Below are 56044 nucleotides of genomic sequence, written 5' to 3'. Positions count from 1 at the left end.
CACACGTCGGCGGCGAGCCGGTAGGGCTGGTTCTTCACGACGGAGATGGAGGCGTCCCCGTACTTCTTGTAGATCCGCACCGCGATGGAGGTGGACACCTCGACGGTCTGAAGGAAGAGCATGACCTCCTTGATCGCCTTCTGCTCCTCCCAGGCGTCGGCGATCTTCTTGGTCCGCTTGGGCCCGAGGCCGGGCACCTCGATGAGCCGCTTGGGCTCCTCCTCGATGATGGTGAGCGTGTCCAGCCCGAAGTGCTGCGTGATCCGGTCGGCGAAGATCGGCCCGATCCCCTTGACCAGCCCGGACCCCAGATAACGCCGGATGCCCTGCACGGTGGCGGGCAGCAGCGTCGTGTAGTTCTCCACGTGGAACTGCTTGCCGTACTGGGGGTGCGACCCCCAGCGCCCCTCCATCCGCAGCGACTCCCCCACCTGCGCACCGAGCAGCGCGCCGACGACGGTCAGCAGGTCGCCGGCGCCTCTGCCGGTGTCGACGCGGGCGACGGTGTAGCCGTTCTCCTCGTTGGCGTACGTGACGCGCTCCAGGACGCCTTCGAGGGTGGCGAGCCGCCGCTCGCCGGTGGCCGCGGGGGGCTGGTTGGGCATGATCCGACGGTACCGGTGGGGACTGACAGGGGGTGCGTCCCGGGCCGCGACCGGCACCGGGCGCTGCCGCGGTCGCCCCGGTGCCGGCGGGGATCGTGGTCAGTCGGCGTACATCACACCCCGGGCCGGGGAAAAGCGGTGGGCCACGAGGTCCTCCTCGGGGATCGCCCAGTACACGGTGATGCCCTCCAGGCCGTACATCCCGGGGTGCCACTGGGCCAGAAGCGTCCAGTCACCGCGCCGCGCCGCGTCCCCGCCGTCGTCGAACGCGCACTGCGCCACAGGGTCGCCCCACCCCTGGGCGTCCAGGGCGTAGCCGCCGAGCTGGAGTTGCGGGCCTTTGCGCCAGTAGCCCTCGGAGTGGATGTTCGACCACACCTCGCCCAGTTCCTCGGCGTGCGGATGGTCCTTCAGGAGCGGGTCGCCCTCGAAGTTCTCGTAGTCGGGCAGGGAGACGTCGTACTCCAGACGGATCTCCCCACGGAGTTCGCCGTCGAAGTCGACGTCGCCCAACTCGTGGTCCGGCTCGTAGTCGTGATGCCACACACGCTCCCCGACCTCGGCGCCGGCCGGTACGTACACCGCGTAGGCGCACGAGGAGCCGTGGTACTCGCTCATCTCCCGTGCGGGCCAGGCGAACAGGAGCAGATGGCCGTCGGAGGGCAGCGAGAGGTTCGTCGCGCCCTCGGGCAGGGCCGCGAGGTCCAGGGTGGCGACGAGGTGCTCGTGGTGGCCCACGTCCGGATCGTCGCCGTACACCGGGAAGGTCACGTCGGGCGGCAGTGTCACCGGGGTGCCGAAGTGCCCCACGACCGGGCCCTCCCCGTCCGACGACAGCACCAGGCTGGGCCGTGCCAGACCCAGCCAACGCTCCACGTCGCCCTCGGGAATACCCTGCGCGAGCGCCGCGTCGCGGAAGCGGGCCAGCTTCTCGCTCGCCCCGGGGTCCCGGACGCCCGTCGCGGGCTGTCTCTCCGCCGGAAGGCCCGTGGGGAGGCCTCCGCCGGAGCGGGTCGGTCGGGAACCGGACGGAACGGACATGTGACACCTCAGTGAGTCGCCGACGGTTGGCCTGCTCCGTACCGTCCGGCCAGGCGACCGGCGGACGGCTGCTACCAGGCACTCTCACACAGGGGACCGACAATCACGGATCCCTCGGCTCCGACCGTACGCCCGGAGGGGGCCTTCAGGGCGTCGAGGAAGGCGGCGAACGCCTCCGCCGGGAAGCCGAGGGCGGCCCGGGCGGGGGCCTTGCTGTCGCGGACGGCGACGTGGCTGGTCGAGGTGGCTATCTCCACGCAGCTGTTGCCATCGCCTTCGCCGGAGTAGGACGACTTGCGCCACTTGCCCATGGTGCTCACAGCTTCCCCTCCACCCCCTTGATCCCGTCAACGAATGCCGCGAAGGCCCCAGTCGGGACAGTAAGCGTTCCATACGAAGGGGCCTTGGAGTCGCGGACGGCAACATGGGTCGGCGAGTTCGCGACTTCCACACACTCGTTGCCGTCGCCCTCGCCCGAGTAGGAGGACTTCCGCCAGTTGGCATGAGTGCTCATCGGTACCTCACAGCTCCTTCGCCAACTGATGGATGAGATCACGCGACTTGCCGGGTTCGAGAGACGCTGCCTCCACCATACGGAAACGCGTTCGGTAAGCGTTGAGCTGAGCCTCGGAGTCAATGAAGACCGAACCGTGAGGTGCGTCCCGCACGACGGTGTCCAGCTTGGACAAGGGACCACTCACGTACGTCATGGTGCTGGAGGCTCTGGCGAAATTGTCCAGGTCGAAGGGAATGACACGCACGGTGATGTGGTCCGCCTCGGAGAGTTCTGCGAGCCGCGCCAGTTGCGCCCTTGACTTGTCACGGTCACCGACCCTGATCCGGAGTGCGGCTTCATGGATCACTGCCTCGTAGGGGATGGCCACCGCTTGGCGCGCCTTACGGTGCTGGATGCGCACCTCCAACTCCTCGGCGGTCAGCGCTGGCAGCCTGGACGAAAAGACAGCGCGCGAATAGTCCTCGGTCTGGAGCAGCCCCGGCACGTACAGGATGGCCACGTGGCGGAGCAACCGGGCGTGGTGTTCCAGCTCGGACAGGTCCAGGAACGGCGTGGGGAGCAAGCCTCGGTACTCCTCCCACCAGCCGGTCGACCGCTCGGTGGCCATAGTGACGAGCGCATCGATGAACTCCTCATCCGTACAGGCGTAGTGAGAGGCCAAGCGGCGAACTCGCTGCTCACTGACACCCGCGAGGGCGGACTCGATGTGAGTGATCTGAGCGGGCGCCACACCGAGCAGCTCCGCCGCCTGGCGTGAGTTGAGCCCCGCCGCTTCACGGAGTCTGCGCAGTTCGGTTGCCAGTCGCACCTGACGTGCCGTTGGTTCGCGCCTCTTCACCATCGACTGGCCCTCTTCACACGACTGTTGGTGCAACTCGTTCGGCGTCAGATTACGGGATCGACTTGCCGCGTCCCTAAATTTAGATCTACCGTCGGTGACGCGACGCACACCGTGCGACACCGGGTCACCGGAAGCGCACCGCCCCGTCCTGCCATGACGGCTGCGGCATAGACACCGGGCCCGCCTCTCACCCCACCGCCCTCTGCGAGGAGTTCCGCATGCCCGAAAACGAACCGTGGGAGTACTCCCTCTACATCCCCAACGACCTGCGCGCCGTCACCATCAGCCGCCGCACCCTCCGCCTGGTCCTCACCATGCACGGCCTGATCCGCCTCGTCGACGTCGCCGAACTGCTCGCCACGGAGCTGGTCTCCAACGCCGTACGGCACACCAAGGGCCCCGCCGCCCTCCGCATCCGCTGGTCGCCGCCGGGGACCCTGCGGATCGGGGCGTGGGACGCGGACCCAGAACCGCCGGAACCGCCCGCGCGGTTCGAGAGGGTGGCGGAGCTGGAGGAAGGACGCGGACTGGCGCTGGTGCGGGCCTGCGCGGACGTGTGGGGGTGGCATCCGCTGGCCAGGCACGGCAACCGGGGCAAGTACGTGTGGTGCGAGCTGGCGGCGGCCTGAAATAGGCATACAAGAGGCATACAAGAAGCCCCGCATAGCACAAGCCGCCCGGGGCATTCTCACCAACGCGAGTCGGCTACAGCACCAGCCGCTCGGGGCTGTCGAGCCACAGGCGCTCGCTCTCTTCGTCCGCTGTGAGGCCAACCGCTGAAGCCCAGAGCGAGTCTGTCAAACGAGCACGGGACAGAGCCGATCGGTTTACAGTCCCTCAAGGCTCAGTGGCGCCGGACATGCGACGTCGGTCTTTCGTCGTGTGCCACCAAACTCTGAGCGGCTGCGCCCGTAGCCAAGGTTGAGCCTCTAACGGACAGCCGAAGCAGGGGAAGAGGTGGCGCACGAACGCAACGGCGTCAGTTGGTGCTGCGGAGGAAGGTGCTGAGGCTGATGTTCCAGCTGGTCGTGGTAGCGCTGGCCCAGCCGGGAACCGCTGCACCCTGACGCTCCATCCAGGCAGCCCGATGCGGCATCGGACGCTCGCAAAGCCGCCGCGAACGCGGCTACGGACGCCGGCAAGGCGGATGCTGCGAAGAAGGCCGCTGTCACAGCCCGCAATGCGGCGCAGGGAGCAACCAAGGCGGCCGATGCGGCAGATCAGGCCGTGAAGGCTGCCGCAGCCGCTGGCACGGCCGCCCTCTCCGCCGCCAGTGCGGGAAGCAATGCCGCTGCCGCCGCGGATGCCGCGGTCGTCGCTGGTCAGTACGCCGGGCAGAGCAGCGCTGAGGCCGAGCTCGCCAGGTCGGCTGCCGCATCGGCGCACAGGCAGGCCGCAGAGGCCAACCGAGCGGCCAAGGCCGCCGGGTCACTGGCCTCCAAGGCGGCCACGGCAGCGACACAAGCCCGCGACTCCGCCCGATCCGCTGCATCGCATGCCTTGAAGGCCGCAGACGCTGCAGACGACGCCGCTGCTCACGCCGGCGAGGCCAATGCGGCGGCCGAACGGTCCACCGCCCACGCCAATGCGGCCACGGAGGCAGCCGACACCGCTTCGAAGGCCGCCGAGCAGGCCAGCAGCGTCTACTCGCTGGCACGTCAGATCGAGGCGGAGGACCTCCTCACTCGCACCAACGCAGGCATCGCCGCTGCTCAGGACCTTAAAGCCGAGGAGCAGGCCCAGGAGACCGAGCGCACCACTCAGGCCGACGCGTTGACGCAAGCCCGTCAAACTGCTGAGGACCTGGCACTTAAGGCCCAGCAGGGGGTGAGTGACGAGGAGATCGCCAAGCTCGGTCGGCAACTCGCCCTGACCGATGCCAAGTACGGCGAATCCTGGCTTCGCGCCGGAGCTCAGACGGCGCTCGGTGGCGAGACTGCTGACGTCGTCAGGTACGTGCGAACGGGCCGCGCCGAGGCACAAGCTCAGGATGATCGCGCGGCTGTGGAGAGGCTCGCGGAAGAGAGCTCCGTGAAGGCGGTCCGTGACGCCGCCGAGCAAGCCCTCGACGGCGACGCCGCTACGGTCAGCGCTTTCCTCCTCAAGGGACAGTACGAGGCGGGGCGACAGTCCTTCCGGGTAGCGGTGGCGCAGGCCGCCGACGCGGGTGGTCCAATCGTCAAGGACAAGGCGCGTCAGGCGCTGAACGCAGCGTCCACCGACGCCTACCGCACGTTCCTCACCTCCACCCTCGCCGAGGCCCAGCAGCAGGATGAACGGGTCCGAGCCGCGCAGCTGATCGACAGCGGAACTCCCGAGGTCAAGGCAGCCGCGCGCATCGCCTTGGAAGGGCCCGCCGACCTGCTTCACCGCTTCATCCAGTCAGGTCAGTACACAGCCCAGCGCAAGGACCTGCTGGCTTTGACCCACCAGCAGCAAGTCCAACAGCTGGTCTCGGCGGCTGCCGGGGTGGCGGCCGAAGCGCAGGAAGACGCGGCGTACGCGCAGTCCACAGCCGCAACCGCTCGCAAGGCTGCAGCCGAGGCCTCCCGCTGGGCCGCCGCAGCAAAGGCCTCCTCGGCCAACGCCGACAAGTACGCCAAGGAAGCCGACCAGCACGCCAAGGACGCCGAAGCCTCCGCGAAGCAGGCAGCCCAGTCCGCCAGCACGGCACGCGCTGCTGCGCAGCGAGCCAACAACTCGGCGCACCAGGCCGCCGTCTCAGCCAGCGACGCGACCCTGTCGGCCGAACTGGCCCAAGGCTCGGCCAGCATGGCCTGGGCATCCGCCAACAGCGCCAAGGTCTCGGCGGAGCGGGCCGGCAAGAGCGCGTCCGAAGCCCTCGGCGCGGCCACGGACGCCTTTGTGGCCGCGGTGAAGAAGCAACGTGAGGAGGAGGAACAGAGGCGCCGCGAGGCGGTGGCCAAGAAGGAAGCCGCCGAACAGCAGGGAACGTCTCCTGCCGACCTATACCGCTGCGGCATCCTCGGTTGCGAGGCCCAGGAGAACCCAGGCCGCTGGTGCCAGCACAACGAAGTGTTCTGCGATGTGCTGTCCATGGGCCCCGGTCTGGAAGCAGCCGGCAAGGAACTGTGGGAATTCGAGAAGACCATCTCCGGCCTCGGCGAACTGGAGAACTGCGCACGTAAGGGTGACCTCTGGGCGTGCTGGCAGCTGCAGAAGGACGTCACGCTGGCGTCCAAGTTCCGTGCGCTCAGTGTGGCCTACCAGGCATTGCGTCAACTCAGCAGGGGCTGCACCCAGTGCTTCTTGCCCGGTACCCAGGTCCTCATGGCCGACGGCAGCCACAAGCCGATCGAAAAGACCAAGACCGGCGACATGGTCCGCGCCACGGACCCGGTCACCGGCGAGAGCGGACCGCGAAGGGTCACGCGCCAGATCATCAGCCACGGCGACAAGCACCTCACCGCGGTGACGATCCGTGGGCCGACCGGTGACAAGGCCGAGATCACTGCCACCGAAGACCACCCGTTCTGGAGCACCAACCTCCGCAACTGGGTCAGCGCCGCCAGCCTGCTGCCCGGCGATACGCTGCGCACCGACCACGGCACCGTCGCCACGGTCCTCAGCAACCGGCTCGTCGACCGCACGGTCACCACCTACAGCCTGACGGTCGAAGACCTACACTCCTTCTACGTACTCGCTGGGCGCACGCCCCTCCTGGTCCACAACAGCGAGTGCAGGGTTCTCGTCCTAGGAGTCACTGAGCACATCGAGCAGGCGACGAAGGACGTGCCCAATGGCTACAACCACATGGATCCTTCACTCAATACTGTCGAGGGGTATCTTCCCGGCAACGTACCTTTCACCAAGTGGATGTCACTGGTGAATGCCGCCATGAGGAAAAATCAGAAGATTGCCGTCAGCCTGAAGGGGTTCGCCCCCAGAGGCGGCACATGGCAGCAGAAGTTCGACCGCGCAGTGACGAACGGGCAGGGCACAAACTGGAAATCTACAGAGTGGGAGATGGGTCGCCTCGAATACTACTATCGGACGGAAGATCTCGACTGGGACAACGTGACCTTCTACGACGACGCTGGGGAGGCGCTTCCGAAGGGCACCATTGCCCCTCCGCTGCCGCCGGGAAAGGAACGTAATTGACAAGCCAGTATTCATCGAGCCGGCATTTCACTGTGTGGCAGTACACCATTGCCCACCACAGTCGGATCTTGTTGCGCAGCCCCCGCCGCACGCTGTCTGACGTACGGATCGACCTGCACATAGGCAGTGTCAGTGCCATGCTCGTCCGGCCGTCATATGACGGGCTCGTGATCCGTGGCTGTGTAGAGAGCGAGATGGAACTGATCGCTTCGATCGTCGGGCCGCAAGTCTTTGCGAGAGGAGAGCGGGTCCATGTCATCGGCGAGGACCGGATGACCGGCTTCATCCTTGGTGGCCCGCTCGAGCACCAGGAAGCCTGCATGGCTGACGATGAACCATCCGGGTTCCTTCGCATGCCTGCCACCAAGTAGTGCCGCCGCGCGTCCCGGTCCTGAGAGGTGGGGCCGGGACGCGCGGTCCAGAAAAGATGGGCGACCATGAGCTACACGTACACGTCTGAACGGATCTTCACTCTGTGGCACTACACCGCCGCACATGGCAGCGTGCTACTACTTCGCGCTAAGCCGGACGCCACCGATCCAAGGGTCGACCTGTATTTCCAGGATGTCCGCGTCTTTTTGCTGGAGCCGATCAACCGCGGGATCTCCATTCGACCGGCGACACCCAGCGAAGAGCAGCAGATCGCCGACCTCAGTGGTTTGGACATTGACCCCGCCAATCATGTGCATGCGGTGGGCGACCGCCTTATGCGTGGCTTCATCGTGGGTGGTCCGCTACAGCGTCACGAGGACTTTCGAGAGTACGACGAACCGTCTCACTTCGGGCCCATCCCGGGCACCCCATGATCGAAACCGAAACTGCCGGGCGGCCCACCGCCACGGCAGCCGGGGAGGCCTGACAGGCGGGCCCCGGGTAGTAAAGGCATCCCCCCGGGGGGGCCCGGTATGGAGTCGTGCCGTTCAAGTGGGCCTGGACATGGCTCGGCAGTCGGTCAGCAAGCATCTGGCGGTGTTGGAGGGCGCCAACCTGGTCACCACCGTGCGGCGGGGCCGGGAGAAGTTGCACTACCTCAGCGCCGAGCCGATCAACGCCATCGCCGAACGCTGGATCAGCCGCTACGACCAGGAGCGGGTACACGCACTCGCCGACCTCAAGCACGTGCTGGAGAGCAACGCCATGGGCAGCAACGCGTTCGTGTACACGACCTACATCAGGACCACGCCCGAGCGGCCGTGGCAGGGCCTGACCGATCCGGAGTTCACCCGCCGCTACTGGGGGGAGTTCGGTACCGACTGGGCGGCCGGGTCGCCCGTGGTGTGGCGGAGCGGGGGGCCGAGACCGCCCACCCCGAGCAGGTCGTCCTCGAGTCCGATCCGCCCCGTCGGATGTCGTACACCTGACACACCTTCACGCCGGAATGGGCGGCGGCCAACGGGATCGACGACGAGACCCTCGCCAGGCTCTCCGCCGATCGACGCTCGAAGGTCGCCTTCGACATCGAGGACCTCGGCGGCGGCGGCTCGGTGAAGCTGACCGTCGTCCACGACGGGTTCGAGCCCGGCAGTACCGTCCGCGAGACGATCCAGCACGGCTGGCCGGCCCTGCTGTCCAGCCTCAAGACGCTGCTGGAGACCGGTCAGACGCTTCCGGAACCGCGGTGAGCCGGGCGCTCACCGGCTCAGGGTCGCCTCCTCGCGCATGTACGACAGCTTCTCCGGGTTGCGCACCGCGTAGAGCCCGGTGATGCGGCCCTCGTCGAAGCGCACCGCGACCACGGTGTCGAGTTCGCCGTCGAGCCGGATGACCAGGGCGGGGTGCCCGTTGACCTGGGCCGGGTCCATCGTCATCACGACGGGCAGCTTGCGCAGGCCGCCCAGCATGAGGCGGGCCACCTTGTCGGCGCCGACGACGGGCCGCAGGACCGCCTGCTTGATGCCGCCGCCGTCGCCGAGCAGGACGACGTCCGGGGAGAGGATGTCGAGCAGCCCTTGCAGGTCGCCCGTCTCCACGGCCCGCTGGAATGCGGCGAGCGCCTCGCGGGACTCGGTCGCCGACACCGCTCCGCGCGGCCGGCGGGCCGCGACGTGTGCCCGGGCACGGTGCGCGATCTGCCGGACGGCGGCGGGGCTCTTCTCCACCGCCTCGGCGATCTCGTCGTAGCCGAGGTCGAACACCTCGCGCAGCACGAACACCGCCCGCTCGGTCGGCGCGAGTGTCTCCATGACCAGCATCATCGCCATCGACACGCTGTCGGCCAGCTCGACGTCCTCAGCCACGTCGGGCGTGGTGAGCAGCGGCTCGGGCAGCCAGGAGCCGACGTAGGACTCCTTGCGGCGGCCGAGCGTACGCAGCCGGTTCAGGGCCTGGCGGGTGGTGATGCGGACCAGGTACGCGCGCCGGTCGCGCACCGTGTCGAGGTCGACTCCCGCCCACTTCAGCCAGGTCTCCTGGAGGACGTCCTCCGCGTCGGCGGCGGAGCCGAGCATCTCGTAGGCGACGGTGAAGAGCAGGTTGCGGTGGGCGACGAAGGCCTCCGTGGCGCCGTCCTGTTCACGGCCGCTGTTCTCGCTGGTCACCAGCTTCTCCCGTTCGTTCGGTTCCGGCGGTGTCTCGTGCACGGGACACCGGCCGCCGGGATTCCGTGACACCCGTCGGCGGTGTCCTGGGTCACGTCCGCGTCCTGTCACAGGGTGCGGGGCGGCGGCGTCTTGTGTTCGTCACCGAGGCATCGACACAGCGAGGACGAGATCATGGACACTCGATTCAATCTGTTCGAGAACGAGTTCGCCGGTCGGTTCACGAAGCGGTTCGCCGGCATCGGCATGCTGCTGCACGAGTCGCCGCTGCCGAAGGCCACGCAGGAGCTGGTGTCCCTGCGGGCCAGCCAGATCAACGGCTGCGGCCACTGCATCGACATGCACGTCAAGGAGGCCGCGGCCGCCGGGGAGAGCGCGGTCCGGCTGCACCTGGTCGCCGCCTGGCGCGAGTCCACCGTGTTCACCGAGGCCGAGCAGGCGGCGCTGGCCCTCGCCGAGGAGGGCACCCGGCTCGCCGACGCGCACGAGGGCGTGTCCGACGAGACGTGGGAGCTGGTGCGCAAGCACTACGACGACGACCAGGTCGCCGCGCTGATCTGCCTGGTCGCCATGATCAACGCGGCCAACCGGCTGGCCGTGATCACACATCAGAAGGGCGGCTCGTACGAGGCGGGGATGTTCGCGGCGGCCGTGGGCTGACTGCCGCAAGCGGTCGGGGCGGCACCCGGGGCGACCTCGCCCCGGGTGCCGCCCCTTTCTGCGGTCACGTTTCTCCGGTCACGTTTCTCCGGTCACGATTCCGTCTCGGCCCCGGCCGACCCCTTGATTCCCCTCGTGTAATCGTTTCCAATCCTCCGTGTAATCGATTCCACGAGGAGGTGGAACGACGATGGCGAGCATCAAGGACGTCGCCGCCGAGGCGGGCGTGTCCGTCGCGACGGTCTCGCGGGCGCTCAACGGCCACCCGTCGGTCAGCGCCGCCGCACGCGCCCGTGTGCTGGCCGCCGTCGAGACGCTGGGCTACCGCCCGAACGCCCTCGCCAGGTCGCTGCGCACCGACCAGACCCGCACCCTCGGCCTGGTCATCAGCGACGTGATGAACCCGTACTTCACCGAGCTGGCCCGCTCCGTCGAGGAGGAGGCCCGCGCGCTCGGCTACAGCGTCATCATCGGCAACGCCGACGAGCGGCCCGACCTCCAGGACCACCACGTCACCACGCTCCTGGACCGGCGGATCGACGGGCTCCTCGTCTCCCCCACCGACGGGGGCTCCCCGCGCATGCTGGACGCCGCGCGGGCCGGGACGCCGATGGTCTTCGTCGACCGGTGGATCCCCGGCGTGGACGTGCCGGTCGTGAGGTCGGACGGGCGGGCGGCCGTACGGGATCTCGTCGCGCATCTGCACGGGCTCGGGCACCGGCGGCTCGCAATCATCGCCGGGCCCGCCGCCACGACCACCGGACGCGAGCGCGTCGACGCCTTCCGCGAGGCGCTGGCCGCGTACGGGCTTGACCTCCCCGACGCCTACATCGGCCAGGGCGACTTCCAGGCCGGCAGCGGGCGCCGGGTCACCGAGGGCTTCCTCGACCTGCCCGAGCCGCCCGAGGTCGTCTTCGCCGCCGACAACCTGATGGCGCTCGGCGCGCTGGACGCCGTACGGGCACGCGGGCTGCGGGTCCCCGAGGACGTCGGGCTCGCCGCGTTCGACGACATCCCGTGGTTCGTGCACACCGATCCGCCGGTCACCGCGATCGCCCAGCCCACCCGCGAGCTGGGGCGGGCGGCCGTACGCGCGCTCGTCGAGCGGATCGCGGGGCGGGCCGGTGAGTCCGTGACCCTTCCGGCCCGGCTCGTCGTGCGCCGCTCGTGCGGCGAGCCGCCGCCCGTCGACTCCGAGCAACCCAGCGAACAACCCAGCGAACACCCCCCGTCCCCCTCCCCCGTACGAAGGAGTACGCCGTGAGCAGCCGCAGTCCGGACGAGTTGCTGCGTATCGAGGGCATCCGCAAGACCTTCCCCGGCGTGGTCGCGCTCGACAGCGTCGACTTCGACCTGCGCCGGGGCGAGGTGCACGTGCTCCTCGGTGAGAACGGCGCGGGCAAGAGCACGCTCATCAAGATGCTCTCCGGCGCCTACACGCCCGACGCCGGGCGGATCCTGGCCGGTGGCGAGGAGGTGCGCATCCACGGTGCGCAGGACTCCGAGCGCCTCGGGATCGCCACCATCTACCAGGAGTTCAACCTGGTCCCCGACCTGACGGTGGCCGAGAACATCTTCCTGGGGCGCCAGCCCCGCCGGCTCGGCATGATCGACCGGAAGCGGATGGACGCCGACGCCGAGGTGCTGCTGGAGCGGGTGGGGGTCAACGTGTCTCCCCGCGCGCGGGTGCGTGAACTCGGCATCGCGCGGCTCCAGATGGTCGAGATCGCCAAGGCGCTCAGCCTGAACGCGCGCGTGCTCGTCATGGACGAACCGACCGCCGTACTGACCTCCGAGGAGGTCGAGAAGCTGTTCGCCATCGTGCGGCGGCTGCGCGAGGACGGCGTCGGGATCGTCTTCATCACCCACCACCTGGAGGAGATCGCCGCCCTCGGCGACCGGGTCACCGTCATCCGGGACGGCAGGAGCGTCGGGCAGGTGCCCGCCTCCACGCCGGAGGACGAGCTGGTCCGGCTCATGGTCGGGCGGTCGATCGAGCAGCAGTACCCGCGCGAGCGCACCGACGCCGGTGAGGCGCTGCTCAAGGTGGAGGGGCTGACGCGGGACGGGGTCTTCCACGACGTCGGCTTCGAGGTGCGGGCCGGTGAGGTCGTCGGCATCGCCGGGCTGGTCGGGGCGGGGCGTACGGAGGTGGTGCGGGCGGTGTTCGGCGCCGATCCCTACGACGCCGGGACCGTGCGGGTCGCGGGTACGCCGCTGCGGCGGCACGACGTGAACGCCGCCATGGCCGCCGGGATCGGGCTCGTGCCCGAGGACCGCAAGGGGCAGGGGCTGGTCCTCGACGCCTCCGTCGAGGAGAACCTCGGGCTCGTCACGCTCCGCTCCACCGCCCGCGCCGGTCTCGTCGACCTCAGGGGGCAGCACGTGGCGGCCGAGCGGATCGCCGGGCAGCTCGGCGTGCGGATGGCCGGGCTCGGGCAGCACGTGCGCACGCTGTCCGGCGGCAACCAGCAGAAGGTCGTCATCGGCAAGTGGCTGCTGGCGAACACCAAGGTGCTGATCCTCGACGAGCCGACGCGCGGCATCGACGTCGGCGCCAAGGTCGAAATCTACCAGCTCATCAACGAACTGACGGCCGCCGGTGCCGCCGTGCTCATGATCTCCAGCGATCTGCCGGAGGTGCTCGGCATGAGCGACCGCGTGGTCGTCATGGCGCAGGGGCGCGTCGCGGGTGAACTCACCGCCGACCAGGCCACCCAGGACGCCGTGATGGCGCTCGCCGTCAGCACGCACACCGGCGACTCCACGCACACCAACGACTCCTCACACATTGACGGAACGGAGGCCTCCCGTGGCCACTGACACGCTCAAGAGCAAGCCGGGCGCGCAGGGCGCCACGGGCGGTCTGCGCCGCCTGCTGCTCGACAACGGCGCGCTGACCGCGCTGATCGTCCTCGTCATCGTCATGTCGGCGCTGTCCGGGGACTTCCTGACCGCCGACAACCTCCTCAACGTCGGCGTCCAGGCCGCCGTCACCGCGATCCTCGCCTTCGGCGTCACCTTCGTCATCGTCTCGGCGGGCATCGACCTGTCGGTCGGTTCGGTCGCCGCGCTGTCGGCCACCGTGCTGGCCTGGAGCGCCACCGAGGCCGGGATGCCGGTCGCGCTCGCGGTGCTGCTGTCCGTCCTGACGGGCATCGCCTGCGGTCTGGTGAACGGTTTCCTCATCTCGTACGGGAAGCTGCCGCCGTTCATCGCGACGCTCGCCATGCTGTCGGTGGGGCGCGGTCTGTCGCTGGTCATCTCGCAGGGTTCGCCGATCGCCTTCCCGGACTCGGTCTCGCACCTCGGTGACACGCTCGGCGGGTGGCTGCCGGTGCCGGTGCTCGTGATGATCGTGATGGGGCTGATCACCGCGTTCGTCCTCGGCCGGACCTACATCGGCCGCTCCATGTACGCCATCGGCGGCAACGAGGAGGCCGCGCGGCTGTCCGGGCTGCGGGTGAAGCGGCAGAAGCTCGCCATCTACGCCTTCTCCGGCCTGTTCGCCGCCGCCGCGGGCATCGTGCTCGCCTCCCGGCTCTCCTCCGCGCAGCCGCAGGCCGCGCAGGGCTACGAGCTGGACGCCATCGCCGCCGTCGTCATCGGCGGAGCCTCGCTGGCGGGCGGCACCGGCAAGGCGTCCGGCACGCTGATCGGCGCGCTGATCCTCGCGGTGCTGCGCAACGGCCTCAACCTGCTGTCCGTCTCCGCGTTCTGGCAGCAGGTCGTCATCGGTGTCGTCATCGCGCTCGCGGTGCTCTTCGACACGCTGCGCCGCAAGGCGGGCGCGGTCACTCCGGCGGCCGGGGCGTCGGGCGGCGGCAACCGGGGCAGGCAGGCACTCACGTACGTGATCGCGGCCGTCGTCGCGGTGGCCGTGGTCGGCGCGACCTCGCTGCTGCACAACGGCTCCTCCGGCGGCAAGGACCAGAAGATAGGGCTGTCGCTGTCCACGCTGAACAACCCGTTCTTCGTGCAGATCAGGAACGGCGCGGAGGAGGAGGCGAAGAAGCTGGGCGTGGACCTGACGGTCACGGACGCCCAGAACGACGCCTCCCAGCAGGCCAACCAGCTGCAGAACTTCGTCAGCGGCAGCCTGTCCGCGGTCATCGTCAACCCGGTGGACTCCGACGCGGCCGGTCCCTCGGTGCGCTCCGCCAACAAGGACGACATCCCGGTCATCGCCGTGGACCGCGGCGTCAACAAGGCGGACACGTCCGCGCTGGTCGCCTCCGACAACGTCGAGGGCGGGCAGTTGGGCGCCAAGGCGCTTGCCGAGAAGCTCGGCGGCAAGGGCACCATCGTCATCCTCCAGGGGCAGGCCGGCACCTCCGCCAGCCGGGAGCGCGGGGCGGGCTTCGCGGCCGGGCTCAAGGCGTACCCGGGCATCAAGGTGGTCGCCAAGCAGCCCGCGGACTTCGACCGCACCAAGGGCCTGGACGTGATGACCAACCTGCTCCAGGCGCACCCGGACGTCGACGGCGTCTTCGCGGAGAACGACGAGATGGCGCTGGGCGCGATCAAGGCGCTGGGTTCGAAGGCCGGGAAGTCGGTCCAGGTCGTCGGCTTCGACGGCACGCCGGACGGGCTGAAGGCGGTCCAGGACGGCACGCTGTACGCGTCGGTGGCGCAGCAGCCGAAGGAACTGGGCAGGATCGCCGTACAGAACGCGGTGCGGGCTGCCGAGGACAAGAAGGTGGAGCAGACGGTGAAGGTGCCCGTGAAGGTCGTCACCAAGGAGAACGTGGCCGGCTTCGAGGGCTGAGCCCATCCCGCTCGCAATCACTCGTTCGATTCATTCGATCGGAGAACGACTGATGTACGACTACGACCTGCTGGTCGTGGGGTCGGCCAACGCCGACCTGGTGATCGGTGTCGAGCGGCGGCCCGGTGCCGGTGAGACGGTGCTCGGCTCCGACCTGGCCGTCCACCCGGGCGGCAAGGGCGGCAACCAGGCCGTCGCCGCCGCCCGGCTCGGTGCCCGTACGGCCCTGCTGGCCCGGGTCGGCGACGACGACTACGGCCGGCTGCTGCTGGACTCGCAGCGGGCGGCCGGTGTCGACACGGTCGGCGTGCTGGTGGGCGGCGCCCCGACCGGCGTCGCGCTGATCACCGTCGACCCGTCCGGGGACAACAGCATCGTGGTCTCGCCGGGTGCGAACGGCCGCCTGGCGCCAGGGGACGTACGGGCGGCGGCCAGCCTCTTCCACGCCTCCCGGGTGGTCTCCACGCAGTTGGAGATCCCGCTGGAGACGGTCGTGGAGGTGGTCCGCTCGCTCGCGCCGGACAGCCGTTTCGTGCTGAACCCGTCGCCGCCGCGGCCGCTTCCGCAGGAGGTGCTGGCCGCCTGCGACCCGCTGATCGTCAACGAGCACGAGGCGAAGGTGATCCTCGGCGACTCCCTGGTCGGCGAGCGCCCCGAGGACTGGGCCCGCGTCCTGCTGGCCAAGGGTCCGCGCTCGGTGGTCGTGACGCTGGGCGCCGAGGGCGCGCTGGTCGCGTCGGCGGCCGGCGGCGTGGTCCGGGTGCCGTCCGTGAAGGTGGACGCCGTGGACACGACGGGCGCGGGCGACGCGTTCACCGCGGCTCTGGCCTGGCGGCTCGGCACCGGCGAGTCGCTCGCCGACGCGGCGGCGTACGCGGCCCGGGTGGGCGCGGCGGCGGTCACGAAGGCGGGGGCGCAGGAGTCGTACCCGACGGCGGCGGAGGCCGAGGCACTGTGAAGAGGGCGGGGATACTCAACCGGCACCTCGCGGGTGCCCTCGCCGAACTCGGCCACGGGGACGGCGTCCTGGTGTGCGACGCGGGCATGCCCGTTCCCGGCGGGCCGCGCGTCGTCGACCTCGCCTTCCGGGCCGGGGTGCCGTCCTTCGCGGAGGTGCTGGACGGCCTGCTCGCCGAGCTGGTCGTCGAGGGCGCGACGGCGGCGCGGGAGGTCCGGGAGGCCAACGCGGAGTGCGCCGCGCTGCTCGACGGACACTTCCCCGCCCTCGAACTCGTCCCGCACGAGCGGCTGAAGGAGCTGTCGGCGGGCGCGCGGCTGATCGTGCGCACCGGGGAGGCACGGCCGTACGCCAATGTGCTGCTGCGGTGCGGGGTCTTCTTCTGAGGTTCTGGGGACCGTCCGCGAACGCGGAGGGAAGTTTGAGGGGGCCCGGTCGTCGACCGAGCCCCCTCGGGTTTCCCCTCCCGTTCGGAACCCCGCGGTTTCCCCCCCGGGTACCCCCACAGGAGTTCCGATGCCAAGTACGACCCACGGGACCGCACAAGGGTTGCACGGTCGGCTGGACTGTTTCTCGCCGATTCCGAGGGGCCGGCGTCCGCCCGACAGGCCACCCAATAGGATCATCTGTCCGATGGATGCCAGCAGTTGCCTGACGCTGCCGAACAGGACGGGAGATGCGTCATGACGCTGCCCGACACACCGACGGGTCACGGGAAGAAGCCGGACCTGCGTGTTTCCGACGACGACCTGACCAGGCTCGCGGACGACCTCGACGACATGCAGGACCACCTGGACAAGCAGGTCAAGCGGATGGACGGGGTGGTGGACCGCATAGAGGCCGGCTGGCGTGGCCCGGCCGGGACCGCCTACCGGGGCTTCCACCGGGCAGCGGCCGAGGACGCCGTGCGGATCCGTGAGGTCATACGGCACCTCGAACAGGCCGTGCGCCTGAGCAGAGACGGCTTCACTCAACGCGAACTGGACGTACTGGCTCAGGTCCAGCGCGTTCAGGTCGACGTCGGAAGTGAGGTCGACAGGTTGTCGACACCGCATGCGGAGGCCGGTTCGGACGCTGCTCCGACCGCTCCTCCGCGCAGCGCCCTGGACTCGTTCTGAGAACTCTGCCCAAGACGCCATTCGTTCGAGGAGTCATTGACACACGGGGGAGACATGCCAGAACAAGGACCTACTAGTAGTGCTTGGTCATGTTGGTGTGGGGTCTGGTATGTCGCGGTGACAGGTGGGGCAGGCGCCGGTCCAGATCGCGAGGAGTCGTTGTAGCTCGCGGACGACTCGGTAGAGGCTCAGGCCGACGCCGTCTCTTTTGGGGATCGGCTCAGTCGCTGCAGAGTGCAGAAGGCGTGGGCGACTGAGACGAGGGTGACGTGGTGGTGCCAGCCTGGCCAGGTTCGGCCTTCGAAGTGGGCCAGGCCGAGGGCCTGTTTCATCTCGCGGTAGTCGTTCTCGATGCGCCAGCGGAGTTTCGCGGTGCGCACGAGGACGGGCAGGGGGGGTGGTCTCGGGCAGGTTGGAGAGCCAGAACTGCACGGGCTCGTCCTGGTCGGCGGGCCATTCGGCCAGCAGCCAGCGCACCGGAAGCCCGGTGCCGACCGTGGCCTTGCGGATCTCGCGTCCGGCGGGCCGGATCCGCAAGGCCACGAAGCGCGAGTACATGCGTTTGTGTCCGCTGCGGCCACTGCCGGGCCGCGAGCCCTCCCGCCACTGCACCGGCCGAGCGGCGTGTTTCCCGGCCGCGTTGACCAGGCTCTTCACGGTCTGCGCCGGCTCGGGGTAGGCAGACACCGGCCGCCGGCCCAGACCGGAATAGGCCGGGGTGCACGGCTGTGCGTCCTCGGGTTGCGCGGTGGTCGTGGCCGAGATGCCCACCACGTAGTCGAGACCGCGTTCCTCCAGGCCGAGCCGGAACGCGGCGGTATCCCCGTAGCCGCCGTCGGCGATGACCTGGGGCACCTCGATGCCCCAGGACCGCGTCTCGTCGATCATGTCGAGGGCCAGCTGCCACTTCTCGACATGCCCCACCTCGGCAGGAATGGCGCACTTGTCGCGACGGGCGACCTTGGCCGGATCGGCCTTCGGCGAAGCGGGATCCCAGCTCCCAGGCAGGAACAGACGCCAGTTCACCGCCGCCGAGGCGCCGTCGGAAGCCAGGTGCAACGAGAGGCCGGCCTGGCAGTTGGTGACCTTGCCCGCCGTGCCGGTGTACTGACGGGCCACACACGCGGACGCGTCCCCGTCCTTGAGGAACCCGGTGTCATCGATGATCAGCGCGGTGGGCTTGACGACCGGCTGCATACGCCAGGCCAACCGGGCCCGCACATGCGCCGCATCCCACGGGCTGGACGTGACGAAGTGGGCCAGGGCCTGCCGGTTCCCGTCCGCGCCCAGGCGGGCAGCCATCGGCTCCACCGACTTGCGCCCGCCCTCCAGCAGCAGACCCCGGAGATAGATCCCGCCCCACCGTCGCTGATCCGCCCGCGCGAACGGCTCGAACATCTCCGCCGCGAAGTCCTCCAGATCACACCGGACCGCAGCCAACTCCCCACCCAGCACACCCGGTCAACGACACGACCGATCAAGAAGACACGCCACCACGGACCGCACATGACCAAGCACTACTAGTGATCACATATCTGTTTCCTTCGACACGCTCAGCGAGCTCGCCGTCGAGCTGGAGGACATCCTCAGGAAGCTGAACGAGAAGCTGGACGACCTCTACGACCGCGTCGTCCCGGTCGTGCTGTCCTGGGAGGGGCAGGCACGGGAGGTCTTCGTCGACAAGCTCGATGAATGGGACCGCTCGGCCCAGGACCTCCAGGCGGCCCAGAAGTGGCTGCATGAGATCGTGACGACCGGTCACGTCAATTACACGGTGGCGCACCAGGCCGTGCTCCGCGGCTGGGGAGCCGCCTGATGGCCACGCCGACGGGGTCTCCCAACGGTACGGTCGACGTCACTCCGTCCGTCCTGTACGGCGTCTCGACCGGCTTCGCCGCACAGCAGGACCAGATGCACCGAGGCGTGAAGTCGTTCCTGACCGAACTGGCGCGGTACCCCGACGGGGGTGGCAGGGGAACGGCCGTCCAGGGCTTCACCAGCGCCTACAAGGACGTCAGCGAACGCTTCCTGGAGGTCTGGGCCAAATCCGTGGTCAGCGTAGGTGGCGCCGCGGTCGGTTTCACCGTCACGGGGAACAACTACGCGGCGGCCGACGCCGCAACCAATCCGTCTCCCACCGCCCGGCCTCAACACCAGCGGCCTCCCGTCGTGATCGACGCCCCTCCCTCGTACGGTCCTGTCACGGACTTCAAGTGGGGAGACATCGACGACGGGCAGGACTTCGTCCAGCGCGCTCTGGAGGGAGTGGAGGCCGTGGTCCTGACGGTGCTGCGCCCACTGCTCGAAGACGCCTGTCGTTGGGGCAAGGCGGCCGAGATCCTGCCACTGCCGAACCACCACCGCGTCAACTCCGTCTCGGAGACGTGGCGGATGCCGCAGATCACTCTGGCTGCCGTGGGCGGAACGCTGACGCCCATGCTTCAGAGCATCACTCAGCAGTCCGACAGTGAGTGGCATGGCGCCATGCGGACGTTCTGCAGCACACTGTGGGGTACCTCAGCCTGGGGCCAGGAGCGCAACGGCTACAACTGGAAGAACGACAGCCTCGGTAGTCCAGGGGCCAACCATCCAGTCTTCGCCGTACTGTTCGACACCTGCGAAGTGATGGTGGACGCCGTCTATCACTTCGCAAAAGCTGCCGAAGACGTCCGCGAGGACCTCCATCGGATCTATCGCAAGGCAGTCATCGACACCCTGCCTGAGATCGACCTGAGCGACGGCGTGGGCCTCAAGGACGTCAAGAACCTTGGCAAGGGGCTGCTGAAATTCGGCAAGGGCCTGGTCACCGACCTGTCGTCCGGAATCGTACTGAACATGGACGAACAGGCCATGAACAATGCGGTGACCGAGTACAACAACCGAATCGATCGCCAGACGCGCAGGATAAAAGACTTACTGGACGCCCTGGACGAGGCATACAACAGCGCACCGACATTCGACGCCGAGGCGGCACGCGCCGAATCCTTCGGCGCTCGAGCGTTGACAGACTTCAAGGGTGACCCCTTGTACACGGTGCCTGGGGACAGCGAGTCGAATCATAGATATCCCATCGATTTGGCGAACCAGGAAGGGATACATGGAAGCCATGTGATCGACAAGCACGTGGGCAAAACGGACATGCAGTTGGCTCAACGCCTCAGGGATCAGCCAACCATCGACGCTGCATCCTCCTTCTCGAACCTGACCGTCGCCCAGAAGACCACACAGGAGTCCGTGGAGTTCGTGGGTCCACCTAACGGAAGCGGACAGAAGAATGCTGGCGTAAACAATCAAAAGTTGATTGAAAAATGGCTTTCAAAACCTCGCAAGGACAATTCGATCCTGCCCCTCGAAACCGTAGAGTTCAACCATGTGACCGGGCGCACCGTAGAGGCTGGAAACCCCTCGGCGAGTGCGGCAGCGGACACGCACAGTGTGAAGGTCGTACTCAAGTACAAGAACGGCCTCACTCCCCCGTACGTCGTTTACACATCAATGCCAACACTTCCCTGATCCTGATGCCGAGGGCCAACGAATGAAGCAGCAGCATCAACTCCCCATGTGTGCGCAGGGATACTTCGACGAACGTCAGACCTTTGTGGCGCTGTCTCACAGGAAGGATGACGACTGGTATCAGGTAGCCACCGAACTGGTCAGAGGAAACGCTGCACTACATAATGTGGACGCCTCAGAGTTGAGGGACAGCGTCATGGAGATTTCCCGAAAAGGCGCCCTCGATCTCGCCACGCTGATTTCCGCAGGATCCCTCCTGTACGGGCCTCGATATTCAGCACAGCGAAGGGATCACGGGCGAGATTCCTGTCTGTCCGATGTGTTGGATTCCGTAGGCGAGGGGGCACGATACTTCACCAATCACGGCGAGGCCGAAGAAGGAAACGCCGCAAACTTCCTGGCTTCCACGTACCATGTCAACGCCCTAGCCGATACGGCCCTCGACGTATGCCTCATCGGAGTGTCGCGCGACAGAATTCTGATCCTTTGGAGATTCGAGGACGATTGAGACTTGATGGCCACCATCCCGCGCATGGCACTTACCGCCGTACTTGGGTATACCTGCCAGTTCCCGTCGACGTTCACGCAGCTCCGCAGCCAAACCAGACGAGAAACATCGGCCTCGAATTCAGTCAGCCCGTGGGCCGTTCCCGGCGGCCATCCTCCGTATGTTGTACTTACCGCGATGCCCAGCGACACCCTTCCCAACTCATGAACAGGAGCGCCGTGCCGGAGCAAGAACCTGTTGTCGACGCAGAGTCCTGGGGAGCTGCCGTACTTGAGCTGTTCGGTGGCGGCTGGACCTTCGCACAGGTCGGGCCCAGGCGCCACGACGACTGGCACCGGGACGTGACCACGGTCATGGCGCTCAAGGCCACCGATCCACGACGCTGGGCTTCACTCGACTACGCGCCTGAAATCGGCGAGAACCGCAGCGGTACGAATTCGCCGTTCTTTCCCTATAGCCCCGAGGAGATCGGGACATCCCTGCACGAGGTCGGAGGGGAATCAGCCGGCCGACTCCTCGTTGCTCTACAAGGCGACATGTACCAAGCCGCCAACATTCCTGACTTCGATCAGCGGAAGGAATCACTGTTCCGCAGCTCTCGGACGATCTTGTCGCGATTCGGCACCCCCTGCCGCTTCTTCACGAACGCCGCCGAAGCGCACAGGAACCCTGCCGCCGACCTTCTGAACCCCGACACAGAGTGGGATTGCCTTTCCGTCTACACCACTGACTGTGGGCTCGTCGCCGTGTCCGACACGGAGATCGGCGTCTTCTGGGCCTTCTTCGAAGACTGAAGGGACGCGACCTTGCGCAGCCGATCCGCCACCTACCCCGATCACGAGACCGCCCAGTGGGCCACCCAGCAGGTCGTGAATGCCAACGAGCAGGTCATCCACCGTTGGCTGGCCCAGTCCACTCGGTCACGCCTGACCATCGAGGCGTCCTGGCCGACACGCAGCGCACCGGTGGGACGCGTTCTGCTGCAAGCCATGATGCTCGCAGGACGTGGTCCCGTCGACGTACGCGCGGCCCGGGTCATCCTCAGACGGGAGCCCACAGGCCCGCACGGATTCACCGTCCACGCAACCTTCCCCGTCTACTTGTAGGGGCCTGCCATGCCTCTGAGCCCCATCGATCACGACCGCCGCTACGGCGAACTGGAGCAGGTTTTCCGGGCTTACATCGGGCAACCAGCCGACGACACTCCGGACCGGGCCGGACAGGCCTTGACCGCGTACCTCCGCCAGACCTGGCATACCCGCCCGTGGGCGCTGGCGATCGCCGAGCAGCAGCTTCGCGAGTACGCGGATCACCCACCGGGCCGGCTGCGGCTGAAACTTGGAGAGCTCCACGCGGTCCCGGACGTGGGCCTGGCCGGCGGTGAGGTCCAGCAGTGGCTGCGATGCCTCGCCGACCACGTCAGACGCAGCATCGAGAGAGGTGACGTGCCGCCCCCGTCGCTCCCCGCGACTCATTGGGAGTGGCACGCCCGGTTCCCCGAGACCGGGCAGTTCCTGGCCGGTTGGTTCTCACAGGACATGCCGGACGAGTTCGCCCACCATGACGAGGCGGTGGAGGACTACCGGTCCTCCACCGACCCGCATCTCGTGGCGCGTCTCGTCGGTGAACTGCACGAGCTGTGCGCCCTCGGGCTGGACGAGTCCAGTTACGCGCTGGCGGTAGCCGAACTGGGCATGGAGGTCGACCCGCCGGCACCGTACGGCACCGACGGGTGGCTGACGCTGGTGGCCGAGCGCCTCGGCGCGCCACGCGCCGAGTACGGGCCCGGCCCCCAGACAGACACAGCTCTCTGAGGCCGGGGCCGCACCGGGCCCGGGCACATCCCACGCGGCGCTACGCCGCGTGCTCGGCGAACCGGGCCGCCGTCTCGGCGAGCACCTCCCGTCCGTTCCGCGCCCACAGCCCCTCGTTGAACAGCTCCACCTCGATGGCGCCGGTGTACCCGGCCGCCTCGACGTACCCCTTCCACTCCCGCATGTCGATCGTGCCGTCGCCGATCTGGCCGCGGCCGTTGAGGACGCCCTCGGGGAGAGGGGTGGTCCAGTCGGCGAGCTGGAAGGTGTGGATGCGGTTGCCCGCGCCGGCCCGGGCGATCTGCGCCGGGGCCTGGTCGTCCCACCAGATGTGGTACGTGTCGACGGTGACGCCGACCTGCTGGGCGGGGAAGCGTTCGGCGAGGTCCAGGGCCTGGGTGAGGGTGGAGACCACGCAGCGGTCGGCGGCGTACATGGGGTGGAGCGGTTCGATGGCGAGGCGTACGCCGTGCTGTTCGGCGTAGGGGCCCAGTTCGGCCAGTGCGTCCGCGATGCGCTCGCGGGCGGCGCGCAGGTCCTTGTCGCCGGGCGGGAGGCCGCCGGAGACCAGGACGAGGGTGTCGGTGCCGAGGGCGGCGGCCTCGTCGACGGCGCGGCGGTTGTCGGCCAGGGCCCTGGCGCGTTCGCCGGGGTCGACGGCCGTGAGGAAGCCGCCGCGGCACAGGGTGGTGACGGTGAGGCCCGCGTCGCGGACCAGCTTGGCGGCGGCCTCCACGCCGTAGGCCTGCACGGGTTCGCGCCACAGGCCCACGTTGCCGATGCCCAGTTCGCGGCAGGTCGCAGTCAGTTCGGGCAGCGAGAGCTGCTTGACCGTCATCTGGTTGATGCTGAAGCGCGTCAGGCCGGTGTCGTTCATGCGTTCACTCCGTACAGGGCGAGCAGGTTCCGCATGCGCTCCTCGGCCAGCTTGGGGTCGGGGAACAGGCCGAGTCCGTCGGCGAGTTCGTAGGCGCGGGCCAGGTGCGGCAGGGAGCGGGCCGACTGGAGGCCGCCGACCATCGTGAAGTGGCTCTGGTGGCCCGCGAGCCAGGCGAGGAACACCACGCCCGTCTTGTAGTAGCGGGTGGGGGTCTGGAAGAGGTGGCGGGAGAGTGCGACGGTGGGGTCGAGAAGGGCACGGAAGCCCTCCGTGTCCCCGGTGTCGAGGACGCGGACCGCCTGTGCCGCCAGCGGGCCCAGGGGGTCGAAGATGCCGAGCAGGGCGTGGCTGAAGCCCTGCTCGTCGCCCGCGATCAGCTCCGGGTAGTTGAAGTCGTCGCCGGTGTAGCAGCGCACGCCCTGCGGGAGGCGGCGGCGCAGGTCGACCTCGCGCCGGGCGTCCAGCAGGGAGACCTTGATGCCGTCGACCTTGTCGAGGTGGGCGGCGATGACCTCCAGGAAGGTGTCGGTCGCCGTGTCGAGGTCCGACGAGCCCCAGTAGCCCTCCAGGGCCGGGTCGAACATCGGGCCGAGCCAGTGCAGGATCACCGGTTCGGTGGCCTGGCGGAGCAGGTGGCCGTAGACCTCCAGGTAGTCGTCCGGGCCCTGCGCGGTGGCGGCGAGGGCGCGGGAGGCCATGAGGATGGCCTGGGCGCCCGACTCCTCGACGACGGCGAGCTGTTCCTCGTAGGCCGATCGGACCTCCGCGAGACCGGTGCCGGTGGTCGCGGTCAACTGGTCCGTGCCGACCCCGCAGGCGATGCGGCCGCCGGTCGCCCTCGCCTCGGCGGCGGAGCGGCGGATCAGTTCCGCCGCCGTGGGCCAGTCCAGGCCCATGCCGCGCTGGGCGGTGTCCATCGCCTCGGCGACGCCGAGTCCGTGGGACCACAGGTGGCGGCGGAAGGCGAGGGTGGCGTCCCAGTCGACGGCGGCCGGACCGTCGGGGCTGGTGTCGGCGTACGGGTCGGCGACGACGTGCGCGGCGGAGAAGACCGTACGGGAGGTGAGAGCGCTTCCCCCGGACATGGTCATGGGCTCGGTGCGCGGCTCGTAGGCGCGCAGGGTGCCGTCGGGGTTCGGGAGGTGGAGGGTCACAGGCCGATCTCCGGTACGTCGAGGCGGCGGCCCTCGGCCGAGGACCTCAGGCCCAGCTCGGCGAGCTGCACGCCGCGGGCGCCGGCCAGCAGGTCCCACTGGTAGGGGGCGTCGGCGTAGACGTGCTTGAGGAACAGCTCCCACTGCGCCTTGAAGCCGTTGTCGAACTCGCCGTTGTCCGGGACCTCCTGCCACTGCTCGCGGAAGACCTCGGTGGCGGGGATGTCCGGGTTCCACACCGGCTTGGGGGTGGCGGAGCGGTGCTGGACGCGGCAGCCCCGCAGTCCCGCGACGGCCGAGCCCTCGGTGCCGTCGACCTGGAACTCGACCAGTTCGTCGCGGTTGACGCGGACCGCCCAGGAGGAGTTGATCTGCGCGATCGCGCCGCCGTCCAGCTCGAAGACGCCGTACGCGGCGTCGTCGGCGGTGGCGTCGTAGGGCTTGCCCTTCTCGTCCCAGCGCTCGGGGATGTGGGTGGCGGTGAGGGCCTGGACGGACTTCACCCGGCCGAACAGCTCGTGCAGGACGTACTCCCAGTGCGGGAACATGTCGACGACGATGCCGCCGCCTTCCTCGCTGCGGTAGTTCCAGGACGGGCGCTGCGCCTCCTGCCAGTCGCCCTCGAAGACCCAGTAGCCGAACTCGCCGCGCACGGACAGGATCCGGCCGAAGAAGCCGCCGTCGATGAGGCGCTTGAGCTTGAGCAGGCCGGGCAGGAAGAGCTTGTCCTGGACGACGCCGTGCTTGATGCCCCTGGCCTGGGCGAGGCGGGCGAGCTCCAGGGCGCCCTCCAGGCCGGTGGCGGTGGGCTTCTCGGTGTAGACGTGCTTGCCCGCGGCGATCGCCTTCCTGATCGCCTCCTCGCGGGCCGAGGTCACCTGAGCGTCGAAGTAGATGTCGATGGTGTCGTCGGCGAGGACCGCGTCCAGGTCCGTGGAGACGTCGGCGAGTCCGTGCCGCTCCGCCAGCGCCCGCAGCGCGTGCTCGCGGCGGCCGACCAGGACCGGCTCCGGCCACAGCACGGTGCCGTCGCCGAGGTCGAAGCCGCCCTGTTCGCGCAGGGCCAGGATGGAGCGGACGAGGTGCTGGCGGTAGCCCATGCGCCCGGTCACACCGTTCATGGCGATACGCACCGTCTTGCGTGTCACGTCATTCCCTTCGTACGAGCCGTGCCGCGAGCCGCGGATCAGGTTCGAGCCGTACAGCAAGCGCTTTCTATGTAGGACGAAGCTAGCCTGTGACCGGTGGTCTGGACAAGACCGCGGTTCGGGTGAGTTGTTCGAGGGGGCGAACGACGGCGGGCGGTGGCCGTAAGGTCAGCCGGTACGGCGTTCGGCTCACACGCGCGATGCGGAGGACGAGGACATGACGGTGACACTGGCGGACGTGGCGGCCCGCGCCCAGGTCTCCCCCGCGACGGTGTCGCGCGTGCTGAACGGCAACTATCCGGTGGCCGCGTCCACCCGGGAGCGGGTGCTCAAGGCCGTCGACGAGCTGGACTACGTGCTCAACGGCCCCGCGAGCGCACTGGCTGCGGCCACCTCCGACCTGGTCGGCATCCTCGTCAACGACATCGCCGACCCCTTCTTCGGCATCATGGCCGGCGCCGTCCAGTCCGAGATCGGCGGCCCCGGCGGCAGAGCGGGCGGCGAGAGACTCGCCGTGGTCTGCAACACCGGCGGCACCCCGGAGCGGGAGCTGACCTACCTCACCCTGCTGCAGCGCCAGCGGGCGGCGGCGGTCGTGCTGACCGGCGGCGCGATGGAGGACGAGGCCCACCAGGCGGCCGTGGCGGCGAAGCTGCGCAGGCTGGTCGAGGCCGGGACGCGGGTGGTGCTGTGCGGGCGGCCGCCGGCGCCGGACACCGGGGCGATCGCGCTCACCTTCGACAACCGCGGGGGCGGCCGGGAACTGACCGACCACCTGATCGGGCTCGGGCACCGGCGGCTCGGCTACATCGCCGGTCCGGAGGAACGGACCACGACGCGGCACCGGCTGGAGGGTCACCGCGCGGCGCTCGCCGCGCACGGCATCGAGGAGGACCCCCGCTGGACCGTCCACGGCCGCTACGACCGGCAGGCCGGTTACGAGGCGACGCTGGAACTGCTGCGCAGGGACCCGACGCTGACCGCGGTCGTCGCCGCGAACGACACCGTCGCCCTGGGCGCGTGCGCGGCGCTGCGCGACTCGGGGCTGCGGATCCCCGACGACGTGTCCGTGGCCGGCTTCGACGACCTGCCGTTCAGCATCGACGCGGTGCCCGCGCTGACGACGGTCCGGCTGCCGCTGGCGGAGGCGGGGGCGCGGGCGGGGCGGGTCGCGATGGGACGGGAGGACGCGCCGGTGGGCGGGATCGCCACGGTGCGGGGGGAGTTGATGGTACGGGGGTCCTCCGGAGGGCCGCGGTCTTGAACGGACCGTTGCTTTCGCGGTGGGCCGCGTCGGTGTGGGCGTTGCTGGGGGCTGCCGCCCCCAGACCCCCGCTTCGGCCTGGACGGCCTCGTCCTCAAGCGCCGGACGGGCTGATGGTACCGACCGGCGTCCTCATGGGTACGGGCTGATGGTACCGACCGGCGTCCTCATGGGTACGGGCTGAGATTTCCGGCCGGCGTCCTCATGGGTGCGGGCTGCGAATACCGGCCCGCGTCGACAGGTGAACCGGGTGATCGCGGGTACGCTCCATGGGCATGAAGCTGGCGTTCTCCACTCTCGGTGTTCCCGGACTGCCCCTGACCGACGTGCTGGGGCTCGCGACCACGCACGGATATCACGGTGTCGAGCTGCGCGCCCACCCGGAGGAACCGGTCCATCCGGGCCTGGGTCCGGACGAACGGGCCGCGGTGGCGGCGGAGTTCAGGGCGGCCGGTGTCGAGCCGCTCGGCGTGGCCGGGTACGCGCGCGTCGCCGCGCCCGGTGACGACGAACCGGTCCTCGCCGAGATCCGCGGCCTGCTCGACCTCGCCCGCGACCTGGACGCCCCGTACGTCCGGGTCTTCCCCGGCGGCGGCACCGGGCAGAGTGCCGAGGAGGCCGACGCGACGGCCGCCCGGCGGCTCGGCGCCGCCGCCGAGTACGCCGCCGAGCGCGGCGTGAGCATCCTGCTGGAGACCCACGACTCGCACCGCACCGGCGCCGACGCGATGCGCGTCCTCGGCCCCGTCGGGCATCTGCGGGCCGGCGCCCTGTGGGACGTGATGCACACCTGGCTGGGCGGCGAGCAGCCCTCCGAGACCTACGCGGCGCTCTCCCCGCACCTCGGCTACGTCCAGGTCAAGGACATCGCCTCCGCCGAGGACACCACGCCGCTGGCGCTGGGCGCCGGGGTGCTGCCGCTCACCGACGTGGTGGACGTGCTGTCCCGGCACGGCTGGGACGGCTGGCTGTGCTGGGAGTACGAGAAGCGGTGGTACGAGGCGGCGGCTGCGCTGCCCGAGCTGCTGGGGCAGGGCCGCGAGCACCTCGCCCGGCTGCTCACGGACGCGGCGTGAGGGCCGGTGCCGCCGACCGGACCCGGTGCTCCAGCCGCTCCCGGCACTCCGGCCACTCCGGAGCCGTGACCGAGTAGATCGCGGAGTCGCGCAGCCGGCCCTCCTCGCCCGGCGCCCAGGAGCGGGACCAGTTGCGCAGGACGCCCTCGAAGCGGGCGCCGGTCCGCTCGATCGCGGCGCGGGAGCGCCGGTTGCGGGCGTCGGTCTTGAGGTCGACTCGGGACACGGCCCAGACCTCGAAGGCGTGGCGGAACAGCAGCAGCTTGGCCTCGGCGTTGACGCCCGTGCCCTGGGCGGAACGGGCCAGCCAGGTGAAGCCGACCTCGACGGCGTCGAGCACGTCGTCGGTGCGCCAGGAGCGGGGTTCCCAGTAGGAGGTGGTGCCGACCGCGCGGCCGGTCGCGAGGGACACCTGTGCGTAGGGCGCCAGCCGTCCGGTGTCCGCCGTGGCCAGCTGGGTGTCGATGTAGGAACCGACCTGGTCGGGCCTCGGCACCCACGTGAAGTCGTAGGTGCCCCGGTCCTCGCCCACCGCCGCCGCCAGGTCGGCCGCGTGCCGGTGGCTCAGCGGCTCCAGTCGTACCAGCGTGCCTTCGAGGACCGGGCCCTTCAGCGTGAATGTCACGCTACGGATTCTTCAGCCGGGGCGGGGGCCCGTCCAGCGAATTCCGGGGAGGTGCGGACGGTCGCCTCCGGCACGCGCCTGCGGGCGGGAGTCAGCGTCGTCAGCGCCACCCCGCCCACCAGCAGGGCCGCCGCGCACCAGCGCAGGGGGGTCACCGACTCGCCGAGGAAGAGGGCGGCCGAGGACATGCCGAAGACCGGCACCAGGAGGGAGAACGGCGCGACCGTCGAGGCGGGGTGACGGCGCAGCAGCCAGCCCCAGGCGCCGAAGCCGAAGACGGTCGAGACCCAGGCGACGAAGAGGATCGTGCCCGTCCCCTGCCAGTCCAGGGCGCGCAGGGCCGCGAGGTCCTCGGTGGGGCCCTCGGTGAGCAGGGAGAGGGCCAGCAGGGGCAGCACGGGGACGGTGGAGACCCACACCATGAAGTTCAGGGCGTCGGGCGGGGACGCCCTGCGGGTCAGGACGTTGGACACGCCCCATGCCGCCGCCGCGCCGATCACCATCAGGAACGCGCCCAGGGGGCCCGAGGTGCCCTCGTCGGCCGCGGCGACGCCGATGCCGCCCAGGGCGACCAGCATGCCCAGGGCCTGGACCCGGGAGGGGCGTTCGCCGAGGACCGCCGCGGCGATCACCGCGGTGAACACCGCCTGGATCTGCAGGACGAGGGACGACAGTCCGGCGGGCATGCCCGCGTCCATGCCCACGAAGACCAGGCCGAACTTGGCCACGCCGAGCACCAGTCCCACCGCCGCGATCCACTTCCAGGCGACCTTGGGACGGCCCACCAGGAAGACGGCGGGCAGGGCGGCCGCCAGGAAGCGCAGGGCGGAGAAGAGGAGCGGCGGGAAGTGGTCGAGGCCGATCTCGATGACCGTGAAGTTCACGCCCCAGACGGCGGCGACGAGCACGGCGAGGAGGAGGTGGGAAGGTCGCATGGGTCGAGGATCGACCGAGAGGACCGTTCAGCACCAGCGATGATTGATGCATGATTGGATGAAGCACTGCTAAAGCATCAGCAGCTCTGCCAACGCTTTCTCGATCTCGGGAGCCGTCATGCTCGACCTCCAGCGCCTGCGCGCCCTGCACGCCGTGTCCGTGCACGGGACGGTCGGAGCGGCCGCCGCCGCGCTCGGGTTCACGCCGTCCGCCGTGTCGCAGCAGATCGCCAAGCTGGAGCGCGAGACCAGGACGGTGCTCCTCGAACGGGAGGGGCGCGGGGTCCGGCTCACCGACGAGGCCTGGCAACTGGTCGAGGCGGCGGCGCAGTTGCTGGCCATCGTAGAGCGGGCCCAGACCCGGCTGGAGGAGCGGCGCGGGGTGCCCTCGGGGCGGCTGACCATCGCCGCGTTCGCGTCGGCGGCGCGCGGGCTGCTGCCGTCCGTCCTCGCCGACCTGGCGGTACGGCATCCCGGGCTGGACGCGCGGCTCACCGAGGTCGACCCGCACCTGTCCGTGGACCTGGTGGCCAAGGGCGCCGTGGACCTGGTGGTGGCCCACGACTGGGACATCGCCCCGCTGCCGGCCCCGGCCGGGGTGGAGCAGGCGCCGGTCGGCGAGGACCTGTGCGACCTGCTGGTGCCCGAGGGGCACCGGTTCGCGGGCCGGACGGCCGTGCGGCGGGACGAGCTGGGCGGGGAGCGGTGGATCTGCCAGCCGCCCGGGCGGGTCTGCCACGACTGGCTGATGCGCACGCTGCGGGGCGCCGGGCACGAGCCGGACATCGTCCACCAGGCGGACGAGAACCCGACCCTCGTCGCCCTGGTCGCGGCCGGCCTCGGCGTCGCCCTCATCCCCCGCCTGGGACGCGGCCCCCTGCCCGCGGGGGTGGTGGAGGTCCCGCTCGACCCGATGCCGGTACGGCGGCTGTACGCCCTGTGGCGCACGGGCGCGGCCCGCCGCCCGGCCATCGCGGAAACGGTCCGCACACTCCGGGCACACTGGCCGGACGCGTCGGCCCACGGCGCCCCGGCGGCCGTGCCCGCGGGCTCCGCCTGACCGGCGTCCCGCCCGGCGCCGTCGGGAACCCGCCGGTCCGTTGGGCGCCCTGCGCCGCCCGGGCGACTCGTGTGCGGTCCCTTGACTGGCAGAAACTTCCCGGATATTGGTGACTCCTTGGCAGTTTCCTTCACCAGCTCTCCGGAAGGAGCGCACGTGCACCACAGCAGCACGGCCGGCACGGGAAGCACCGCACAGCCCTCCAGACGTACCGTCCTCACCGCCACCGCGGTCGTCACCGCGGCCCTCGCGGCCGGGGGCGGCACGGCCTACGCCGACGCCCGCAGGCCCGACGACGACAAGCTCCGCGGCCTGATCTCCCGCATGACGCTGGAGGAGAAGGTCGGGCAGCTCTTCGTCATGCGGGTCTACGGTCACTCCGCCACCGACCCCGACCAGGCCGACATCGACGCCAACCTGGAGGAGATCGGCGTCCGCACCGCCGCCGAGCTGGTCGCCAGGTACCGGGTCGGCGGCATCATCTACTTCGCGTGGGCGCACAACACCCGCGACCCGCACCAGATCGCCGAACTGTCCAACGGCATCCAGAAGGCCTCCCTGGAGCAGCCGCGCGGCCTGCCCGTGCTGGTCTCCACCGACCAGGAGTACGGGATAGTGGCCCGCGTCGGCGAGCCCGCCACCCTCTTCCCGGGCGCGATGGCCGTCGGGGCGGGCGGGTCGCGGTCCGACGCCCGTACCCTCGGCCGGATCGCGGGCGCCGAGCTGCACGCCATGGGCATCCGCCAGGACTACTCCCCCGTCGCCGACGTGAACGTCAACCCGGCCAACCCGGTGATCGGCGTACGGTCCTTCGGCGCCGATCCGGACGCGGTGGCGGAGCTGGTGGCCGCCGAGGTGACGGGGTACCAGCGGTCCGGGGTCGCCGCGTGCGCCAAGCACTTCCCCGGGCACGGCGACACCGCCACCGACAGCCACACCGGCTTCCCGGTCATCACGCACAGCCGGGAGCAGTGGGAGGAGCTGGACGCGCCGCCCTTCCGCGCGGCGGTCAAGGCCGGCATCGACGCCATCATGACCGCCCACCTGATGGTCCCCGCGCTCGACGACTCCGGCGACCCGGCCACCCTCTCCCGTCCCATCCTCACCGGCATCCTGCGCGAGGAGCTGGGCTACGACGGGGTCGTGGTCACCGACTCCCTCGGCATGCAGGGCGTCCGGACGAAGTACGGGGACGCGCGGGTGCCGGTGCTGGCGCTGAAGGCCGGTGTCGACCAGCTGCTCAACCCGCCGGACCTGCCGCTCGCCTGGAACGCCGTCCTGACGGCCGTACGGGAGGGCGAACTCACCGAGGCGCGGCTGGACGAATCGATCCTGCGCGTGCTGCGGCTGAAGGCCAAGCTGGGGCTGTTCCGGGACGCGTACACCAGCCGCCGGGACGTCGACCGGACCGTCGGCACCCGGGGGCACCTGGCCGCGGCCGACCGGATCGCCGAGCGGAGCACCACGCTGCTGGTCAACGAGGGGCGGCTGCTGCCGCTTTCGCGCCGGGAGCAGCGCAGGCTGCTCGTCGTGGGCGCCGATCCGGCCTCGCCGTCGGGCACCACCGGGCCGCCCACCGGCGTCCTCGCGGGCGCGCTGACGGAGCTGGGCTTCACGGCCACCGCCCTGTCCACCGGCACCGCGCCCTCCGCCGCCGTGATCGACCGCGCCGTCGCGGCGGCCCAGGACGCCGACGCGGTGGTCGTCGCCACGTACAACGTGACCGCGGGCAGCAGCCAGCGCACCCTGGTCACGCGGCTGCTGGAGACCGGGAAGCCGGTCGTCGCGGTCGCGGTCCGCAATCCGTACGACGTCGCCCAGCTCCCCGGCGTCCCCGCCTTCCTCGCCGCGTACTCCTGGACCGACGTGGAGGTGCGCGCGGCGGCCCGGGTGATCGCCGGGCGGGTGCGGCCGCGCGGGAAGCTGCCGGTGCCGGTGGTGCGCGCGGACGACCCGGACACGGTGCTGTTCCCGCTCGGGCACGGGCTGACCTACCGGTCGTAGCACGGCCCGCGACACGCGCCGGGGGCGCCTCCTCACCCGTGCGCAACGCCTCCCGCGCGTCTGGCGTGCGCCCGCTGTGGCGGGCCAGGCTGGACCGGGGATCCGGGGGGGGCGACGATGCATGAGCGACGGGGTGCCGCAGGCGGGCACGCCCTGCTGCCCGCGGTAGCGCGTGCCGTACTGTGCGCCGCGCTGTGCGCCGTGCTGTGCCTCCTGCCGCTGACGGGCTGCCAGGGCCCGGCGGAGCGGGGTACGGCGGCGGACACCGCGGCGGCCGGGGTGCGGCCGTCCGGGTACGGGGCGGTGTTCCTGGCGGTGGGCGAGTGCAGTTCGTTCGGCGCGGTCGCACCCACCGAGGTGCCCTGCGCCGGCGAGCGGGCGGCGGCCCGGGTGGTGGCCCGGGAGGACGGCCGCGCCGGCAACGGACCGCCGTGCCCCGCCACCACCGACTTCGTCCTGCACATCAGTGAGCGGCGGCCGTCCGGCGACGAGGACGGCGACGGGGCCGTGCCCCGCGGGTACGCCTGCATGCGCAGGCTGCAGCCGCCGCATCCCGGCGATCCGGGCGGCGGAGGCGGTCCGCGCACCGTCGTCGGCGACTGCGTCCACGACATCGGCGGCGGCAAGGTCCGCGAGGCGGCCTGCGACGGCGGAGGCGAGTACGCACCGCAGTTCAAGGTGGTCGAGGCGGTCGCCACCCGGGCTGAGTGCCCAACCTCGACCGGTCTGTACGTCCGGCTCGGCGGCGAGCGCCCGGTGGGCTGTGCCCGGCCGCTGTGAGCGGCCGGACACAGTCACCGTGCCGGAGGAGCGGACCCTACGGGCGCAGCGCCTGCTCGCGCTCGACGTCCCGCTGGTCCAGCCTGGCGTCGAACGTCGCCAGCGGCCTGGCCGCCGACGGGTTCTCCTGGACCTTGGCCGGGGCGACGCCCGCCCAGTCCAGGATGCGGGCCGTGGCCCGCGCCTTCTGGTCGGGCACCAGACCGGCCACGTTCGCACCGTGGTTCATGCCGGGCGCGGTCATGACGTAGGAGTCGCGCGCGCCGTGGCCGAGGCGGAAGCGCTCGGCGCCCCACGGGTCGTTCTCGCCGTACACGAACAGCATGTGCCGGGCGTTGTGCCGCACCCAGCGGTCGACGTCCCACATGGCCCACGGCTCGAACCTCATCGGGATCGAGCGGGGCACGAAGTTGCGCGGCGGCTGGTAGCCGTAGCGGATGTACTTCTTCTCGATGTGCGGGAAGTGGATCGTCGGCGCACCCATCTGGGTGCCCGCCTGGTAGTAGTACGGCGTGTAGGTCTGAAGGCCCTGGTCCGTGTAGGCGGTGAAGCCGGAGATCGTGTCGACGGAGTCCCAGATCGCCTCGTCGGTGGCGTTCTTCGCGTCGGCCGGGATGTCCGCGCAGTCGGCGAGGGTGCTGTACTGCCAGAAGCCCCACACGTAGTCGAGGACGACGGCCTCGTAGGCGCGGTCGAGGCTGCCGATGGTGTCGAAGGTGTAGCCGTTCTCGGCCGCGTACGCCGCGTACTTCTTCTCCAGCGGCGCCCGGCGCACCAGCGCCTCGCGCTGCACGCCGTTCAGCTTGTCGCGGCACTCCTCGGTGCCGACGCGGGCGAAGAAGCGGTCGTAGGCCGAGTCCTCGCGGTTCCACACGTCGTTGGGGGCGACGTAGGCGACGACGCCGTCCATGTCGCGCGGGTAGAAGCGCTCGTAGTAGGTGGCGGTCATGCCGCCCTTGGAGCCGCCGGTGGAGATCCAGTTCTTGGAGTAGAGCGGCTTCAGGGCCTTGAAGATGCGGTGCTGGTCGCTGGCGGCCTGCCAGATGTCCAGCTTGGACCAGTCGGCCGGGGCGGGCCGGGACGGCGTGAAGTAGCGGTACTCCATGGAGACCTGGTTGCCGTCCACGATCTGGGTCGGCTCGCGCCGGCTGGGGTTCGTGGAGACGTTGTAGCCGCCGGTGTAGAAGACCGTCGGGCGGTTCACGTCCTTGTGCAGCACGGTGATCCGCTGCTGGAACGTGCCCTTGGACGGGTGCCGGTGGTCCACCGGCTGGGTGTAGTTGAGGACGAAGAAGCGGTAGCCGGTGTACGGCTTCTCCTCGATCAGGCTCATGCCCGGTATGGACAGCAGCCGGTCCTTGATGTCGACGGCCTTCGGCTCGGCGGCGGTGGCCGCGCCCGCCGTGCTGACGGTGCCTATGAGCACCACGAGCGCCAGCAGCCATCTGAGCGCCTTGCGCATGCACCCTCCCTGTGAAACTGATGTCCGCCGGAAGCTATCGGAGCAACTCCCGCGACACCAGGGTCAGCAGAGGATCCAGCCGGAGCCGACCGAGGATCTGGCCACCTTGCCGGTCACCCGCACGCAGCGGTTTCCGGCGTGCACGGTCACCGGTCCGGCGCGGTAGGCGAACCGGCCCGAGTCCACGACCGCCCGGCCGCCCCGGGCCTGCACGCCGACGGACATCTGCCGCTTCGTGCCCGGCTTCTTGGGGACCGTGACGGCGCAGACGTAGCCGCCGCGTTTGTACACGAGGACGGACCCGGTGGCGAAGGACAGGGTGCGCACCTTGCGGCCGGGGCACCCCGTGGCGGCCTGTGCGTTCTGCGGCATCGCGACGGCGAGCAGCGCGGCGGCGCTCAGCACGGCCGTGCCGAGCGCCAGCCGACGGCGAGTTGCGGCACCGGGCCGGCCCACTGCGGTCCCCCTTCGTAGGGCGATCACTGATGACGTACGGATGTACGGACGCAGGACACGTGTCGCACGGTTGCGTGCGCCCGTCAGACGCGTCCGTCAGCCGCGTCCGTCAGTGCAGCGCGCCGACCGGCTCCTCCGGTTCGGCCGCGCCGACGAAGGTCCGCCACAGCCGCGCGTACCGTCCGTCGAGGGCCAGCAGTTCGTCGTGCGTGCCGTCCTCGGCGACCCGGCCGCCGTCCATGACGACGACCCGGTCCGCGCGGGCGGCCGTGGTCAGCCGGTGGGCGACGACGAGCGTCGTACGGCGTCCCGCTATGCGGTCGGTGGCCTGGTTGACCTGGGCCTCGGTGGCCAGGTCGAGGGCCGCCGTCGCCTCGTCGAGGAGCAGTACGTCCGGGTCGACCAGCTCGGCGCGGGCCAGCGCGATCAGCTGCCGCTGCCCGGCGGAGAGGTTGCGGCCCCGCTCGGCGACCTGGTGGAGGTAGCCGCCGGTGAGCGTGGCGATCATCTCGTGCGCGCCGACCGCCCGCGCCGCCGCCTCCACCTGGGCGTCGGTGGCGTCCGGACGGCCGTAGGCGATGGCGTCGCGGACGGTGCCGGGGAAGAGGTACGCCTCCTGCGGGACGACGCCGAGGCGGTGCCGGTAGGAGGTGAGGTCGAGGGCGCGCAGGTCCTGCCCGTCGACGGTGACCCGGCCGCCGGTCGGGTCGTAGAACCGGGCCACCAGCTTCACCAGGGTCGACTTGCCGGCGCCGGTCTCGCCGACGAAGGCGACGGTCTGCCCGGCCGGGATGCGCAGGTCGATGCCGGTGAGGGCCGCCTCCGCCGCCTCGGCCGCCTCGGCCGCGTCGTCGCCGCCGTAGGTGAAGTGCACGTCCTCGAAGGTGATCTCGCCGCGCAGCGAGCCGACCTCGGACGGCTGCTCGGCGGCCCGGGTGGAGGTCGGCTCGCGCAGCAGCTCCTGGATGCGGCCCAGCGAGACGGACGCCTGCTGGTAGCCGTCGAAGACCTGGGAGAGCTGCTGGACCGGGGCGAAGAACAGGTCGATGTAGAGCAGGTACGCCACCAGCGCGCCGGTGGTCAGGGTCGCGTCGTCGATCCGCGCGCCGCCCACGACCAGCACCGCCGCGGCGGCGGCCGAGGACAGGAGCTGCACGAACGGGAAGTAGATCGAGATCAGCCACTGTCCGCGGATGCGGGCCTGCCGGTAGCTGTCGCTGCGCTCGGCGAACCGCCGTCCGCCGTCGTGCTCGCGCCGGAAGGCCTGCACGATCCTGAGGCCCGCGACCGACTCCTGGAGGTCGGCGTTGACCGTGGACACCCGCTCCCGGGCGAGTTCGTAGGCCTTCACGCTGGCCCTGCGGAAGAAGTACGTGGCGATGATCAGCGGCGGCAGGGTCGCGAAGACGATCAGCGCGAGCTGCACGTCGATCACCAGCAGGGCGACCATGATGCCGAAGAAGGTGACGACCGAGACGAAGGCGGTGACGAGGCCGGTCTGCAGGAACGTCGACAGCGCGTCCACGTCCGTCGTCATCCGGGTCATGATCCGGCCGGTCAGCTCGCGCTCGTAGTAGTCGAGGCCGAGCCGCTGGAGCTGGGCGAATATCTTCAGGCGGAGCGAGTACAGGATCCGCTCGCCGGTCCGGCCGGTCATGCGGATCTCGCCGGTCTGCGCCGCCCACTGGGCGAGGACGGCGACCAGGCCGAGCAGCGAGGACGCCCACACCGCGCCGAGGGCGACCTGGGTGACGCCGTCGTCGATGCCGTTGCGGATCAGCACCGGCAGCAGCAGGCCCATACCCGCGTCCACGGCCACCAGCGCGAGGCTGATCAGCAGCGGCGTGCGGAAGCCGCGCAGCAGACGCCGCAGGCCGTACGACGACTCGGGGCGGACCGCCTGTGCCTCGTCGATGTCCGGGACGCCGTTCGCCGGGGGCAGCGCGTCGACCTGGGCGAGCAGCTCCGGGGTGGCCGGGGTCCCGGCGAGCGCGGCGTCCTTGGGGGCGCGGTCGCCGGTCCACAGCCGGGGCGTGACCCCGCGCTCGGCGTCGAACTCGGCGTCCAGCTCGTCCCGTACGGAGGTGTCGGAGGTGTCCTCCGTCTTCTCGGCGGGGCGGGTGTGGCCGGGCGAGACGCCGCCCAGCTCGTCGGGGTCGGTGAGCAGGCGCCGGTAGAGGGCGGAGCGCTCCTGGAGCTCCTCGTGGGTGCCGAGGTCGGCGAGGCGGCCCCGGTCGAGGACGGCGATGCGGTCGGCGAGGCCGAGGGTGGAGCGGCGGTGGGCGATGAGGAGCGTGGTGCGGCCCCGCATGACCTCCTTGAGCGCCTCGTGGATCTCGTGCTCCACGCGGGCGTCCACGGCGGAGGTGGCGTCGTCGAGGACCAGCAGCCGGGGGTCGGTGAGGATCGCCCGGGCGAGTGCGACGCGCTGGCGCTGGCCGCCGGAGAGGGTCAGCCCGTGCTCGCCGACGGTCGTGCCGTACCCGTCGGGCAGCTCGGTGACGAACCCGTGGGCCTGCGCGGCCCGCGCGGCGGCCTCGATCTCCTCGTCGGTCGCGTCCGGGCGGCCGTACGCGATGTTGGCGCGCACGGTGTCGGAGAAGAGGAAGGAGTCCTCGGGCACCAGTCCGACGGCGGCCCGCAGCGAGTCGAGGGTCAGCTCGCGCACGTCGTGCCCGCCGACGAGGACGGCGCCGCGCGTCACGTCGTAGAAGCGCGGCAGGAGCAGCGAGACGGTGGACTTGCCGGAGCCGGAGGAGCCGACGACGGCGAGGGTCTCACCGGCGCGGATCTCGAAGGAGAGCCCGTCCAGGACGGGCCGCGGCTCCCCGTCGCCCGTGTCGTAGCCGAAGGCGACGTCGTCGAACTCGACGGTCGCGGGGGCGTCGGCCGGCAGGGTCTTCGTGCCGTCCTCGATGGCCGGCTCGGTGTCGATCAGCTCCAGGACGCGCTCGGTGCCGGCCCGGGCCTGCTGGCCGACGGTGAGCACCATGGCGAGCATGCGGACCGGGCCGACCAGCTGGGCGAGGTAGGTGGAGAAGGCGACGAAGGTGCCGAGGGTGATGTGCCCGCGCACGGCCAGCCAGCCGCCGAGGGCGAGCATGGCGACCTGGCCGAGCGCGGGGACGGCCTGGAGGGCCGGGGTGTAGGTGGCGTTCAGCTTGATCGTCCGCAGCCGCCCGGCGAAGAGCCTGCGCCCGACCTCGCGGAGCTTCCCGGTCTCCTGCTCCTCCTGCCCGAAGCCCTTCACCACGCGGACGCCGCTCACCGAGCCGTCGACCACCCCGGCCACGGCGGCGGCCTGCGCCTGCGCGTACCAGGTGGCGGGGTGCAGCCGGGTGCGGCTGCGGCGGGCGATGAACCACAGGGCGGGGGCGACGGCGAGCGCGACCAGGGTGAGCGGCAGGGACAGCCACGCCATGATCACCAGGGAGATCAGGAAGAGCAGGACGTTCCCGATGGTCATCGGGAGCATGAACAGCAGGCCCTGGATCAGCTGGAGGTCGCTGGTCGCCCGCCCGACCACCTGTCCCGTGGACAGCTCGTCCTGCCGCCGGCCGTCCAGCCGGGTGATCGTCCCGTACATGTCGGTCCGCAGGTCGTGCTGGACGTCGAGGGCGAGCCGGCCGCCGTAGTACCGGCGGATGTAGGTGAGGCCGTAGACGACGGCCGCGGCGCCGATCAGGAGACCGGCCCAGACGGCCATGTCCCTGGTCTTGTCGCCGATCACGTCGTCGATGATCACCTTGGTGATCAGGGGCACGAAGGCCATGACGGCCATGCCGCCCAGCGAGGCCCCGAGGGCGAGGACGACGTCCTTGGGATACCGCCAGGCGTAGCCCGCCAGTCGTCGCACCCAGCCCCGTTGCGCGTCCACGCCGTGCCCTCCGGTCGGTCGTCCTGCTCACCTGATCTACCGGAAGGCACCAACACGGGCGAGCGGTGATTTCATCCCGCCGCAACAATCGGCCGGGGGATCGGCCGGGTGCTCAGGCGCGTACGCGGAGCCTGAGGAAGCGGGTGGTCTGTACGTCGTTCTGGTTGTCGTCGCTGACGACGAGGACGTCCGTACGCCCTCCGGAGCGGCCGGTCACGGCCATCCCCTCGAAGTTGTCGAGGAGGGGACTGGGCTGGGGCTGCTTGGCCGTGGCACCGAGCGCGGGGCAGTCGACCAGGTCGGCGAGGAGCCGCTTGTGGAGTGCGGTGCCGCGTCCGGGCCGGTCGGCCAGGTGGAGGCGGACGGTGTTGCCGACGCCGGCGGTGAAGCCGCGCTCCAGGACGAGGAGGCGCCCGTCGGGGGTCGCGGTGACCTCGGAGACGCCGAGGCCGGGGTCCGTCCGGTAGGTGTATTGGGCACCGAGCCGGAAGCCGCCGTGCCGCGTCCGCTGCCAGGTCTGGAAACGGACCAGGTCGGCCGGATCGCCGTCGAGCGGGTACTCCATGGAGGCGAGCAGGGTCCGGCCGCCGGGCAGGAGGGTGAGCCCTTCGAAGCTGCCGTTGGCCCGGGCGCGCCCCTCGGGGGCGGTGCGGAGGTCGTCGGGCACGGGCAGCCGGCCGAGCAGCTCGCCGGTGCGGGAGTAGCGGCGGACCGACGGCTCGGTCTCGGAGGAGACGAGGTAGGTGCCGTCCCTGTCGGCGACCAGGCCCTCGGCGTCGAGGGCGGCGCCCTTCTCGTCGGCGAGCGGGATCACGTCCCGCGGCTTCAGGGTGCGCGCGTCCAGCCGGAAGAGGGACGAGCGGTCGGAGAGGGCGGCCAGGGAGCCGCGCCGGTCGGCGGCGAGCGCGGAGAGGTTGCCGACGTAGGCGTCGCCGTACGTCGTCTTGTCGAGCGCGTCGGAGTAACCGGTCAGGGAGACGGCGGGCGAGCAGGCGTGCCGGGGCGGCCTGTCGTGCGCGGCGGCGGCCGGTCCGGCGGCGACCAGGCAGCCGGCCGCCGTGAGGCCCGCGGTGAGGGTGGCGAGGGAGGTGCGGAGGGTTCTCGGACGCATGCCCGAAACCTTAGGTGGAGGGAATGGCCAGGAGTTGGCCACTTTGCGAAGGGCAGGGTTCGGCGGCGTACCGGTGGCAAGTAATGAGCCATGCCGGAGCAGAACGAAAGCGGCCACAAGCTGGCCGGTCGGCTGTACGCGACGATGCGAGTACTGAAGTCCCTTGCCGAGCCGTCCGGGCCGAAGCCGGTCGGCGACGAGGAACTCGCAGGGCAGGACAGTCCGAGGGAACGCGTCCGGGCCCTGAAGCTGGACCTCTTCAACGACCTGGTGGCCACGCTCCAGAAGGGTCGGCACGCGAAGGCGGTCGGCGAGATGTTCCGCGCGATGCCCGCCCTGGTGCCCAGGCAGAGCGTCGCCTTCGACAAGAACCTCGGCGAGCGCGGGCTGGCCGACTTCAACGCCGGTTATCGCGCCCAGCTCGCCGACTTCAAGGAGGCTTACCCCGAACTGGTCGAGTGACGGCTCGCCCGCACCGCACCCGCATGCCGCGGCTCTCCACGACGCGGTGGACGTCGGCGAGCGCCTCGGCCTCGGCACCGGAAGCGTGATCAGCACGGGTGTCCACCCTCCCCCTGACGTCCCCTCAGTCCCCTCAGTGTGACGACGGCCCCCGACCACCCCGGTCGGGGGCCGTCGTCACGCAATCGCCACCCTCCGTACACCCCACCTCCCACATGTCCATGTCACGCTCGGATCACCGCTCCACTCCACACGCGTAGATCGGACACCCCACATGCTCGCGATACGCACCCGGCACCGGAGGACGGTGGCGCTCGCCACGGCCGTGGTCGCCGTCGGCCTCGCCGCCCCGTCGCTGACCGCCACCCCGGCCACCGCGACCTCGGCCACGGCCACAGCGACGGCGACGACCACGACCACGACCACGACCACGGCGTCGGACTACGACTCCACGTACTACAGGGACGCGATCGGGAAGACCGGCGACAGCCTCAAGTCCGCCCTGCACACCATCATCAGCGACCAGACGAAGCTGTCGTACTCGGCGGTCTGGGACGCGCTCAAGGCCACCGACGAGGACCCGGACAACAGCGGGAACGTGATCCTGCTCTACTCGGGCGTCTCCCGCAGCAAGTCCCTCAACGGCGGCGACACCGGCGACTGGAACCGCGAGCACGTGTGGGCCAAGTCCCACGGCGACTTCGGCACCTCGACCGGACCCGGCACGGACATCCACCACCTGCGCCCCTCGGACGTCCGGGTCAACAGTGTCCGGGGCAACAAGGACTTCGACAACGGCGGCAGCGCGGTCAGCGAGGGCGGCGGCAGCCTCACCGACTCCGACTCCTTCGAACCCCGCGACGCCGTCAAGGGCGACGTGGCCCGCATGATCTTCTACATGGCGGTCCGCTACGAGGGCGGCGACGGCTTCGCCGACCTGGAGGTCAACGGCCAGGTCGACAACGGCAGCAACCCGTACATCGGCAAGCTCTCCGTGCTGAAGGCGTGGAACGACGAGGACCCGCCGGACGCCTTCGAGGAGCACCGCAACCAGGTCATCTACGACGACTACCAGCACAACCGCAACCCGTTCGTCGACCACCCGGAGTGGGTGGAGTCGATCTGGTAGGCGGCCTCACGCGGGGTAGGGGGCCGGCCTCGGCCGCGCGCGATCTCGTGGCGCCGCCGGCCGCTCAGTCCCGGTGCGTCGGCGCGAACATCCGCAGGGCGGCGGGGAGGACGACCACCGAAGGGCCCGGTGCGGCCAGGGCCTTGGCGAGGTCCGTCTCCAGGGTCTCCGGTGACGTCCGCACGCCCGGCACCCCGAACGACTCGGCCAGGGCGACGAAATCGGGGCCGGGCAGGTCAGTCGCCGTGGGCTGCCCGAAGGCGTCGGTCATGTACTCGCGCAGGATGCCGTAGCCGCCGTCGTCGACGATGAGCCAGGTGACGTTCAGGCCGTACTGGCGGGCGGTGGCCAGCTCGGCGATCGAGTACAGGGCGCCGCCGTCGCCGGAGACCGCCAGGACCGGGTGGGTGGGGTCGGCCGCCGCGGCGCCCAGGGCCGCCGGGAAAGCGTAGCCGAGGCCGCCGGCGCCCTGGGCGGAGTGCATGGTGTTCGGGGCCTTGGGGTCGAAGGCCGACCATGCCCAGTAGGCCAGGATGGTCATGTCCCAGAAGGAGGGTGCGCGGGACGGGAGGGCCTTGCGGACGGCGGCCAGTACGTCCTGCTCCAGGGTGAGTTCCTGGGAGGCGATGCGGGCGCGCACCTTGTCCAGGACCTCGCGTACGCGTTCCGGGGCGGTCGGGTCCGTACGCGGCTCCTCCACCGTCTCCAGCAGCGCCTGGAGGCCGAGGCGGGCGTCGGCGTGGATGCCGAGAGCCGGGTGGTTGGATTCCAGCTTGCCGAGGTCGGCCTCGATCTGGATCACCCGGCCGCGCGGCGCGAACGTGTGGTAGTTCGAGGAGAGTTCACCGAGGCCCGAGCCGATCACGAGGAGGACGTCGGCGTCCTCCAGGAAGTCCGTCGTGTGGCGGTCCTCCAGCCAGGACTGGAGGGAGAGGGGGTGCGTCCAGGGGAAGGCGCCCTTGCCGCCGTAGGTGGTGACGACGGGGGCCTGGAGGCGTTCCGCGAGCTGCCGGAGCTTCTTCGACGCGTCCGCGCGGACCACTCCCCCGCCCGCGATGATCACCGGGCGTTCGGCGCGCGCGAGCAGGTCTGCCGCCACCGCCGTCAGCTCGGGGCGCGGGGGCAGTTCCTCGGGGAAGGTGTCGCCGCCGGTGACGACCGGGATCGACGTCTCGGCCTGGAGGACGTCCTGCGGGATCTCCACCCACACCGGGCCGTGCGGGACGGTCAGCGCCGATGTCCACGCCTCGGCGATCGCGGACGGGATCTGGGACTGGGTGCGGGCGGTGTGCACGGACTTGACCACGCCCCGGAAGGACGCCGCCTGGTCGGGGAGTTCGTGCAGGTAGCCGTGGCGTCCGCCGCCCAGGCCCGCTGCGGGGACCTGGCTGCTGATCGCGAGGACCGGGGCGGAGGCCGCCCGTGCCTCCTGGAGTGCGGCCAGGGAGGTGAGGGCCCCCGGGCCGGTCGACAGGAGCAGCGGGGCGGCCTCACCGGTGACGCGGCCGTAGGCGTCGGCGGCGAAACCGGCGTTGTTCTCCACCCGCAGGCCGATGTAGCGCAGGTCGGAGCGGCGCAGGGCGTCGAACACGCCGAGGGCGTGCTGGCCGGGCAGGCCGAAGACGGTGGTCGCGCCGAGCGCGGCCAGGGACTCCACGACCAGGTCTCCGCCGTTGCGGCCGCTGGGAGGGTTCAGTGCGGCCTCCGTCTGGGCGGCGGTCGGACGGAGTACCAGGTCGTGGTCGTGGGTCACTTCGCGCGGGCCTCTGCGATCTGGCGGGACATGATGGTGGTCAGTTCGTACGCGGTGTGGGAGGCCGCGACGGAGGTGATCTCCGCGTGGTCGTAGGCCGGGGCGACCTCGACGACGTCGGCGGAGACCAGGTTGCAGGACGCCAGGCCGCGCAGGATCTCCAGCAGCTCGCGGGAGGTCATGCCGCCCGCCTCGGGGGTGCCGGTGCCGGGGGCGTGGGCGGGGTCCAGGCAGTCGATGTCGATGGAGATGTACAGCGGGCGGTCCCCGATGCGCTGCCTGAGCTGGTCGGCGACCTCGTCGGCGCCGCGGCGGTAGACGTCCGCGGACGTGACGATGCCGAAGCCCATCTTCTCGTCGTCGGTGAGGTCCTTCTTGCCGTACAGCGGGCCCCGGGTGCCCACGTGGGAGAGCGCGGAGGTGTCGAGGATGCCCTCCTCGACGGCACGGCGGAAGGGGGTGCCGTGCGTGTACTCGGCGCCGAAGTAGGTGTCCCAGGTGTCCAGGTGCGCGTCGAAGTGCAGCAGGGCGACGGGGCCGTGCTTCTTGGCGACCGAGCGGAGCAGCGGCAGGGCGATGGTGTGGTCGCCGCCCAGGGTCATCAGGCGGGCGCCGGTGCCGAGGAGGTCGTCGGCGGCGGCCTCGATCGTCTCGACGGCCTCGTGGATGTTGAACGGGTTCACGGCGATGTCGCCGCCGTCCGCGACCTGGGCGAGGGCGAAGGGGGAGGCGTCCTGCGCCGGGTTGTAGGGGCGCAGCAGGCGGGAGGCCTCGCGGATGGCGTTGCCGCCGAAGCGGGCGCCGGGCCGGTAGGAGACGCCCGAGTCGAACGGCACGCCCACGACCGCGACGTCGGCGGTTCCGACCTCGTCCAGGCGCGGGAGCCGGGCGAAGGTCGCGGGCCCGGCGTAGCGCGGGATCCGCGAGGAGTCGACGGGCCCACGGGGCGTCTCGTTGCTGCTCATGTACTGCCTTCCTTCTTACGCTTCGTCGCGTATGTACTACTGCTCTCCGACTGTACTGGTGAGCGAGGCAGCCGGTCGTCGCAGACTAGATGGCCGAAACCGGGCCGCGACATGTACATCTCGTCCATACCCGCCCCGGTGACTGGAGGAATCGGCTATCCCGCCGGGACCGGCTGCTGCCCGGACCCGGGCTGCCTCACAATGGAGCCATGCCGATACCCGGGACACCCAGCCGCGCCGAACTCGCCGAGCACCTCGTCAGGACGCGTATCGCGGGCGACGTCGCCACGCCCCGCGAGAACAACCTCTCCCACTACCGGAAGCTGGCGAACGGCGACCGGGGCTTCTGGCTCGGTCTGGAGCTGGGCGACCGCTGGAGCGACGAGCAGGACGTGCTCGCGGTGATGGCGGAGCGGGTGGGCGTCAACGACGACCCCGAGCACCGGTACGGCCAGGACACCATCGACCCGGAGCTGACCGTCGCCGCGCTGGAGCGGATGGCGGGGCGGCTGCGCAAGGCGGCCGACGGCGGGCAGCGGGTGCTGTTCGCCACCGGTCACCCCGGCGGGCTGCTCGACGTGCACCGCGCCACGGCCGCCGCGCTGCGGGACGCGGGCTGCGAGATCGTGGTGATCCCGGAGGGGCTGACCACGGAGGAGGGGTACGTCCAGCAGTTCGCGGACGTCTCGGTGCTGGAGCACGGGGCCTCGCTGTGGCACACCCACTCGGGCGAGCCGATGAAGGCGATCCTGACCGGTCTGGAGCGCGAGGGCCGCCCGCTGCCGGACCTGGTGGTCGCCGACCACGGCTGGGCCGGTTACGCCGCCCAGCACGGCGTGGACTCCGTCGGCTACGCGGACTGCAACGACCCGGCCCTCTTCCTCGCCGAGTCCGAGGGCACCCTCCAGGTGGCGGTGCCGCTGGACGACCACGTGGTCAGCCCGCGCTACTACGACCCGATGACGGCGTACCTGCTGACGGAGGCGGGGCTGAAGTAGCCACCCCGCACCCCGCATCCCGCCGCCCCGCCCGCCCCGCTAGGGCCAGGGGTTGAGTCCCTCCGAGCGGCGCTGCGCGAAACCCGGCGTCGGGTCCAGGTAGACCCGGCGCACGATCGGGAACTCCTCGCGCAGCCGCTGCTCGGCCCGCTCGCAGGCCCACTCGATCTGCGCCGCCGTCGACACGTCCCGGAAGTCGACCTTGGCGGCGACCAGCGCCTCGCTCGGCCCCTGCACGAGGGTGGTCAGCTCCAGTACGGCCTCGATGTGCTCGACAGCCACCAGCTCCGCCCGGATCCGGTCCCGCACGGAGCGCGACAGGGGGCGGCCGACGAGGAACTCGACGTTGGAGCGGCCCAGCACCCAGGCGACGTACAGGAGCAGCGCGCCGATGCACAGCGAGGCGACGGCGTCCCAGACGCCGGAGCCGGTGAGCTGCCCGCCGAGCAGCCCGCCCGCGGCGAGCAGCAGGCCGCGGCCAGCGCGAGAGTCCTCCAAGATATGGGCGCTTAACTCGATCGTGTGATCGTCCTCCCGCCGCCTTGCGGTGGCGAGGGGCAAACGGGTTAGCGTGATGATGCGATCTGGACAGTCGGCCTCGGTGCCAGTGCGTGGGGCCCTTGTTCCACCAGAGTGATGGTTCCAGGCCTCCCCGCCACCTCTGGCCGTGGCTGACTGGCCGGGTCTGCAAGGGAGCTGGCCTCCTGAGTTCGGACCGTGCACGGGATGCGCGTAGCCGCCTCGGGGTTGAGAACGCCGGGGACCAGTGCGCCCAAGACCGTTCGGGGCGTGCCAGTGTGTGGGCTTGGTCCCGCACACCGTTCAGGAACGGTGTGGATGCCGTCGTAGTGGACGGCTCAGCCTGCCGGAGGCAACAACAACCGGCGACGCCCGGCCAGGGCGAAGGCGGCGACGAGCACCGTGAAGGTGCTGTCGCCGCCGCCGTTCCTCGTGCCCGCTCCCGCTGCCGTGTCCGCCATGCCCCTCAGTGTTCCCGAGGGACGCGGACCACGCCTTCCTGGACGACGGAGACGGCGAGCCGCCCGTCCTGGGTGTGGATGCGGGCCTGGCCCAGGCCCCGGCCGCCGGACGCGGACGGCGACTGCTGGTCGTACAGCAGCCATTCGTCGGCGCGGAAGGGCCGGTGGAACCACATGGCGTGGTCCAGCGAGGCGCCGACGACGTCGCCGACGGCCCAGCCGCCCCGGCCGTGCGCGAGCAGGACCGAGTCGAGGAGGGTCATGTCGGAGACGTAGGTGGCGAGGACGACGTGCAGCAGGGGGTCGTCCGCGAGTTTGCCGTTGGTGCGGAACCACACCTGGGAGTGCGGCTCGCGCGGGGTGCCGAAGTCGCCGAAGGGCGGGTCGTCGACGTAGCGCAGGTCGACGGCGGCGCGGGCTTCCAGGAAGCGCTCCACCGTCTCGGCGGGCAGGTGCGGGTAGCCGCGCAGCCGCTCCTCGCCGGTGGGGAGGGTCGCCGGGTCCGGTGCGGGCGGCATCGGGGCCTGGTGGTCCAGGCCCTCCTCGTACGTCTGGAAGGACGCCGACAGGGTGAAGATCGGCTTGCCGTGCTGGACGGCGACGACGCGGCGGGTGGTGAAGGAGCGGCCGTCGCGCAGCCGGTCGACGTTGTAGACGATGGGGGCGCCGGGGTCGCCGGGGCGCAGGAAGTACGCGTGCAGGGAGTGCGCGTGCCGGTCCGCGGGGACCGTGCGGCCGGCGGCGACCATGGCCTGGGCCGCCACCTGCCCGCCGAAGACCCGGGGGACGACGGCGGACCGGGAGTGGCCGCGGTAGATGTCCTCCTCGATCCGCTCCAGGTCGAGCAGGTCGAGGAGGGACTGGAGTGCTTCGCTCATGCCCCGGGGGTCACAGGCCCATGTTCTTCGCGATGATCGACTTCATGATCTCGCTGGTGCCGCCGTAGATGCGGTTGACGCGGTTGTCCGCGTACAGGCGGGCGATCGGGTACTCGTTCATGTAGCCGTAGCCGCCGTGCAGCTGGAGGCAGCGGTCGATGACGCGGTGGGCGACCTCGGTGCAGAACAGCTTGGCGCTCGCGGCCTCGGCGGGGGTCAGCTCGCCGGCGTCCAGGGCCTCGGTCGCGCGGTCGACGACGGCCTCGGCGGCGTCCACCTCGGCCTGGCAGGCGGCCAGCTCGAACTTGGTGTTCTGGAAGTGGGCGACGGGCTTGCCGAAGACGGTGCGGTCCTGCACGTACTGCTTGGCGAACCGGACTGCGGCCTTGGCCTGGGCGTAGGCGCCGAAGGCGATGCCCCAGCGCTCGGAGGCCAGGTTGTGGCCGAGGTAGGAGAAGCCCTTGTTCTCCTCGCCGAGCAGGTCCTCGACGGGGACCTTGACGTCGACGAAGGCCAGCTCGGCGGTGTCGGAGGTGCGCAGGCCCAGCTTGTCCAGCTTGCGGCCGACCGAGTAGCCCTCGGACTTGGTGTCCACGGCGAACAGGGAGATGCCGTGGCGGCGGTCCTCGGCCGTGGGGGCGTCGGTGCGGGCGCAGACGATGACCTTGTCGGCGTGCACGCCGCCGGTGATGAAGGTCTTGGCGCCGTTGAGGACGTAGTGGGTGCCGTCCTCGGAGAGCTTGGCGGTGGACTTCATGCCCGCGAGGTCGGAGCCGGTGCCGGGCTCCGTCATCGCGATGGCCCACATCTCCTCGCCGGTGACGAACTTCGGCAGGTAGCGCTTCTTCTGCTCGTCGGTGGCGAGCATGTTGATGTAGGGCAGGGCGAGCAGCACGTGGACGCCGGAGCCGCCGAACTGGACGCCCGCGCGGGCGGTCTCCTCGTAGAGGACGGCCTCGAACTTGTGGCTGTCCATGCCGGCGCCGCCGAACTCCTCGGGCACGTTGATGCCGAAGATGCCCAGCTCGCCGAGCTTGTAGTAGAACTCGCGCGGCGCCTGGCCCGCGGCGAACCAGTCGTCGTAGACGGGGACGACCTCGGCCTCGATGAAGGCGCGGAGGGTCTCCCGGAACGCCTCGTGGTCCTCGTTGAACACCGTACGGCGCACCGCGCCACCTCCAGGGTACGAATATCTAAGCGCTTGCTCAGACTCAACGGTACCGGCGAGTAGCCAGAGGCGTCCAGACCGGGACGCGGGTAACCCTCGTCACTCCGTGACACGGGGGCACCTCGCGGGGCGCGGCCGGCCGCCGCTGCCGCCCGGGGCTCCGCCCCGGACCCCGGGGCCTATGCCCACCCACCACCCGACTCGGTCGGCCGAGAGGCGAGGGAGCGGCGTCCGACGCCTGCCCGCGGAGCGGACGGGCCGCACCCCGCTAGCCCTCCCCCACCGCCCCGAACGCCCCCCGCGCCATCCGGTGCAGCAGGGACGCCGTCACCGCGCGGCCGGGCAGGGAGCCGGGGCGGCCCAGGTGGGGGGTGGAGTTCAGGAGGCCGAAGACCGAGTGGACCGCGGAGCGGGCGGCGGGTTCGGCGAGGGCCGGGTAGACCTCCCGGAGCACCCCGACCCACAGCTCGACGTACTGCCGCTGCAACTGCCGCACCATCTTGCGGTCGGCGTCCCGGAGGCGGTCCAGCTCGCGGTCGTGCAGGGTGATGAGCGGGCGGTCGTCGAGCGCGAAGTCGATGTGCCCCTCGATGAGCGAGTCGAGGACCGCCTCGGAGCCGGCCGCCCCGTCCTCCGCCAGCCGCCGCTTGGCCCCGGTCAGCAGCGAGTCGCTGATCCCGACCAGCAGCTCGGCGAGCATCGCGTCCTTGCCGGGGAAGTGCCGGTAGAGACCGGGGCCGCTGATGCCGACCGCGGCGCCTATCTCGTCGACGCCCACCCCGTGGAAGCCGCGCTCGGCGAAGAGCCGGGCGGCCTCCTTCAGGATCTGCTCGCGGCGGGTGGGGGCGTCGGTTCTGGTGGCCATGAAGTCGATTCTAGACAGGGGGGTTAGCGGTCGTTAACCTGAAGGAAATGCGTTAACGCTCATTAACCGATCGACCGATCGACCATCGGGTGAGGGGACCGCAGGATGCACGAGGCACCGGAGCTGACGACGGCGGCGGATCCCGCCTCGGAGGCCTTTCGGGCCAACGAGGAGGCGCACGCCGCCCTCGTTCAGGAACTGCGCGCCAAGCTCGCGGCGGCCCGGCTGGGCGGCGGCGAGCGGGCGCGGGCCCGGCACACCGCGCGCGGCAAGCTGCTGCCGCGCGACCGCGTGGACACGCTGCTCGATCCGGGCTCGCCGTTCCTGGAGCTGGCCCCGCTCGCCGCGGACGGGCTCTACGACGGGGCGGCCCCGGCGGCCGGCGTGATCGCCGGGATCGGCCGGGTCAGCGGCCGGGAGTGCGTGATCGTCGCGAACGACGCCACCGTCAAGGGCGGCACGTACTACCCGATGACCGTGAAGAAGCACCTGCGGGCGCAGGAGGTGGCGCTGGAGAACCGGCTGCCGTGCCTGTACCTCGTCGACTCGGGAGGCGCCTTCCTGCCGATGCAGGACGAGGTCTTCCCGGACCGCGAGCACTTCGGGCGGATCTTCTACAACCAGGCCCGGATGTCCGGCGCGGGCATCCCGCAGATCGCCGCCGTCCTCGGCTCCTGCACGGCGGGCGGCGCGTACGTCCCGGCGATGAGCGACGAGGCGGTGATCGTCCGCAATCAGGGCACGATCTTCCTGGGCGGCCCGCCGCTGGTGAAGGCGGCCACCGGCGAGGTGGTCACGGCGGAGGAGCTGGGCGGCGGCGAGGTCCACTCCCGCGTGTCCGGCGTGACCGACCACCTCGCCGAGGACGACCCGCACGCCCTGCGCATCGTGCGGCAGATCGTCTCCACCCTGCCGGAGCGCGGCACCCTGCCCTGGGGCGTTCAGGCGGCCGTCGAGCCGAAGATCGACCCGCGGCAGCTGTACGGCGCGGTGCCGGTCGACTCCCGCACCCCCTACGACGTCCGCGAGGTCATCGCGCGCGTGGTCGACGGCTCCCGCTTCGCCGAGTTCAAGTCCGAGTACGGGCAGACCCTGGTCACCGGCTTCGCCCGGATCCACGGCCACCCGGTCGGCATCGTCGCCAACAACGGCATCCTGTTCTCCGAGTCGGCCCAGAAGGGCGCCCACTTCATCGAGCTGTGCGACCAGCGCGGCATCCCGCTGGTGTTCCTGCAGAACATCTCCGGGTTCATGGTGGGCCGGGACTACGAGGCCGGTGGCATCGCCAAGCACGGCGCCAAGATGGTGACGGCGGTGGCGTGCACGCGCGTGCCGAAGCTGACGGTCGTGGTCGGCGGGTCGTACGGCGCGGGGAACTACTCGATGTGCGGGCGGGCGTATTCGCCGCGCTTCCTGTGGATGTGGCCCAACGCCAAGATCTCCGTGATGGGCGGCGAGCAGGCCGCGTCCGTGCTGGCCACGGTCAAGCGGGACCAGTTGGAGGGGCGCGGCGAACAGTGGCCGGCCGAGGAGGAGGAGTCCTTCAAGGCACCGGTCCGCGCCCAGTACGAGCGCCAGGGCAACGCCTACTACGCGACCGCCCGCCTGTGGGACGACGGCGTCATCGAGCCCGCCGACACCCGGCAGGTGCTGGGCCTGGCCCTGACCGCGTGTGCCAACGCGCCGCTGGGCGAGCCCCAGTTCGGCGTCTTCCGGATGTGAGGAGGGGACCCATGGACAACACGAAGGACACGCCGCGCATGTTCGACACCGTGCTCGTCGCCAACCGCGGCGAGATCGCCGTCCGCGTCATCCGGACGCTGCGCTCGATGGGCGTGCGCTCGGTGGCGGTCTTCTCCGACGCCGACGCGGACGCACGGCACGTGCGGGAGGCCGACGACGCGGTACGCATCGGCCCGGCGCCCGCGACGGAGAGCTATCTGTCCGTCGAGCGGCTGCTGGCGGCGGCGGCCCGGACGGGGGCGCAGGCCGTCCACCCGGGGTACGGCTTCCTCGCCGAGAACGCGGGTTTCGCGCGGGCCTGCGAGGAGGCGGGGCTGGTCTTCATCGGACCGTCCGCCGACGCGATCGCCCTGATGGGCGACAAGATCCGGGCCAAGGAGACGGTGCAGGCGGCCGGGGTGCCGGTCGTCCCCGGCTCCAGCGGCAGCGGGCTCACCGACGGGCAGTTGGCCGAGGCGGCGCGCGAGATCGGCACCCCGGTGCTGCTCAAGCCGTCGGCGGGCGGTGGCGGCAAGGGCATGCGGCTGGTGCGGGACGCGGCGGTGCTGGCCGACGAGATCGCCGCCGCGCGCCGCGAGGCCCGCGCCTCCTTCGGCGACGACACGCTGCTGGTGGAGCGGTGGATCGACCGCCCCCGGCACATCGAGATCCAGGTGCTGGCCGACGGCCACGGGAACGTGGTGCACCTGGGCGAGCGCGAGTGCTCGCTCCAGCGGCGCCACCAGAAGGTGATCGAGGAGGCGCCCAGCGTCCTGCTGGACGAGGCGACCCGGGCGGCGATGGGCGAGGCGGCCGTGCAGGCGGCCCGCTCCTGCGGCTACCGGGGCGCGGGCACGGTGGAGTTCATCGTGCCCGGGAGCGACCCCTCCCAGTACTACTTCATGGAGATGAACACCCGTCTCCAGGTCGAGCACCCGGTGACCGAGCTGGTGACCGGCCTGGACCTGGTGGAGTGGCAGCTGCGGGTGGCGGCGGGCGAGCCGCTCGGGTTCGGGCAGGAGGACGTACGGCTGACCGGGCACGCGATCGAGGCCCGGCTGTGCGCGGAAGACCCCGCACGCGGCTTCCTGCCCTCCGGCGGCACGGTGCTGCGGCTGCGCGAGCCCGAGGGCGACGGCGTGCGCACCGACTCCGGGCTCAGCGAGGGCACCGAGGTCGGCAGCCTGTACGACCCGATGCTGTCCAAGGTGATCGCGTACGGCCCCGACCGGGAGACCGCGCTGCGCAGGCTCCGGGCGGCGCTGGCCGGGACGGTCACCCTGGGCGTGCAGACCAACGCCGGGTTCCTGCGGCGGCTGCTCGCGCACCCGGCGGTGGTGGCGGGCGAGCTGGACACGGGGCTGGTGGAGCGCGAGGTCGACGGCCTGGTCGCCACCGGCGTACCGGAGACGGTGTACGAGGCGGCGGCGGCCGTAGGGCTGGAGGCGCTGCGCCCGCGCGGCGGGGGCTGGACGGACCCGTTCTCGGTGCCCAGCGGCTGGCGCACCGGGGGCGAGCCGAAGCCGGTCGCTTTCCCGCTGCGCGCGCCGGGACTTGAACCCGTCACTCACACCCCGCGCGGTACCCACACCGTCACCGACGACCGCGTCTCCGTCACCCTCGACGGCGTCCGGCACACCTTCCACCGCGCCGCCGACTGGCTGGGCCGCGACGGCGACGCCTGGCAGGTGCGCGACCACGACCCGGTCGCCGCCTCCCTCGACCGGGCCGCCCACGCGGGCGCCGACTCGCTGACCGCGCCGATGCCGGGCACGGTGACGGTGGTGAAGGTCGCCGTCGGCGACGAGGTGGGTGCCGGGCAGAGCCTGCTGGTGGTGGAGGCGATGAAGATGGAACACGTCATCTCCGCCCCGCACGCGGGCACCGTCGCCGAGCTGGACGTGGCGCCGGGCACGACCGTCGCCATGGACCAGGTACTCGCGGTCATCACACCCGCCGACGACGCGGACGCGAAGGAGGAGACGGCGTGAACACCCCGGAACTGGGCCTGCCCATGACCGTACCGGCCGAGGGCCTGCCCGCCCGCGTCCGTATCCACGAGGTCGGCGCGCGCGACGGGCTGCAGAACGAGAAGGCGACCGTGCCGACGGCCGTCAAGGCGGAGTTCATCCGCCGGCTGGCCGGCACGGGCCTGACCACGATCGAGGCGACGAGCTTCGTCCACCCCAAGTGGGTCCCCCAGCTGGCGGACGCGGAGGAGCTGTACCCGGCGGTGTCGGACCTGCCCGTCGAGCTGCCGGTGCTGGTGCCCAACGAAAGGGGCCTGGACCGGGCCCTCGCGCTCGGCGCACGCGGCGTCGCGGTCTTCGCCAGCGCCACGGAGTCCTTCGCCAAGGCCAACCTCAACCGCACGGTGGACGAGGCGCTGGCCATGTTCGAGCCGGTGGTGGCCCGGGCGAAGGCGCAGGGCGACGAAGTCCGCGTACGGGGCTACCTCTCGATGTGCTTCGGCGACCCGTGGGAGGGCCCGGTCGCCGTCCCCCGGGTCGTGCGGGTCTGCCGGGCCCTGCTGGACATGGGCTGCGACGAGCTGAGCCTCGGCGACACCATCGGGGTGGCGACCCCGGGCCATGTGACGGCCCTGCTCACCGCGCTGACCGAGGCGGGCGTGCCGGTCTCCGCGCTGGGCGTGCACTTCCACGACACCTACGGCCAGGCCCTGGCCAACACGCTGGCCGCGCTCCAGCGGGGCGTCAGCACGGTCGACGCCTCCGCCGGCGGGCTCGGCGGCTGCCCCTTCGCGAAGTCCGCCACCGGCAACCTCGCCACCGAAGACCTGGTGTGGATGCTGCGGGGTCTCGGCATCGACACCGGGGTCGATCTCGGCCGTCTCGTCGCCACAAGCGTCTGGATGGCCGCGCACCTGGGGCGGCCCAGCCCGTCCCGCACCGTTCGAGCCCTCTCCCACCAGGAGTCGTGAACACCATGGACCACAAACTCTCCCCCGAACTGGAAGAACTGCGCCGTACGGTCGAACAGTTCGCGCACGACGTGGTGGCGCCGAAGATCGGCGACTTCTACGAGCGGCACGAGTTCCCGTACGAGATCGTCCGCGAGATGGGCCGCATGGGCCTGTTCGGGCTGCCGTTCCCGGAGGAGTACGGCGGCATGGGCGGCGACTACTTCGCCCTGGGCGTGGCCCTGGAGGAGCTGGCCCGGGTCGACTCGTCGGTGGCGATCACGCTGGAGGCGGGCGTCTCGCTGGGCGCGATGCCGATCCATCTCTTCGGCACCGAGGAGCAGAAGCGCGAGTGGCTGCCCCGGCTGTGCTCGGGCGAGATCCTGGGCGCGTTCGGCCTCACCGAGCCGGACGGCGGCAGCGACGCGGGCGCGACCCGTACGACGGCCCGCCTGGACGAGGCGACGAACGAATGGGTCATCAACGGCACCAAGTGCTTCATCACCAACTCCGGCACGGACATCACGGGCCTGGTGACGGTCACGGCGGTGACCGGCCGCAAGCCGGACGGCCGCCCGCTGATCTCGTCGATCATCGTCCCGTCGGGCACCCCCGGCTTCACGGTGGCCGCCCCGTACTCGAAGGTCGGCTGGAACGCCTCGGACACCCGTGAGCTGTCCTTCGCCGACGTCCGGGTCCCGGCGGCGAACCTGCTGGGCGAGCTGGGGCGCGGCTACGCGCAGTTCCTGCGCATCCTGGACGAGGGCCGGGTGGCGATCGCCGCGCTGGGCACGGGGCTCGCGCAGGGCTGCGTGGACGAGTCGGTCGCCTACGCGAAGGAACGTCACGCCTTCGGCAGGCCCATCGGCGCCAACCAGGCCATCCAGTTCAAGATCGCCGACATGGAGATGAAGGCCCACACGGCCCGGCTCGCCTGGCGGGACGCGGCCTCGCGGCTGGTGGCGGGCGAGCCGTTCAAGAAGGAGGCGGCGCTGGCGAAGCTGTACTCGTCGACGGTCGCGGTGGACAACGCCCGGGACGCCACCCAGGTCCACGGCGGCTACGGTTTCATGAACGAGTACCCGGTGGCCCGCATGTGGCGGGACGCGAAGATCCTGGAGATCGGCGAGGGCACCAGCGAGGTCCAGCGGATGCTGATCGCACGGGAGTTGGGGCTGGTGGGCTGAGGCTCCCAGGCGCCGGGGGTGGGTGCCGCTCCGACCCCACCCCTGGACAAGATCTGAGGTTAGGCTAACCTACCTTCGAATTGTCCCGCAGGGCGCGACGCTCCGCACCGTTCGAAGGCAGCCACCACCATGTCCAACGCCAGCGCTACCCACCCGACCCGCCGCGGAATCCTCGCCGCCGGC

53 protein-coding genes and 2 pseudogenes (2 of these 55 running past the window's edge) are annotated in these 56044 nt (G+C 70.8%); 32 read left to right on the top strand and 23 right to left on the bottom strand.

The features are described 5' to 3' along the window. The 5 genes from ACFV9J_RS04735 to ACFV9J_RS04715 all read right to left on the bottom strand — a co-directional run. A protein-coding gene (locus tag ACFV9J_RS04735) for an ATP-dependent RecD-like DNA helicase (protein WP_385349806.1) crosses the window boundary here: on the bottom strand, positions 1-605 show its 5' end (the start). The gene continues 1657 nt to the left of window position 1, outside the view; 605 of the gene's 2262 nt are visible here — the first part of the coding sequence; it begins with the start codon at positions 603-605; its stop codon lies off the left edge, out of view. Between the two features lie 99 nt (positions 606-704). Further along, the gene (locus tag ACFV9J_RS04730; protein ID WP_385349803.1) at positions 705-1646 is read right to left on the bottom strand and encodes a DUF1963 domain-containing protein; all 942 of its coding nucleotides are present in this window, start codon (positions 1644-1646) and stop codon (positions 705-707) included. Between the two features lie 71 nt (positions 1647-1717). After that, entirely contained in the window at positions 1718-1957 is a 240-nt protein-coding gene (locus tag ACFV9J_RS04725) for a DUF397 domain-containing protein (protein ID WP_385350107.1), read from the bottom strand. Positions 1958-1962: 5 nt separating this feature from the next. After that, a complete protein-coding gene (locus ACFV9J_RS04720; protein ID WP_385349800.1) occupies positions 1963-2160 on the bottom strand; it encodes a DUF397 domain-containing protein in 198 nt (65 codons plus the stop codon). Between the two features lie 7 nt (positions 2161-2167). Further along, positions 2168-3004, bottom strand: coding sequence for a helix-turn-helix domain-containing protein (locus ACFV9J_RS04715; protein WP_385349798.1), 837 nt, complete (start codon positions 3002-3004; stop codon positions 2168-2170). 218 nt (positions 3005-3222) lie between these two features. Here ACFV9J_RS04715 and ACFV9J_RS04710 point away from each other — a divergent pair, with 218 nt between their 5' ends. The 6 genes from ACFV9J_RS04710 (at position 3223) to ACFV9J_RS04685 (ending at position 8748) form a co-directional block, all read left to right on the top strand. Further along, on the top strand, positions 3223-3633 hold the full coding sequence (locus tag ACFV9J_RS04710; RefSeq protein WP_136207783.1) for an ATP-binding protein: 411 nt from the start codon (positions 3223-3225) through the stop codon (positions 3631-3633). A 598-nt stretch (positions 3634-4231) separates the two neighbouring features. Next, a complete protein-coding gene (locus ACFV9J_RS04705; RefSeq protein ID WP_385349795.1) occupies positions 4232-7126 on the top strand; it encodes a polymorphic toxin-type HINT domain-containing protein in 2895 nt (964 codons plus the stop codon). Further along, positions 7123-7497, top strand: a complete 375-nt coding sequence (locus ACFV9J_RS04700) for a hypothetical protein (protein ID WP_385349792.1) — start codon at positions 7123-7125, stop codon at positions 7495-7497. The genes ACFV9J_RS04705 and ACFV9J_RS04700 overlap by 4 nt, the downstream gene beginning before the upstream one ends. Positions 7498-7563: 66 nt before the next feature. Then, positions 7564-7932 carry a hypothetical protein gene (locus ACFV9J_RS04695; RefSeq protein WP_385349789.1) on the top strand — a complete coding sequence of 123 codons (369 nt, stop codon included), beginning with the start codon at positions 7564-7566 and terminating at the stop codon, positions 7930-7932. Between the two features lie 130 nt (positions 7933-8062). Beyond that, positions 8063-8614 carry a hypothetical protein gene (locus ACFV9J_RS04690; RefSeq protein WP_385349787.1) on the top strand — a complete coding sequence of 184 codons (552 nt, stop codon included), beginning with the start codon at positions 8063-8065 and terminating at the stop codon, positions 8612-8614. After that, on the top strand, positions 8611-8748 hold the full coding sequence (locus ACFV9J_RS04685) for a hypothetical protein (protein ID WP_385349784.1): 138 nt from the start codon (positions 8611-8613) through the stop codon (positions 8746-8748). The genes ACFV9J_RS04690 and ACFV9J_RS04685 overlap by 4 nt, the downstream gene beginning before the upstream one ends. A gap of 9 nt (positions 8749-8757) precedes the next feature. Here the strand turns inward: ACFV9J_RS04685 and ACFV9J_RS04680 are convergent, their stop codons facing one another. Next, on the bottom strand, positions 8758-9705 hold the full coding sequence (locus ACFV9J_RS04680) for an RNA polymerase sigma-70 factor (protein ID WP_385349781.1): 948 nt from the start codon (positions 9703-9705) through the stop codon (positions 8758-8760). A 132-nt stretch (positions 9706-9837) separates the two neighbouring features. On the opposite strand from ACFV9J_RS04680, the gene ACFV9J_RS04675 reads away from it, so the two are divergent. From ACFV9J_RS04675 to ACFV9J_RS04645, 7 genes are all read left to right on the top strand, one after another. Further along, positions 9838-10323 (top strand): carboxymuconolactone decarboxylase family protein, encoded by a 486-nt coding sequence (locus tag ACFV9J_RS04675; protein ID WP_385349778.1) that lies wholly within the window; start codon positions 9838-9840, stop codon positions 10321-10323. 190 nt (positions 10324-10513) lie between these two features. Next, complete coding sequence (locus tag ACFV9J_RS04670) at positions 10514-11587, top strand: LacI family DNA-binding transcriptional regulator (RefSeq protein ID WP_385349776.1); 1074 nt, start codon at positions 10514-10516, stop codon at positions 11585-11587. Beyond that, a complete protein-coding gene (locus ACFV9J_RS04665; protein WP_385349774.1) occupies positions 11584-13146 on the top strand; it encodes a sugar ABC transporter ATP-binding protein in 1563 nt (520 codons plus the stop codon). The genes ACFV9J_RS04670 and ACFV9J_RS04665 overlap by 4 nt, the downstream gene beginning before the upstream one ends. Further along, the gene (locus tag ACFV9J_RS04660) at positions 13136-15091 is read left to right on the top strand and encodes a substrate-binding domain-containing protein (RefSeq protein WP_385349771.1); all 1956 of its coding nucleotides are present in this window, start codon (positions 13136-13138) and stop codon (positions 15089-15091) included. Before ACFV9J_RS04665 ends, ACFV9J_RS04660 begins: the two co-directional genes overlap by 11 nt. A 52-nt stretch (positions 15092-15143) precedes the next feature. Next, positions 15144-16049: a ribokinase gene (locus ACFV9J_RS04655; protein ID WP_385349769.1), complete on the top strand. Its 906-nt coding sequence runs from the start codon at positions 15144-15146 to the stop codon at positions 16047-16049. Beyond that, complete coding sequence (gene rbsD / locus ACFV9J_RS04650) at positions 16046-16435, top strand: D-ribose pyranase (protein WP_385349766.1); 390 nt, start codon at positions 16046-16048, stop codon at positions 16433-16435. The genes ACFV9J_RS04655 and rbsD overlap by 4 nt, the downstream gene beginning before the upstream one ends. A gap of 297 nt (positions 16436-16732) precedes the next feature. After that, positions 16733-17167 (top strand): WXG100 family type VII secretion target, encoded by a 435-nt coding sequence (locus ACFV9J_RS04645; RefSeq protein ID WP_385349763.1) that lies wholly within the window; start codon positions 16733-16735, stop codon positions 17165-17167. 188 nt (positions 17168-17355) lie between these two features. Here the strand turns inward: ACFV9J_RS04645 and ACFV9J_RS04640 are convergent. Beyond that, a pseudogene (locus tag ACFV9J_RS04640) lies at positions 17356-18565 on the bottom strand (IS701 family transposase). Positions 18566-18698: 133 nt separating this feature from the next. On the opposite strand from ACFV9J_RS04640, the gene ACFV9J_RS04635 reads away from it, so the two are divergent. The 6 genes from ACFV9J_RS04635 (at position 18699) to ACFV9J_RS04610 (ending at position 23002) form a co-directional block, all read left to right on the top strand. Then, entirely contained in the window at positions 18699-18983 is a 285-nt protein-coding gene (locus tag ACFV9J_RS04635; protein ID WP_385350104.1) for a WXG100 family type VII secretion target, read from the top strand. After that, positions 18983-20680 (top strand): RNase A-like domain-containing protein, encoded by a 1698-nt coding sequence (locus ACFV9J_RS04630; RefSeq protein ID WP_385349760.1) that lies wholly within the window; start codon positions 18983-18985, stop codon positions 20678-20680. Before ACFV9J_RS04635 ends, ACFV9J_RS04630 begins: the two co-directional genes overlap by 1 nt. 22 nt (positions 20681-20702) lie before the next feature. Next, positions 20703-21188: a hypothetical protein gene (locus tag ACFV9J_RS04625; protein ID WP_385349757.1), complete on the top strand. Its 486-nt coding sequence runs from the start codon at positions 20703-20705 to the stop codon at positions 21186-21188. Between the two features lie 203 nt (positions 21189-21391). Beyond that, positions 21392-21982, top strand: coding sequence for a hypothetical protein (locus tag ACFV9J_RS04620; RefSeq protein ID WP_385349755.1), 591 nt, complete (start codon positions 21392-21394; stop codon positions 21980-21982). A 12-nt stretch (positions 21983-21994) separates the two neighbouring features. Further along, on the top strand, positions 21995-22294 hold the full coding sequence (locus ACFV9J_RS04615) for an RNase A-like domain-containing protein (protein WP_385349752.1): 300 nt from the start codon (positions 21995-21997) through the stop codon (positions 22292-22294). Positions 22295-22303: 9 nt separating this feature from the next. Continuing rightward, entirely contained in the window at positions 22304-23002 is a 699-nt protein-coding gene (locus tag ACFV9J_RS04610) for a contact-dependent growth inhibition system immunity protein (protein WP_385349749.1), read from the top strand. Positions 23003-23042: 40 nt separating this feature from the next. Here ACFV9J_RS04610 and ACFV9J_RS04605 read toward each other — a convergent pair whose 3' ends face one another. The 3 genes from ACFV9J_RS04605 to ACFV9J_RS04595 are packed head-to-tail and all read right to left on the bottom strand — an operon-like array spanning position 23043 to position 26184. Continuing rightward, entirely contained in the window at positions 23043-23879 is an 837-nt protein-coding gene (locus ACFV9J_RS04605) for a sugar phosphate isomerase/epimerase family protein (protein ID WP_385349746.1), read from the bottom strand. Further along, entirely contained in the window at positions 23876-25036 is a 1161-nt protein-coding gene (locus ACFV9J_RS04600; RefSeq protein WP_385349743.1) for a dihydrodipicolinate synthase family protein, read from the bottom strand. The genes ACFV9J_RS04605 and ACFV9J_RS04600 overlap by 4 nt, the downstream gene beginning before the upstream one ends. Further along, entirely contained in the window at positions 25033-26184 is a 1152-nt protein-coding gene (locus ACFV9J_RS04595; RefSeq protein ID WP_385349740.1) for a Gfo/Idh/MocA family protein, read from the bottom strand. The genes ACFV9J_RS04600 and ACFV9J_RS04595 overlap by 4 nt, the downstream gene beginning before the upstream one ends. Positions 26185-26401: 217 nt before the next feature. Between ACFV9J_RS04595 and ACFV9J_RS04590 the strand changes: the two genes are divergently transcribed. Continuing rightward, positions 26402-27448 (top strand): LacI family DNA-binding transcriptional regulator, encoded by a 1047-nt coding sequence (locus ACFV9J_RS04590; RefSeq protein WP_385349737.1) that lies wholly within the window; start codon positions 26402-26404, stop codon positions 27446-27448. Positions 27449-27723: 275 nt separating this feature from the next. Further along, positions 27724-28524 (top strand): sugar phosphate isomerase/epimerase family protein, encoded by an 801-nt coding sequence (locus ACFV9J_RS04585; protein WP_385349734.1) that lies wholly within the window; start codon positions 27724-27726, stop codon positions 28522-28524. On the opposite strand, the gene ACFV9J_RS04580 is transcribed toward ACFV9J_RS04585, so the two are convergent. Together ACFV9J_RS04580 and ACFV9J_RS04575 are read right to left on the bottom strand one after the other, a co-directional pair. Further along, on the bottom strand, positions 28508-29149 hold the full coding sequence (locus tag ACFV9J_RS04580) for a GNAT family N-acetyltransferase (protein ID WP_385349731.1): 642 nt from the start codon (positions 29147-29149) through the stop codon (positions 28508-28510). The genes ACFV9J_RS04585 and ACFV9J_RS04580 overlap by 17 nt on opposite strands. Further along, on the bottom strand, positions 29146-30084 hold the full coding sequence (locus tag ACFV9J_RS04575; protein ID WP_385349728.1) for an EamA family transporter: 939 nt from the start codon (positions 30082-30084) through the stop codon (positions 29146-29148). Before ACFV9J_RS04575 ends, ACFV9J_RS04580 begins: the two co-directional genes overlap by 4 nt. A 118-nt stretch (positions 30085-30202) precedes the next feature. Here ACFV9J_RS04575 and ACFV9J_RS04570 point away from each other — a divergent pair, with 118 nt between their 5' ends. The 3 genes from ACFV9J_RS04570 (at position 30203) to ACFV9J_RS04560 (ending at position 33928) form a co-directional block, all read left to right on the top strand. Beyond that, positions 30203-31144, top strand: a complete 942-nt coding sequence (locus ACFV9J_RS04570) for a LysR family transcriptional regulator (protein WP_385349726.1) — start codon at positions 30203-30205, stop codon at positions 31142-31144. Between the two features lie 156 nt (positions 31145-31300). Further along, complete coding sequence (locus ACFV9J_RS04565; protein WP_385349723.1) at positions 31301-33148, top strand: glycoside hydrolase family 3 protein; 1848 nt, start codon at positions 31301-31303, stop codon at positions 33146-33148. 117 nt (positions 33149-33265) lie between these two features. Next, positions 33266-33928, top strand: a complete 663-nt coding sequence (locus ACFV9J_RS04560) for a hypothetical protein (RefSeq protein WP_385349720.1) — start codon at positions 33266-33268, stop codon at positions 33926-33928. A gap of 37 nt (positions 33929-33965) precedes the next feature. On the opposite strand, the gene ACFV9J_RS04555 is transcribed toward ACFV9J_RS04560, so the two are convergent. The 4 genes from ACFV9J_RS04555 to ACFV9J_RS04540 form a co-directional block, all read right to left on the bottom strand. After that, complete coding sequence (locus tag ACFV9J_RS04555) at positions 33966-35390, bottom strand: S28 family serine protease (protein ID WP_385349717.1); 1425 nt, start codon at positions 35388-35390, stop codon at positions 33966-33968. Between the two features lie 63 nt (positions 35391-35453). Then, positions 35454-35846, bottom strand: coding sequence for a hypothetical protein (locus ACFV9J_RS04550; protein WP_385349715.1), 393 nt, complete (start codon positions 35844-35846; stop codon positions 35454-35456). A gap of 109 nt (positions 35847-35955) precedes the next feature. Continuing rightward, a complete protein-coding gene (locus ACFV9J_RS04545) occupies positions 35956-39723 on the bottom strand; it encodes an ABC transporter ATP-binding protein (protein ID WP_385349713.1) in 3768 nt (1255 codons plus the stop codon). A gap of 112 nt (positions 39724-39835) precedes the next feature. Further along, the gene (locus ACFV9J_RS04540; RefSeq protein WP_385349711.1) at positions 39836-40834 is read right to left on the bottom strand and encodes an esterase-like activity of phytase family protein; all 999 of its coding nucleotides are present in this window, start codon (positions 40832-40834) and stop codon (positions 39836-39838) included. Between the two features lie 90 nt (positions 40835-40924). Here ACFV9J_RS04540 and ACFV9J_RS04535 point away from each other — a divergent pair, with 90 nt between their 5' ends. Beyond that, positions 40925-41296, top strand: a complete 372-nt coding sequence (locus ACFV9J_RS04535; protein ID WP_385349708.1) for a hypothetical protein — start codon at positions 40925-40927, stop codon at positions 41294-41296. Positions 41297-41570: 274 nt separating this feature from the next. Beyond that, a complete protein-coding gene (locus tag ACFV9J_RS04530) occupies positions 41571-42425 on the top strand; it encodes an endonuclease I family protein (protein ID WP_385349706.1) in 855 nt (284 codons plus the stop codon). Between the two features lie 64 nt (positions 42426-42489). Here the strand turns inward: ACFV9J_RS04530 and ACFV9J_RS04525 are convergent, their stop codons facing one another. Together ACFV9J_RS04525 and speB are read right to left on the bottom strand one after the other, a co-directional pair. Continuing rightward, a complete protein-coding gene (locus ACFV9J_RS04525; protein ID WP_385349703.1) occupies positions 42490-44178 on the bottom strand; it encodes a thiamine pyrophosphate-binding protein in 1689 nt (562 codons plus the stop codon). Further along, positions 44175-45143, bottom strand: coding sequence for an agmatinase (speB, locus tag ACFV9J_RS04520; RefSeq protein ID WP_385349700.1), 969 nt, complete (start codon positions 45141-45143; stop codon positions 44175-44177). Before speB ends, ACFV9J_RS04525 begins: the two co-directional genes overlap by 4 nt. A 209-nt stretch (positions 45144-45352) precedes the next feature. Here speB and ACFV9J_RS04515 point away from each other — a divergent pair, with 209 nt between their 5' ends. After that, positions 45353-46141, top strand: a complete 789-nt coding sequence (locus ACFV9J_RS04515) for a phosphatase (RefSeq protein ID WP_385349698.1) — start codon at positions 45353-45355, stop codon at positions 46139-46141. A 39-nt stretch (positions 46142-46180) separates the two neighbouring features. Here ACFV9J_RS04515 and ACFV9J_RS04510 read toward each other — a convergent pair. From ACFV9J_RS04510 to ACFV9J_RS04490, 5 genes and pseudogenes are all read right to left on the bottom strand, one after another. Next, positions 46181-46642, bottom strand: a pseudogene (locus ACFV9J_RS04510) (cation diffusion facilitator family transporter); the annotation flags it as partial. Positions 46643-46998: 356 nt separating this feature from the next. Beyond that, positions 46999-47121, bottom strand: coding sequence for a hypothetical protein (locus ACFV9J_RS04505; RefSeq protein ID WP_385349696.1), 123 nt, complete (start codon positions 47119-47121; stop codon positions 46999-47001). Positions 47122-47126: 5 nt separating this feature from the next. Beyond that, a complete protein-coding gene (locus ACFV9J_RS04500; RefSeq protein WP_385349694.1) occupies positions 47127-47999 on the bottom strand; it encodes an acyl-CoA thioesterase in 873 nt (290 codons plus the stop codon). Positions 48000-48009: 10 nt separating this feature from the next. Beyond that, the gene (locus ACFV9J_RS04495; protein WP_054100282.1) at positions 48010-49167 is read right to left on the bottom strand and encodes an acyl-CoA dehydrogenase family protein; all 1158 of its coding nucleotides are present in this window, start codon (positions 49165-49167) and stop codon (positions 48010-48012) included. 268 nt (positions 49168-49435) lie between these two features. Beyond that, entirely contained in the window at positions 49436-50032 is a 597-nt protein-coding gene (locus tag ACFV9J_RS04490; RefSeq protein ID WP_385349691.1) for a TetR/AcrR family transcriptional regulator, read from the bottom strand. Positions 50033-50137: 105 nt separating this feature from the next. On the opposite strand from ACFV9J_RS04490, the gene ACFV9J_RS04485 reads away from it, so the two are divergent. From ACFV9J_RS04485 to desE, 5 genes are all read left to right on the top strand, one after another. Next, positions 50138-51754 carry a carboxyl transferase domain-containing protein gene (locus ACFV9J_RS04485; protein WP_385349688.1) on the top strand — a complete coding sequence of 539 codons (1617 nt, stop codon included), beginning with the start codon at positions 50138-50140 and terminating at the stop codon, positions 51752-51754. Between the two features lie 38 nt (positions 51755-51792). After that, the gene (locus ACFV9J_RS04480; RefSeq protein ID WP_385350103.1) at positions 51793-53745 is read left to right on the top strand and encodes an acetyl-CoA carboxylase biotin carboxylase subunit; all 1953 of its coding nucleotides are present in this window, start codon (positions 51793-51795) and stop codon (positions 53743-53745) included. Further along, positions 53742-54695: a hydroxymethylglutaryl-CoA lyase gene (locus ACFV9J_RS04475; RefSeq protein WP_385349685.1), complete on the top strand. Its 954-nt coding sequence runs from the start codon at positions 53742-53744 to the stop codon at positions 54693-54695. Before ACFV9J_RS04480 ends, ACFV9J_RS04475 begins: the two co-directional genes overlap by 4 nt. A gap of 5 nt (positions 54696-54700) precedes the next feature. Beyond that, on the top strand, positions 54701-55861 hold the full coding sequence (locus ACFV9J_RS04470; RefSeq protein WP_385349682.1) for an acyl-CoA dehydrogenase family protein: 1161 nt from the start codon (positions 54701-54703) through the stop codon (positions 55859-55861). Positions 55862-55990: 129 nt separating this feature from the next. Continuing rightward, on the top strand, positions 55991-56044 hold the 5' end (the start) of the coding sequence (gene desE, locus ACFV9J_RS04465; RefSeq protein WP_385349680.1) for a siderophore-binding protein DesE. Its footprint extends 996 nt past the window's final position; 54 of the gene's 1050 nt are visible here — the first part of the coding sequence; it begins with the start codon at positions 55991-55993; the stop codon falls past the right edge of the window.

Source organism: Streptomyces sp. NPDC059906 (genome assembly GCF_042730645.1).
Taxonomy (GTDB): domain Bacteria; phylum Actinomycetota; class Actinomycetes; order Streptomycetales; family Streptomycetaceae; genus Streptomyces; species Streptomyces rubrogriseus.
Note: the sequence above shows the minus strand (reverse complement) of the source record. Positions and strands in the feature narration are given on the sequence as shown.

Excerpts from the sequence above, each read along its gene's own strand:
- ACFV9J_RS04730 (WP_385349803.1), bottom strand. The coding sequence starts at position 1,646 with ATGTCCGTTCCGTCCGGTTCCCGACCGACCCGCTCCGGCGGAGGCCTC.
- ACFV9J_RS04725 (WP_385350107.1), bottom strand. The coding sequence starts at position 1,957 with ATGGGCAAGTGGCGCAAGTCGTCCTACTCCGGCGAAGGCGATGGCAAC.
- ACFV9J_RS04720 (WP_385349800.1), bottom strand. The coding sequence starts at position 2,160 with ATGAGCACTCATGCCAACTGGCGGAAGTCCTCCTACTCGGGCGAGGGC.
- ACFV9J_RS04715 (WP_385349798.1), bottom strand. The coding sequence starts at position 3,004 with ATGGTGAAGAGGCGCGAACCAACGGCACGTCAGGTGCGACTGGCAACC.
- ACFV9J_RS04710 (WP_136207783.1), top strand. The coding sequence starts at position 3,223 with ATGCCCGAAAACGAACCGTGGGAGTACTCCCTCTACATCCCCAACGAC.
- ACFV9J_RS04695 (WP_385349789.1), top strand. The coding sequence starts at position 7,564 with ATGAGCTACACGTACACGTCTGAACGGATCTTCACTCTGTGGCACTAC.
- ACFV9J_RS04690 (WP_385349787.1), top strand. The coding sequence starts at position 8,063 with ATGGCTCGGCAGTCGGTCAGCAAGCATCTGGCGGTGTTGGAGGGCGCC.
- ACFV9J_RS04675 (WP_385349778.1), top strand. The coding sequence starts at position 9,838 with ATGGACACTCGATTCAATCTGTTCGAGAACGAGTTCGCCGGTCGGTTC.
- ACFV9J_RS04670 (WP_385349776.1), top strand. The coding sequence starts at position 10,514 with ATGGCGAGCATCAAGGACGTCGCCGCCGAGGCGGGCGTGTCCGTCGCG.
- ACFV9J_RS04655 (WP_385349769.1), top strand. The coding sequence starts at position 15,144 with ATGTACGACTACGACCTGCTGGTCGTGGGGTCGGCCAACGCCGACCTG.
- ACFV9J_RS04645 (WP_385349763.1), top strand. The coding sequence starts at position 16,733 with ATGACGCTGCCCGACACACCGACGGGTCACGGGAAGAAGCCGGACCTG.
- ACFV9J_RS04630 (WP_385349760.1), top strand. The coding sequence starts at position 18,983 with ATGGCCACGCCGACGGGGTCTCCCAACGGTACGGTCGACGTCACTCCG.
- ACFV9J_RS04625 (WP_385349757.1), top strand. The coding sequence starts at position 20,703 with ATGAAGCAGCAGCATCAACTCCCCATGTGTGCGCAGGGATACTTCGAC.
- ACFV9J_RS04620 (WP_385349755.1), top strand. The coding sequence starts at position 21,392 with ATGAACAGGAGCGCCGTGCCGGAGCAAGAACCTGTTGTCGACGCAGAG.
- ACFV9J_RS04610 (WP_385349749.1), top strand. The coding sequence starts at position 22,304 with ATGCCTCTGAGCCCCATCGATCACGACCGCCGCTACGGCGAACTGGAG.
- ACFV9J_RS04605 (WP_385349746.1), bottom strand. The coding sequence starts at position 23,879 with ATGAACGACACCGGCCTGACGCGCTTCAGCATCAACCAGATGACGGTC.
- ACFV9J_RS04590 (WP_385349737.1), top strand. The coding sequence starts at position 26,402 with ATGACGGTGACACTGGCGGACGTGGCGGCCCGCGCCCAGGTCTCCCCC.
- ACFV9J_RS04585 (WP_385349734.1), top strand. The coding sequence starts at position 27,724 with ATGAAGCTGGCGTTCTCCACTCTCGGTGTTCCCGGACTGCCCCTGACC.
- ACFV9J_RS04575 (WP_385349728.1), bottom strand. The coding sequence starts at position 30,084 with ATGCGACCTTCCCACCTCCTCCTCGCCGTGCTCGTCGCCGCCGTCTGG.
- ACFV9J_RS04570 (WP_385349726.1), top strand. The coding sequence starts at position 30,203 with ATGCTCGACCTCCAGCGCCTGCGCGCCCTGCACGCCGTGTCCGTGCAC.
- ACFV9J_RS04560 (WP_385349720.1), top strand. The coding sequence starts at position 33,266 with ATGCATGAGCGACGGGGTGCCGCAGGCGGGCACGCCCTGCTGCCCGCG.
- ACFV9J_RS04555 (WP_385349717.1), bottom strand. The coding sequence starts at position 35,390 with ATGCGCAAGGCGCTCAGATGGCTGCTGGCGCTCGTGGTGCTCATAGGC.
- ACFV9J_RS04540 (WP_385349711.1), bottom strand. The coding sequence starts at position 40,834 with ATGCGTCCGAGAACCCTCCGCACCTCCCTCGCCACCCTCACCGCGGGC.
- ACFV9J_RS04535 (WP_385349708.1), top strand. The coding sequence starts at position 40,925 with ATGCCGGAGCAGAACGAAAGCGGCCACAAGCTGGCCGGTCGGCTGTAC.
- ACFV9J_RS04530 (WP_385349706.1), top strand. The coding sequence starts at position 41,571 with ATGCTCGCGATACGCACCCGGCACCGGAGGACGGTGGCGCTCGCCACG.
- speB (WP_385349700.1), bottom strand. The coding sequence starts at position 45,143 with ATGAGCAGCAACGAGACGCCCCGTGGGCCCGTCGACTCCTCGCGGATC.
- ACFV9J_RS04515 (WP_385349698.1), top strand. The coding sequence starts at position 45,353 with ATGCCGATACCCGGGACACCCAGCCGCGCCGAACTCGCCGAGCACCTC.
- ACFV9J_RS04505 (WP_385349696.1), bottom strand. The coding sequence starts at position 47,121 with ATGGCGGACACGGCAGCGGGAGCGGGCACGAGGAACGGCGGCGGCGAC.
- ACFV9J_RS04500 (WP_385349694.1), bottom strand. The coding sequence starts at position 47,999 with ATGAGCGAAGCACTCCAGTCCCTCCTCGACCTGCTCGACCTGGAGCGG.
- ACFV9J_RS04490 (WP_385349691.1), bottom strand. The coding sequence starts at position 50,032 with ATGGCCACCAGAACCGACGCCCCCACCCGCCGCGAGCAGATCCTGAAG.
- ACFV9J_RS04485 (WP_385349688.1), top strand. The coding sequence starts at position 50,138 with ATGCACGAGGCACCGGAGCTGACGACGGCGGCGGATCCCGCCTCGGAG.
- ACFV9J_RS04480 (WP_385350103.1), top strand. The coding sequence starts at position 51,793 with ATGTTCGACACCGTGCTCGTCGCCAACCGCGGCGAGATCGCCGTCCGC.
- ACFV9J_RS04470 (WP_385349682.1), top strand. The coding sequence starts at position 54,701 with ATGGACCACAAACTCTCCCCCGAACTGGAAGAACTGCGCCGTACGGTC.